The sequence below is a fragment of the Hymenobacter sp. 5317J-9 genome, from assembly GCF_022921075.1.
GTDB lineage: Bacteria > Bacteroidota > Bacteroidia > Cytophagales > Hymenobacteraceae > Hymenobacter.
In genome coordinates, this window is the sequence record NZ_CP095050.1 from 1,715,658 (window position 1) to 1,773,328 (window position 57,671).

General features: G+C 63.7%; 40 protein-coding genes (2 of these 40 cut by a window edge). 5 read left to right on the forward strand and 35 right to left on the reverse strand.

The features are described from left to right. From MUN81_RS07165 to MUN81_RS07175, 3 genes are all read left to right on the forward strand, one after another. On the forward strand, positions 1-49 hold the end of the coding sequence (locus tag MUN81_RS07165; protein ID WP_245116318.1) for a hypothetical protein. Its footprint begins 1,004 nt before the window's first position; only the last 49 of its 1,053 coding nucleotides appear in the window; its start codon lies off the left edge, out of view; it ends in the stop codon at positions 47-49. 59 nt (positions 50-108) lie between these two features. Continuing rightward, on the forward strand, positions 109-2,205 hold the full coding sequence (locus MUN81_RS07170; protein ID WP_245116320.1) for a HAMP domain-containing sensor histidine kinase: 2,097 nt from the start codon (positions 109-111) through the stop codon (positions 2,203-2,205). A gap of 91 nt (positions 2,206-2,296) precedes the next feature. After that, entirely contained in the window at positions 2,297-6,175 is a 3,879-nt protein-coding gene (locus MUN81_RS07175) for a hypothetical protein (protein WP_245116321.1), read from the forward strand. A gap of 116 nt (positions 6,176-6,291) precedes the next feature. On the opposite strand, the gene MUN81_RS07180 is transcribed toward MUN81_RS07175, so the two are convergent. The 11 genes from MUN81_RS07180 to MUN81_RS07230 form a co-directional block, all read right to left on the reverse strand. Then, entirely contained in the window at positions 6,292-6,897 is a 606-nt protein-coding gene (locus tag MUN81_RS07180; RefSeq protein WP_245116323.1) for a 3'-5' exonuclease, read from the reverse strand. Between the two features lie 47 nt (positions 6,898-6,944). Beyond that, positions 6,945-8,429 (reverse strand): hypothetical protein, encoded by a 1,485-nt coding sequence (locus MUN81_RS07185; protein ID WP_245116325.1) that lies wholly within the window; start codon positions 8,427-8,429, stop codon positions 6,945-6,947. A 178-nt stretch (positions 8,430-8,607) separates the two neighbouring features. Then, positions 8,608-10,566, reverse strand: a complete 1,959-nt coding sequence (locus MUN81_RS07190; protein ID WP_245116327.1) for a family 20 glycosylhydrolase — start codon at positions 10,564-10,566, stop codon at positions 8,608-8,610. A gap of 213 nt (positions 10,567-10,779) precedes the next feature. Then, positions 10,780-12,129: a DUF58 domain-containing protein gene (locus MUN81_RS07195; protein ID WP_245116328.1), complete on the reverse strand. Its 1,350-nt coding sequence runs from the start codon at positions 12,127-12,129 to the stop codon at positions 10,780-10,782. A gap of 33 nt (positions 12,130-12,162) precedes the next feature. Continuing rightward, positions 12,163-12,531, reverse strand: a complete 369-nt coding sequence (locus MUN81_RS07200) for a four helix bundle protein (RefSeq protein ID WP_245116330.1) — start codon at positions 12,529-12,531, stop codon at positions 12,163-12,165. A gap of 48 nt (positions 12,532-12,579) precedes the next feature. Then, positions 12,580-13,719 carry a MoxR family ATPase gene (locus tag MUN81_RS07205; protein WP_245116332.1) on the reverse strand — a complete coding sequence of 380 codons (1,140 nt, stop codon included), beginning with the start codon at positions 13,717-13,719 and terminating at the stop codon, positions 12,580-12,582. Beyond that, complete coding sequence (locus MUN81_RS07210) at positions 13,720-13,992, reverse strand: hypothetical protein (protein WP_245116334.1); 273 nt, start codon at positions 13,990-13,992, stop codon at positions 13,720-13,722. Then, the gene (locus MUN81_RS07215) at positions 13,989-15,482 is read right to left on the reverse strand and encodes a DUF4350 domain-containing protein (protein WP_245116336.1); all 1,494 of its coding nucleotides are present in this window, start codon (positions 15,480-15,482) and stop codon (positions 13,989-13,991) included. The genes MUN81_RS07210 and MUN81_RS07215 overlap by 4 nt, the downstream gene beginning before the upstream one ends. Next, on the reverse strand, positions 15,482-16,315 hold the full coding sequence (locus MUN81_RS07220; protein WP_245116338.1) for a DUF4129 domain-containing protein: 834 nt from the start codon (positions 16,313-16,315) through the stop codon (positions 15,482-15,484). Before MUN81_RS07220 ends, MUN81_RS07215 begins: the two co-directional genes overlap by 1 nt. 91 nt (positions 16,316-16,406) lie before the next feature. Continuing rightward, positions 16,407-17,417 carry a hypothetical protein gene (locus tag MUN81_RS07225; protein ID WP_245116340.1) on the reverse strand — a complete coding sequence of 337 codons (1,011 nt, stop codon included), beginning with the start codon at positions 17,415-17,417 and terminating at the stop codon, positions 16,407-16,409. Positions 17,418-17,483: 66 nt separating this feature from the next. Next, complete coding sequence (locus MUN81_RS07230; RefSeq protein WP_245116342.1) at positions 17,484-18,449, reverse strand: stage II sporulation protein M; 966 nt, start codon at positions 18,447-18,449, stop codon at positions 17,484-17,486. Between the two features lie 128 nt (positions 18,450-18,577). Between MUN81_RS07230 and MUN81_RS07235 the strand changes: the two genes are divergently transcribed. After that, positions 18,578-19,291 carry an RDD family protein gene (locus MUN81_RS07235; protein ID WP_245116344.1) on the forward strand — a complete coding sequence of 238 codons (714 nt, stop codon included), beginning with the start codon at positions 18,578-18,580 and terminating at the stop codon, positions 19,289-19,291. Positions 19,292-19,385: 94 nt separating this feature from the next. On the opposite strand, the gene MUN81_RS07240 is transcribed toward MUN81_RS07235, so the two are convergent. The 21 genes from MUN81_RS07240 to MUN81_RS07340 form a co-directional block, all read right to left on the reverse strand. Next, complete coding sequence (locus MUN81_RS07240; protein ID WP_245116346.1) at positions 19,386-20,906, reverse strand: RagB/SusD family nutrient uptake outer membrane protein; 1,521 nt, start codon at positions 20,904-20,906, stop codon at positions 19,386-19,388. 15 nt (positions 20,907-20,921) lie between these two features. Then, positions 20,922-24,098 (reverse strand): TonB-dependent receptor, encoded by a 3,177-nt coding sequence (locus MUN81_RS07245; RefSeq protein WP_245116348.1) that lies wholly within the window; start codon positions 24,096-24,098, stop codon positions 20,922-20,924. Between the two features lie 313 nt (positions 24,099-24,411). Then, a complete protein-coding gene (locus tag MUN81_RS07250) occupies positions 24,412-25,125 on the reverse strand; it encodes an SDR family oxidoreductase (RefSeq protein WP_245116350.1) in 714 nt (237 codons plus the stop codon). A gap of 113 nt (positions 25,126-25,238) precedes the next feature. Then, positions 25,239-25,691: an RDD family protein gene (locus MUN81_RS07255; RefSeq protein WP_245116352.1), complete on the reverse strand. Its 453-nt coding sequence runs from the start codon at positions 25,689-25,691 to the stop codon at positions 25,239-25,241. A gap of 138 nt (positions 25,692-25,829) precedes the next feature. After that, on the reverse strand, positions 25,830-26,993 hold the full coding sequence (locus MUN81_RS07260) for a DUF4394 domain-containing protein (RefSeq protein WP_245116363.1): 1,164 nt from the start codon (positions 26,991-26,993) through the stop codon (positions 25,830-25,832). Positions 26,994-27,161: 168 nt separating this feature from the next. Next, complete coding sequence (locus tag MUN81_RS07265) at positions 27,162-28,904, reverse strand: bifunctional GNAT family N-acetyltransferase/carbon-nitrogen hydrolase family protein (RefSeq protein WP_245116365.1); 1,743 nt, start codon at positions 28,902-28,904, stop codon at positions 27,162-27,164. Positions 28,905-29,195: 291 nt separating this feature from the next. After that, positions 29,196-31,943, reverse strand: a complete 2,748-nt coding sequence (locus MUN81_RS07270; RefSeq protein ID WP_245116367.1) for a hypothetical protein — start codon at positions 31,941-31,943, stop codon at positions 29,196-29,198. 113 nt (positions 31,944-32,056) lie between these two features. Further along, positions 32,057-33,214: a T9SS type A sorting domain-containing protein gene (locus tag MUN81_RS07275; RefSeq protein ID WP_245116369.1), complete on the reverse strand. Its 1,158-nt coding sequence runs from the start codon at positions 33,212-33,214 to the stop codon at positions 32,057-32,059. A gap of 72 nt (positions 33,215-33,286) precedes the next feature. After that, a complete protein-coding gene (locus MUN81_RS07280) occupies positions 33,287-33,943 on the reverse strand; it encodes a CoA transferase subunit B (RefSeq protein WP_245116371.1) in 657 nt (218 codons plus the stop codon). A gap of 129 nt (positions 33,944-34,072) precedes the next feature. Beyond that, the gene (locus MUN81_RS07285) at positions 34,073-35,506 is read right to left on the reverse strand and encodes a serine hydrolase domain-containing protein (protein ID WP_245116373.1); all 1,434 of its coding nucleotides are present in this window, start codon (positions 35,504-35,506) and stop codon (positions 34,073-34,075) included. 20 nt (positions 35,507-35,526) lie between these two features. Next, positions 35,527-35,772, reverse strand: a complete 246-nt coding sequence (locus MUN81_RS07290) for a hypothetical protein (protein ID WP_245116375.1) — start codon at positions 35,770-35,772, stop codon at positions 35,527-35,529. Continuing rightward, a complete protein-coding gene (locus MUN81_RS07295; protein ID WP_245116377.1) occupies positions 35,765-36,139 on the reverse strand; it encodes a hypothetical protein in 375 nt (124 codons plus the stop codon). The genes MUN81_RS07290 and MUN81_RS07295 overlap by 8 nt, the downstream gene beginning before the upstream one ends. A gap of 20 nt (positions 36,140-36,159) precedes the next feature. Continuing rightward, positions 36,160-36,861: a CoA transferase subunit A gene (locus MUN81_RS07300; RefSeq protein ID WP_245116379.1), complete on the reverse strand. Its 702-nt coding sequence runs from the start codon at positions 36,859-36,861 to the stop codon at positions 36,160-36,162. After that, entirely contained in the window at positions 36,858-38,096 is a 1,239-nt protein-coding gene (locus MUN81_RS07305; protein ID WP_245116381.1) for a carboxypeptidase-like regulatory domain-containing protein, read from the reverse strand. The genes MUN81_RS07300 and MUN81_RS07305 overlap by 4 nt, the downstream gene beginning before the upstream one ends. Beyond that, positions 38,096-39,343 carry a carboxypeptidase-like regulatory domain-containing protein gene (locus MUN81_RS07310; RefSeq protein ID WP_245116383.1) on the reverse strand — a complete coding sequence of 416 codons (1,248 nt, stop codon included), beginning with the start codon at positions 39,341-39,343 and terminating at the stop codon, positions 38,096-38,098. Before MUN81_RS07310 ends, MUN81_RS07305 begins: the two co-directional genes overlap by 1 nt. A 32-nt stretch (positions 39,344-39,375) precedes the next feature. Next, positions 39,376-40,323 (reverse strand): bifunctional riboflavin kinase/FAD synthetase, encoded by a 948-nt coding sequence (locus MUN81_RS07315; RefSeq protein WP_245116385.1) that lies wholly within the window; start codon positions 40,321-40,323, stop codon positions 39,376-39,378. 190 nt (positions 40,324-40,513) lie between these two features. Beyond that, positions 40,514-41,356 carry a tRNA pseudouridine(55) synthase TruB gene (gene truB, locus MUN81_RS07320; RefSeq protein WP_245116387.1) on the reverse strand — a complete coding sequence of 281 codons (843 nt, stop codon included), beginning with the start codon at positions 41,354-41,356 and terminating at the stop codon, positions 40,514-40,516. Further along, positions 41,353-42,183, reverse strand: a complete 831-nt coding sequence (locus tag MUN81_RS07325) for an undecaprenyl-diphosphate phosphatase (protein WP_245116389.1) — start codon at positions 42,181-42,183, stop codon at positions 41,353-41,355. Before MUN81_RS07325 ends, truB begins: the two co-directional genes overlap by 4 nt. A 57-nt stretch (positions 42,184-42,240) precedes the next feature. Then, a complete protein-coding gene (locus MUN81_RS07330; RefSeq protein WP_245116391.1) occupies positions 42,241-42,585 on the reverse strand; it encodes a DUF3098 domain-containing protein in 345 nt (114 codons plus the stop codon). Between the two features lie 96 nt (positions 42,586-42,681). Then, the gene (locus MUN81_RS07335; protein WP_245116393.1) at positions 42,682-43,566 is read right to left on the reverse strand and encodes a permease-like cell division protein FtsX; all 885 of its coding nucleotides are present in this window, start codon (positions 43,564-43,566) and stop codon (positions 42,682-42,684) included. A gap of 85 nt (positions 43,567-43,651) precedes the next feature. Further along, complete coding sequence (locus tag MUN81_RS07340) at positions 43,652-48,253, reverse strand: translocation/assembly module TamB domain-containing protein (RefSeq protein ID WP_245116395.1); 4,602 nt, start codon at positions 48,251-48,253, stop codon at positions 43,652-43,654. Positions 48,254-48,592: 339 nt separating this feature from the next. Here MUN81_RS07340 and tsaD point away from each other — a divergent pair, with 339 nt between their 5' ends. After that, positions 48,593-49,606 (forward strand): tRNA (adenosine(37)-N6)-threonylcarbamoyltransferase complex transferase subunit TsaD, encoded by a 1,014-nt coding sequence (gene tsaD, locus MUN81_RS07345; protein ID WP_245116396.1) that lies wholly within the window; start codon positions 48,593-48,595, stop codon positions 49,604-49,606. Here the strand turns inward: tsaD and MUN81_RS07350 are convergent. From MUN81_RS07350 to MUN81_RS07360, 3 genes are all read right to left on the reverse strand, one after another. Beyond that, the gene (locus MUN81_RS07350) at positions 49,603-50,670 is read right to left on the reverse strand and encodes a glycosyltransferase (protein WP_245116398.1); all 1,068 of its coding nucleotides are present in this window, start codon (positions 50,668-50,670) and stop codon (positions 49,603-49,605) included. The two genes, tsaD and MUN81_RS07350, sit on opposite strands and share 4 nt — an antisense overlap. Positions 50,671-50,736: 66 nt before the next feature. After that, on the reverse strand, positions 50,737-52,638 hold the full coding sequence (locus tag MUN81_RS07355) for a hypothetical protein (RefSeq protein WP_245116400.1): 1,902 nt from the start codon (positions 52,636-52,638) through the stop codon (positions 50,737-50,739). Positions 52,639-52,662: 24 nt separating this feature from the next. Continuing rightward, positions 52,663-57,671, reverse strand: the 3' portion of a protein-coding gene (locus MUN81_RS07360; RefSeq protein ID WP_245116402.1) for a LysM peptidoglycan-binding domain-containing protein. It continues 4,156 nt past the right edge of the window; 5,009 of the gene's 9,165 nt are visible here — the last part of the coding sequence; its start codon lies off the right edge, out of view — the gene reads right to left on this strand; it ends in the stop codon at positions 52,663-52,665.

Genomic DNA, 57,671 nt, shown 5'->3' on the forward strand with positions numbered 1-57,671 from the left:
GAGGCCGGCGACCCCCTGGGCACCGCGCCGGGCACGCCCGACCTGGTAACATCGCGCGCTGAGCTGGAACGAAACGCCACGCCCACCGACCAGCGCGGCGTGTACCTGGTGAACTCAACCAATCCGTTTGGCTCGCGGCGCTACGTGGCTTACATCACCGTGCCCGGCACTAGGGTCAACGGCTTTGGCCTGCCGCTGGGAGCCGTGCGCGTGGAGCTGACGCTGAAAAAGCTAACCACGTACAGCGTGCTGCCGGAGCTGCTGGTAGACCAGAATTTTTTTCAGCCCGGCCTGGCCACCGAGCTTAGCTACGCCGGCTACAACCAAGGGCGCCTGGTGTACAGCGAGGGCGACTTCGACTACGGCAACCGTCTGCCCGCGAGCCTGCTGAAGGAGCCGCGCCTGTACGTGCAGGGCGTGAGCCGGCGCGGCTACCATCACTTCGCGGTGAAGGGCTCGCAGGGCCGCACCGTGGTGGTGACCACGGCCACGTATTCGCTGGCCGACTGGCTGGCCAACTTCTCGTTTCAATTCCTGCTTTCCTCGTTTTTCTGGCTGCTGGTGGGCGGCGCGGCCCTGTTGCTGCGCGGGCGGGCCACGCCGCAGCTGCGGCTCAACTTCAGCACGCGCATTCAGCTGCTGCTCAATGTGGGCATTGTGGTGCCGCTGGTGGTGGTGAGCGTGGCCACGGCCAGCCAGCTCATCGACTCGTACAAGCGTGACCTGTCGCGCACCTACGAGCGGCGCGGGCAGCTGGCGCTGGAAAGCCTGCGCCGGCAGCGCCACCTGCTGTCGGACAGCACGGCGCGGCCCACGCTCACGGCACTGGCCAAAAACGTGGCCGCCCTCACCGAAACCGACCTCAACCTCTACGATGCCCACGGCGAGCTGCTGGCCAGCAGCCAGCCCCTCATTTTCGACGCGGGCTTACTCGGGCCCTTGCTCAACCCGCAGGCGGTGGTGGCGCTGCGCGAGCGCAACCGGCCGCGCGCCCTGCTCACCGAGCGTGCGGGCTCGTTGTCGTTCAACGCGTTGTACCTGCCGGTGCGGGCCGGGGAGGGAGAAGCGGTGGCAACCGATTTGGCCGGCCACGCGCTGGCCAGCAGTGCGTTACGGAAGGGCGTTGACTCTTCAGGAAATCCCTTATACGACGACGATGACGGGTCATCGGCCGATGAGTTGGCCATGCCCACCGGGCCCATTGTGGGGTACGTAGGCATTCCGTTTTTCGACTCGGAAAAGGAGTTGAATACCAAGCTAACGGAGTTGTTCAACACCATTCTGAACATCTTCACGCTCATGTTTTTGCTGTTTCTGGGGCTGGCGTTTGTGGCGGCCCGGCAGCTCACGGCGCCGCTCAAGCTCATCACCGAAAAGCTGACCCAAACCACGCTTACCGGCGAAAACGAGTTGCTGGACTACCGCAGCTCCGACGACGAAATCGGCCTGCTGGTGCGCGAGTACAACGCCATGCTCACCAAGTTGGAGGCCAGCAAGCGCGAGCTGGCGGCCCAGGAAAAAGAAGCGGCCTGGCGCGAGATGGCTCGCCAGGTGGCCCACGAAATCAAGAACCCGCTCACGCCCATGAAGCTGAGCCTGCAGTTCCTGCAAAAAGCCATTGCCGAGCGCCGGGCCAATGCCGAGGAGCTCATCGGCCGCATTGCGCAAACGCTCATCACCCAGATTGACGTGCTGAGCGACATTGCCACGAGCTTCAGCACCTTCACCAACCTGCCCACCATGCGGCCCGAGCGGCTGGACGTGGCCGCCATTCTGCGCCGCTGCGCTGCCCTGCACCAACCCGATTCCAGCGACGGCGCCCTCGACCTGCACCTGCCGCCCGATGCCGAAACCGGCTGCTACGTGGTGTACGCCGATGAAAGCCTGCTGGTGCGCACCTTCAACAACCTGCTCATCAACGCCCGCCAGGCCGTGCCCGAAGGCCGCGAGCCGCACATCGACGTGTCGCTGACGCCCGTGAACGGCAGCCAGGTGCGCGTGGCCATCCGCGACAATGGGGCCGGCATTCCGGAAGAAGTGCGCGAGAAAGTGTTTGTGCCCAACTTCACCACCAAGGAGACGGGTTCGGGCATCGGCCTGGCCGTGGCCAAGCGCGGCATCGAAAGCGCCGGGGGCAAAATCTGGTTCGAAACCGAAGTGGGGGAGGGGACCGGTTTCTTCATTGAGCTGCCGCTGGCTGGGTAGCAAGAGCAGCCCCCGCGGCGCTGGGACGCCGCGCCGCCGGGCACGAAACGCCCGCTTCCTCGCGTTACCCGCCAAACCCGACCTTTACTGCATGATTCGCCGCTTACGTCTGTGCTTCCCCCTCGTGGGCCTGCTCGCCGCGGCGCTAGTGCTTTTTCAAGTTGTTGAGGTGCAGGCTCAAGCCACCCGACCGGCCGAGGCCCCGCCGCCCAGCACCCGCCGCTGCCGCTACGTGCGCCTCGCGCCGGGCCGCGACACCACCTTTTTCTCCCTGGCCGATACGCTGACCGTGGTACCCTCCTCGGTGCGGGCCAACGGCCGCGGGCTGGACTACGACGGGCGCACCGACAAATTCCGCTGGGTGCGGCCCGCGCCGCGCGACACGGCCGGCGCGCCGCTGCCCGATTCGGTGGAAGTGTGCTACCGGGTGCTGCCTTTGCGCTTGAGCGCGGCGCGCTATCGGCGGCCCATTGGGCTGATGGACAGCCTGGGCTTTCGGCAGCCGATGCTGGGGATGGAGGACTTCTCGGTGAAAGAGCAGATTCTGAGCACGCCGGGCATCAGCAAAACCGGCAATCTGGCCCGCGGCATCAGTTTCGGCAATACCCAGAACGTGTTTGTGAACTCGGCGCTGAACCTGCAGCTCGAAGGCAAGCTGGCCGAGAATATCAACCTCACGGCCGCCATCTCGGACCAGAACGTGCCCTTCCAGCCCGAGGGCAACACCCAGCAGCTGCAGCAGTTCGACAAAATCTACATCACCCTCACCAACCCCAACTGGAGCCTGACGGCCGGCGACGTGGTGCTGCGCAACAAGCCCGATTACTTCCTGCGCTATTACAAAAACATCCAGGGCGCCGCGGCCGAGGCCAATTTTGGTCCGCCCATCCTGGGCTTGTCGGGCTTTGGGGCCTCGCAGGGCGTGTCGAACGCCACGTTTCTGAACGGGCAGCCGGGCCAGCTGGCCAACGGCAGCCTGCCGGCCGGGCTCGGCAACACCACGGCCCCGGCTACCCTCAACCCACCGGCCATTAGCCAGCCGCAGCTGACGGACCCCAACCGGCAGGTGAGCAACGGCGGTGCCGCACCGCTGCCCCAGGGCGATGCCGCGCCCGTGGCCGGCGCTACCGTGAGCACAAGTGGCGTGCGCAAGGGCCTGCCGTGGCGCTCGTCCACCGCCATCGCGGGCGGGGTGGCCAAGGGCAAGTTTGCCAGCATCGACCTGCCGCCCATCGACAACGTGCAAGGCCCGTACCGCCTGAGCGGGCCCAACGGCGAGCCCTACATCATCGTGCTGGCCAATTCGGAGAAGGTGTACCTCGACGGCCGCCTGCAAACCCGGGGCTTCGATGCCGACTACACCATCGACTACAACCTGGCCGAGGTGACCTTCACGCCGCGCCACCTTATCACGCGCAACTCGCGAATTAAGATTGACTTTGAGTATTCGGACCTGAACTACTCCCGCTCGCTCGTCACGGCCAGCCACTACCAGCAGGTAGGCCGTCTGAACGTGCACGGTAACTTCTACCAGGAGGCCGACAATCCCAACAATGCCCTGAACATCAACCTGCAGGACACCACGCTGGTGCGCCGGCTGCAGCAGGCCGGCAACGTGGGCGTGGCCCAAGTGGCCGGCGGCGACTCGGTGGCCTACAACCGACGCATCGTGCAGTACCACCGCGAAATACGCGTGGTGGGCGGCCGGCGCGTGCCCGTGTTCACCTACGTGGGTGTCGACTCGCCCGTGGACTCCGTGCGGGGTTCCTACAACGTGGCGTTTTCGGACGTGGGCCAGGGCAACGGCGACTACGAGCGCAGCGACGAGCCGCGCTTCCGGAGCGCCAACGGCACCGTGTATACCTACGTGCGCCCCGGCGGGGGCCGCTACCTGCCGGTGCGCCGCGTGGCCACGCCGCTGCGTAAGCAGATGGTGACCGGCGGCGCCAGCTTCCAGCTCGACAGCACCACGACGGTATTTGTGGACGCGGCCCACTCGCGGCTGGAGCGCAACCGCTTCTCCTCGGCCAGCGAGCAGGACGGGGCCTTTCGCGTGGGCTACGTGATGCAGGACCGCCGCCTGCCCGCCGCGCTGGCCGGGGGCGCATTGCGCAACTACCGCCTGCGCTCCACCCTCGACTACGAATACACGGGCAAGAATTTTTCGCCGATTGACCGCTACCGCGACATCGAGTTTGAGCGCAACTGGAGCAACGGCAGCACCCAGCAGAGTACCGGCGTGGCGTCGGTGGCCCGCGAAGACAACATCTTCAATTTCAGCGTGGGCGCGGCAAAGGACGTTAACAACAACGTGAATTACCGCCTTAGCCGGCGTTTCCGGCCGGGCGAGGTGAGCGGGCTGCAGCACTGGCTGGATGCGGCCCAGAAAGTGGGCAACCTGGAAATGCGCGGCTCGCTGTTTTTGCTGAATTCCGACGCCGGGCGCTTCCACTCCGACTGGGCCCGGGGCGAGGCCACGGGCCGCTTCGTGGGCGGCCGGGTGGTGCCGGGCTACGCGTATCGGTTCGACAAAAACCGCGTCAGCTCCGCCACCACCGACACCATTCGCTCGGCCAACTACTTCGACGAGCACAACGTGTTTTTGCAAAGCCGCGACTCGGCCCGCACCCAATTCCGGCTCGACTACAGCTACCGGCGCGACCAAACCCCCAACCGCGAGCAGAACGCCTTGCAGCGCCGAGGCACCGCCCAAACCTGGCAGGGCACAATGGCCGCGCGCCTGAGCAAAAGCCAGGACGTGCGCCTGCTGGCCACCTACCGCGACCTCGACTCGCTGGGCCTGGCCCGCAACCGCACGGTGCTGGGCCAGGTGTTCTACAACGCCAGCCTGCTGCAAAACCAGGTGCGCTCGGAGCTGAACTACAGCGTGGCCACCGGCCGCGAGCTGAAGCGCGACTACTCCTTTCTGGCCGTGCCGGCCGGGCAGGGCACGCACTACTACGCCGGCGACCTCAACGGCAACCTGCGCGAAGACAAGGAGGAGTTTTTTGAGGCGCAAACGCCCGATGCGCAGTACCGCACCTACATCAAGGTCTACATTCCGACGGTCGACTACATCACGGCCTTTACCAACCGCCTCAGCTACCGCCTCACCACGGCGGCCCCGCGGGGCTGGCGCGAAGCCGGCGGCTGGAAGGCTGTGGCCTCCCGCTTCGCCACCCTCACCAGCGTCACCGTCGACCGTCGCACCACCGACCCGCGGCTGCTCTCGCGCCTCAGTCCCTTCAGCTACGACAAGGAGGACGAGCAGCTGCTGGCCTTCAATCAGCTGTTTCGGAATACGCTGTATTTCAACCGGTCCAATCCGGTGTTTGGGGCCGAGCTCACCTTCCAGCAAACCCAGCAAAAAACCCTGCTGGCCCAGGGCCGCGACCTGCGCAACCTGAGCACCCAAAGCCTGCTGCTGCGCCGTACGCTGGCTACCTCGTTCACGGGCCGCCTCATCGGTTCGCGCGATGTGCGCGAAGCCAGCAGCGACTACCTGCTCACCCGCAACTACCGCCTGCTCATCTACTCCGTGCAGCCCGAAATCAGCTACCAGCCCTCGCCCAGCCTGCGCTTCACGGGTACCTACCTGCGCACCCACAAGCAAAACACGCTCACCGCCGACCTGCCCACGGTGCCCAATCCCACGCCGGCCGAAACTCACCCCGGCATCTTCGACGAGCTGGGCATTGAAACCCGCATCAGCCAGGTCAACAAGCGCACCATCACGGCGGCCACCCGCTACACCCGCGTGCAGTTCGACGTGCCGCCGGAACTGCAGAATTCGGTGGTCGCCATCGAAATCCTGAACGCCCTGCGCCCCGGCAGCAATTTCACCTGGAGCCTGAACGTGGAGCAGCGCCTCAGCAACGGCCTGAACATCACGCTGGCCTACGACGGCCGCAAAGCCAGCACGCTGAATACGGTGCACACCGGCCGCATGCAGGTAGCGGTGCTGTTTTAGAAATAACTTCTGTCATCCTGAGCGCAGCGAAGGACCTTCTCACGTTTGCATCATTTGAGCTGGCGTGAGAAGGTCCTTCGCTGCGCTCAGGATGACAGACGATTCAGTTATCCTGCTCAGGAATACGCCATTTTCGCCGCCCGCGCCGCCAGCCCGGCCGTGAGCTCGCGCTGCTTGTAGCACAGCGGCAGCGCCACGCCCGACTGAAACGCTCGCACCGTGATTTCGGCGCAGGCCCGCGCGTCGCTCAGCGCGTCGTGGTGGTTGAGCGGGATGCCGAAATGACCGGCTACGTGGTCGAGCTTGTGACGGTCCAGAAAGGGCCAGCATACCTTGGCCAGTTTCACCGAGCACAGGCAGTGAAAGGCCGGAATGTCCAGGTCGAAATCGCGCAGCGTGTACTCGAGCACGCTCACGTCGAAAGCCGAATTGTGGGCCACTACGGGCTGCTCGTCGAGATAGGGCAGGAGTTCGGGCCACACATCGGCCATGGTGGGGGCATCGTGCAGCTGTTCTTCGGCAATGCCGTGCACCTGGTAGTTGCGCCAGTCGACGCGCAGCACGCGGGGGCGCAGCAGCGTCTGGTAGGTGTCCGTAATCTGGCCGCCGCGCACCCGCACCACGCCCACGGCGCAGGCGCTGGCCCGGTGCTCGTTGGCGGTTTCGAAGTCGATGGCCGTGAAATTGAGGTTGGCCAGGGCGTGGGTAACGGCAGCTTTCATGCTGAAAGATACTCGGGCGAGGAAGAAAAAAGGCCGTGGAAGGCCGTTTATCGAGGAACAATGCTAGGCGCCTGAGGGTCGCAGCACACGTTCGGGACGTGGAAGTAGCGCTCCGTCACGTCGTTGATGTTGCCGTCACAGCCGGTTGTCAAATCGATGTCAAATTCGAGATTGCGGGGCGGAGTGAACTGGCGCAGCGGCATCAGCAGCCGTGCCGTGGGCAGGCGGAGCGGGGGCAGTGTCACCGTGGGCTGACCGGCGCGGGCTGCTTGGCGCAACAGGGTGTATCGGGTTTGCATCTGCGCATCGAAGGGCGCCGCCGCGGTGGCCAGCTCGCGCCAGGCCACAGGCACATTGCCCACCACAAACAGGCCCGCCAGCAGCCCCAGCGCGGGGGCGTAGCGGCGCAGGCGCCGCGCCCGTTGCGCCACCGCCGGATGCTGCGCCACCAGCCACGCCAGCGCCAGCGCCGTCACCAGCAGGAGCAGCAGCATTTCGTTGCGGGCCCGGTGCAGCGGCGGCCCCACCAGCACCAGGCGAAACAGCAGAACCCCCGCGGTGTGCAGCGCTCCAAACGCCAGCAGCAGCGCCCACCAGTGGCGGCGGGGCCAGGCCGCCACGCGCTGGGAAAGGGCAGAAGCGCCAGACCGCAGGCCCAGCCACAACCCCGCCGCCACCGCCGCCAACAAGCTCAGTGCGTTCAGGGGTTGAAGCAGAAACAGCGCCATCGTGTAGGCTGTGCGCGGGCCCAGCACCAGCCAGCGGTAGGCGTGCAGCGGGTCGGTGGGCGGGGCGGTGGCCGCCACGCGCAGCCAGTTGCCGGGTGCCAGTACGGCTGCAGCGGCCGTAGCGCCGGCCACGGCCAGCCACAGCCACCATTTGGGGCGGGCGGCCCGGGGCAGGGCGTAGCCCAATAGCGCCAGCACGGGCACGGCTTGCAGCATGGTGAGTTCATTGCCAGCTACGGCCAGCACCAGCGGCACGCAGGCCCAGCCGGCGCTGCGCCATTGCGCGGGAGCCGGCCCCCAGCCTGCCCGCAAAGCCAGCGCCGCAAAGGTGAGCAAGCTCAGCAGCGTGAGCTGATACACGACTACCCCGCAAAACCAATACAGAAACGAAAACGGCGCAGCCGTGGCGTTGCAAAACACCGCCAGCAGCAGGGCCGTGGTCCAGTGAGCGGTGCCCCAGGTAAAGGATGCGCGCAGGACAGTGTGAAAAACCGTGCGCAGCAAAAAGGCGATGCTGGCCCACTGCAGCCCGAAAATGAGGAATACTGCCGGCCGTACCCCTTCCAGCCACCCATAGGTGACAGGGTTAAGTACGGTCATGAAAAACGTGGACGTGAACCGGCCCGACCACGTCAGGTAAAACCAGCGCTGCATGCCCCAGGCGCCGTGCTCGTGCGTCCAGTAGGCCGTGCGAAAATCATCAAAAAACGGATGATTGAACGCCATGAGCGCCACAAACGGCGCCAGCGCCAACACCAGCCCCAGCCGTAGCAGGAAGCGTGAAATGGGGTAAGTACGATTCAAAATAGCGAAGCTACTGGGCCAGACCAGCGAAAAAAGTCAGGCTCAAAAAACATAGATTGGGCAGCAGAACGGGGTAGAGACGCAATATTTTGCGTCTCATCGTTGAACGATAACGCCTGCAGTAACTCGAACGGCGCGGTCCCGCTCGTTCAACGACGAGACGCAAAATATTGCGTCTCTACAAACCGGCCAGCTTGCGGGCGGCCCGCACGATGGCCAGTTCCGTCTGCCCGGCCGGGGCCTGGGCCGCATCCAGTACCTTTTTGGCCGAAACCTGCCATGCGGGCGATGCCGTTTGGCCGGTTTGCAATTGCGTGAGACGCTCCAGCAACACCTTTGATACAGCGGCGAGGTTAGCGGAAAGCGGGCTGTATTCGCGCAGCGTGGGGTGGAGCAGGAGCTGCGGCTGCAGCAGCACATCGTTGGCCTGCCAGCGCAGGAGCTGGGCACGCAGCGTGGCCAGCTGCCGTAGCGTGGCAGCTGAGCGACCTGACGAAGTAGCGGTGGCGGCCACCACGCTGTCGACCAATACACCGAAGAGCCGGGCCGTCTCCGACTCGGCCGGCGCGGCGTCGACCAGCCGGTTCAAGGGCGTGGAAGTGGTGTAGTTGAAGCCCTGGAAATGGCGCTTGTATTCCTTCACCGGCTCCAGCACTTCGGCCAGCGTGCGCAGCGGGGCCACGTTGCTGCTGCCGGCTAGCTGCTGCAGCAACAGCTCCGGAACGATGCGGTGGCGCAGCCCCAGCGTTTCCAGCTCCTTGGATATGATTGGCAGGCGGCGGTACATCTCGGCCACACTTTGCGTAACGGCTTGCGGCGACCACAGCCGCTCGGCCACCGCCGCGGCCCGCGGCCAGATGCGCGAGTCCAGCACCGTGGAGTCGGCAAATTCGGCCCACATGGCCGCCTCACCGCCTAGCACCAGCTTCTGCTCGGCGGGCGTAAGGGGCGTGTCGGGCGGCAGCGGGTCGGTGGTGTAGGAGCTGGCGGCGCTGAGATTCAAGTCCAGATAATAGCCGCTGGAGAGCAGCACCGGGTGGCCGAGTTTGGCAGCGTCGTTCAAGCCTTTTTTTCCGCGCCAGCTCTGAATAACGGTTTCCTTGGGCAGGTCCGGGCCCAGAATTTCATCCCAGCCTATCATTGTCTTGCCGCGCTTTTGCAGCAGGGCAAGCACCCGGCGGTTGAAGTAGGTTTGCAACTGGTGCTTGTCCACGGTTTTTCCGTCGGATTTCACCATTTTGTTGGCCTGCATATAGGCTACAATGCGCGGCGTGCGGCGCCAGTTGCGGCCGTCGTTCTCGTCGCCGCCGGCATGAAAATACGGGTCCGGAAACAGGGCCGTCATCTCCGTAAACAGCGAATCCAGAAAGGTGTAGGTCGTTTCCCTTGTGGGGTCGATGGCTACGTTGGTGGTGCGCCACAGCGTGTAGGGCGCGTAAGTCGAGTCATTGGATTTCAGGCGCGGGTAGGCCACAATCCAGCTGGTGGTGTGGCTGGGCATGTCGAACTCCGGCACCACCCGAATGCCGCGCGCCGCCGCGTAGGCCAGCACTTCCTTCACTTCGGCCTGGGTGTAGTAGAGGCCATCGGTGCTGCCCACCGTGTGCAGGCGCGGAAACATTTTGCTCTCGATGCGAAAGCCCTGGTCGTCGGTCAGGTGCCAGTGCAGCACGTTCAGCTTCACGGCCGCCATGCCGTCGAGGTTGCGCTTGATGACGGCCACGGGCATAAAGTGGCGGGAAGCGTCAATCAGCAGGCCGCGCCAGGCAAAGCGCGGCTGGTCCTGAATGTCGACCTCGGGCAGGTAGCGCTGCTTTTTTTCGGTAACGGGCAGCTGCTCCAGCGTGGCCAGGGCCCGCAGCACGCCCAGGCTGGTGGGGGCGTCGATGCTTACGCCCATGGGCGTCACGCGCAGGCTGTAACGCTCCTCGTCGAATTTTTCGGGCTGCCCCGCGCGGCCGTAGCGAATCTGCAGGACCGGGCCGGTGGCGGGCTCGGCCGGGCCCTGCAGGCGCGTGAGCAGGCGGCGCACGGCCGGCCGCACCGCCGGGTCGGGCGAGCTATCTAGCTGCAGCCTCAAGGGCTTGCCGAGGCTGAGGCGGCCTTTGCCCCAGCGCATCTCGGCGGGCAGCGGCATAAGCGCCGGCAGCTGCTGCGCTGCCACGGACTGCGCCGCCAACACAAGCACAACCAACCGCCACATTACTGATTTTTTCAATCTACTGGCCTGCCACATCATAGCTGTTAGAGAAAGGTCTGCGCCCCGCAGCCTACAAATACGCATCCACAAAATTCCGCGACTTGCAGGCTAGCGAAGCCAAAACGGCGCCGGGCGGCGCTACGCCCGGCCTTATATCAAGCCGCGGGCTTTGAATTCCAGGTACTTGTTGATGGTGCTCACCGTCAAATCCTGCGGCGCGGTGAGCAGCGAATAAATGCCGTAGCGCTGGAGCTCGAGCACAATTTGCCGCTTTTCCTGCGCAAATTTTTCGGCGATGGTCTGGTTATACACGTCCTCGGTGGTGGCGGCCGGCGCGTTGAGGTATTCGCGCAGTTCGGTGTTCTCGAAGAAAACCACCAGCAGCAGGTGGTCTTTGGCCATGCGCCGCAGGTAGGGCAGCTGCCGCTGCATGCCGTGCAGCGTTTCGAAATTGGTGAACAGAATGAGCAGGCTGCGCTGCTTTACGTGGGTCCGCACCGTGGTGTAAAGCAGCTCAAAATCGGTTTCGAGGTACTTGGTCTTCTGGCGGTATAGGATTTCGAGCAGCTTGAGCAGGTGGCCCGGCCGGCGGTCGGCCGCCAGGGCAGCACCGGGCCGGTTCGAGAACGTGAGCAGGCCGGCTTTGTCGTGCTTGAGCAGGGCAATGTTGCTGACCACCAGCGTGGCATTGATGGCGTAATCGAGCAGGCTGAGGCCGTCAAACGGCATGCGCATCACCCGGCCTTTGTCGATGAGGCAGTACACCTGCTGGGCCCGCTCGTCCTGGAAGTGGTTCACCACCAGCGCGTCGGCGGCGCCCGTGCCGGCGCGGCGGGCCGTGGCCTGCCAGTTGATGCTGCGCGGGTCGTCGCCGGGCACGTAGGGCCGGATTTGCTCAAACTCCATGCTGTGACCCACGCGCCGGATGCGCTTCACGCCCGCTTCCGTGAGGCGGTTGTGAATGGCCAGCAGCTCGTACTGCCGCATCTGCAGAAAGGAGGGGTACACCGGCACCGTGCGGCCCTGCTCGTAGCGAAAGCGCCGCCGCAGCAGCCCCAGCGGCGAGGCCGCGTAAATATTCAGCGCCCCAAACTCGTATTCGCCGCGCTTGGTAGGCCGCAGCTGGTAGTTGATAATCTGGGTTTCGCCCGGCTGCACGGCCACCCGAAACAGCACGTCGCGCCGCTGAAACTGATGCGGAATCTCATCAATCGTTTCCGTCCGGATGGGGAAGCGGTAGCGGTTTTCGAGGTAAATCTGCACATCGTTGTCCGAGCCGTTGGCGAGCTTGTCGCCCATTACGCGCCGCCCAAACACGGGCACAACCTTGTTTTTGGCCGGCGCGAAAAGCAGCAGCGCATCGAGCAGCGCCAGGACCACAAATACGCCCAGCGCAATCTGCATGGGCCCCAGCAGCCAGGGCAGGAAGAAGGCCACCACGAAGCCAATCGCCAGGGAAGCGACCGCCAGGAAAAAGCGCGGCGTTAGGAAAAGGGTCAATTAAAAATGAAGAATTAAAAATTAAAAATGATTTTATGCATCTGTCTCCGGTGCGCGCCGTGCGGTAATAATTATTGCGGCCAGAATACGCTTCAGCTCTTCGGCGTCATCAAGTAATGACTGGGCCAATTTCTGTTCGATGCATTCGGTGTCACGTAGGAGGCGAAGCCAATAGTGAGATTCGCGAGCCTCTTTATAAGCAATGCTGCACTTTGCCGCGAAATCACGCCGTGAAAATCCTCCTATTGCTTCTTCAACATTCGCTCCAACCGACGTTCCACAGCGTAGAAGCTGGTCTGCTAGTGAACGCGGCTGCTTGTTCTTGAGCAGAAACTTATAAAGCAATACCGTGCGCTTTGAAAAAGCGTAGCTCTTCGCTAGCACCACGTTTTCCTCTTTCATAACAGCCGCTCATTTTTAATTTTTAATTCTTCATTTTTAATTGATTCTCTACCGCGGCACTTCAATCTGCTGCATAATCTGCTTCACCACGTCGTCGGGCGTGCCGCCTTCCATCTCGCGTTCCGGCGTGAGCATGATGCGGTGGCGCAGCACACTGGGGGCCAGAAACTGCACGTCTTCGGGCGTCACGAAGTCGCGGCCGCGCAGGGCGGCCAGGGCCTTGGCGCCGTTGAGCAGGGCCAGCGAGGCGCGGGGCGAAGCGCCCAGGTACAAGGATTTGTGCGCCCGCGTTTGGCCCACCAGCTTGGCGATGTACTCCAGAATATTGGGCTCTACGCGCTGTTGGGCCACTTGCTGGCGCAGGGCGGCCAGGTCGGCGGCGCTCAGAATGGGCTGCACGGCCTCCAGGTGGGTGCTGCCCAGGCCGGCGTGGTGGCCGGTGAGTATCTGCACTTCCTCGGCCAGGGTGGGGTAGCCCACGTGCAGCTTGAACAGGAAACGGTCGAGCTGAGCTTCGGGCAGGCGGTAGGTGCCTTCCTGCTCCACGGGGTTCTGGGTGGCCAGCACCAGGAAGGGCTCGGTCATGGGGTAGGTGGTGCCGTCCTGGGTCACGGTGCGCTCCTCCATCACCTCAAACAGCGCCGACTGCGTCTTGGCCGGTGCGCGGTTGATTTCATCAATCAAGACCACGCTGGCGAAAATGGGCCCGGGCCGAAACTCAAAATCCGACTTGTTCTGCCGGAACACCGACGTGCCCAGCACGTCCGACGGCATCAAATCGGGAGTGAACTGAATGCGGCTGAACGGCACTTCCAGCGTGCGCGCCAGCAGCTTGGCCATGAGTGTTTTGGCTACGCCGGGCACCCCTTCCAGCAGCACGTGGCCGTCGGCCAGCACGGCGGTAAGCAGCAATTCAAGCAGCTCGGTTTGGCCCACGATGATTTTGCCGATTTCTGCCCGAATGGCATCGGTTTGGGCCGTGAGGCGGGCAAAGTCGGTGCGCGGGGCGAATGCGGCCGCGGCTGAAGCCTCGGGCGTTGGCTGCGCTTCAGCCGTAGCAGGCGTTTCAGACGCCGCCGCCGCTTCGGCCCCGGCGCTGGCATCGGCCGATAGCGGAGCGGCCGGGGTGCTGCCCATCTGGTTAGGGGCCGGGGTAGGGGAGGTCAGGTCGAAGTTTTCGTTTTCCATTTACAAAGTGCTGGCGTAGCCTAATAAGGTTTGAGCAGTTTCTTTATCGGCGCAGACCTCGTGTAGAGTAGCGAGTATTTTTTTGGCGTATTCTTTCGAAACCAGGTTTCGGTGGTAAAGCTTCAGGTCTTGTAGTACATCGCTTAATTCATTCCAATCCACGTCCATCAGCTCCTTTTCAGCAGCTTGGGCCTGCTTGTAGAAGCGCCGCAAATCCCACTGATATTTAATGAGCACGGCGAGCTTTTCAACGGTGAGCAAGTGCGCGTTCATCGGCCGGCCTCCCGCTTAAAATCACTGAGCGCCTTGCTCAGCTGCAGCAGCTGTTGGTCGTTCATCTGGGGAGCGGTGCGGGCGAAATTCACCAGCCGCAGCAGCTCATCGACACGGCTTTGGCTCAGGCCCGATTTCTGGCTGAGGCGTTGGCGGAAGTCGGCGTCGGCAAAATCGGGGGAGCTTTCCTGGAAGCGGGTGCGCAGGTAGTCCAGAAACAGCGCCACCTTTTTCTCGGCAATCAGGGCGTGGCTGCTGCCTTGGCGGTAGAGGCTGGCCACCGTGCGCGTGAACAGCAGCGTGGTGTTGGGCAAAGGCTTGATAGTGGGAATGATGCGCTGCCGGCGCCGGGCTTCCACCAGCACAAACAGCAACCCGCCGAACAGGCACAGGTAGTAGGCCCATTTCAGCGCCTCGTTCGCAAACACCACGCGCAGCAGCGACTGCTCGCCCTCCGGCCCTTGCTTCTGGTACTCGTCCCACCAGGTGCGGCGGGCGGGCAGGTAGGCCAGCGCGGCAGCGGCAAAGCCGGCGGTGCGGGGCCGCAGCACGTGGTAGTTGGCGAAGGCGGCGGGAGCGGTGCATAAGTAGAAATGGCCGCGCCCGTAATCGAGCCGGATGAACACGGCCCGGCCCTTGGCATCAGTCGCCAGCGTGCGCCCTGCGCGGCCCGAATCCACGTCAAAATGCTGTTCCACGCTGGTGCCCGGCAGCCGGATGCCAGCCCGCGCCAGCGCCGGGTTGGTGAAGCGCAGGTCAACCGAATCAAGCGAGAAAATGCCTTTGTAGTCCTTGCTCGACGTGAGGGCCAATTCCCGGGTGCGGAAGCCCAGGCTGTCGCGCAATAGCCCGCGCCCGCTCCCAAAGTCTTTGGCCGCAATGAAAACGTCGTTGCCCCGCGCCACAAACTGCAGCAAGGCCCTCGCATCGAGCCGGCTCAGGTCAAAATCCTGGTTGACGAAGAGGTAATTGGCCTGCCCGGCTCTGAGCGGAATGGGCTCGTTATTCTCCTCTTCGTCTTCATCCTCCGCGTATTCTGCCTCCTCGTCATCACTGGAGATGGCCGTAGAGTCCGCTTCTTCCGTGTTCGAGGCAACGGCCGTCGTGTCGGCGTCGGCTGTGGCGGTGCTGTCAGAGGCATCGGCGGTAGCTGTCGAGTCAGTGGCTTCGGCTTCTTCCGAGGCGCTATCGGCTTCCGTGACAACTGTCTCCGTTATCTGGCGCGTGCGATAGTCGGGCGCCGTGTCATCGAGCTTGATGCCGGTGAGCTGGCTGTACACGGGCAGGCGCACGGTTTCGACGGAATCGGTGCCCAGCAGGCGCGGCAGCTGGTCGAACAGCACGTAGGTGCCGTAGGGTATTTTGTCCTTATTGGCGTAGGTGGGCGACCAATCCAGCGGCTTGGGCCGGTTGTATTCCAGCGTCACGTAGCCCGCAAACAGCAGCGCCACCCCTAGCAGATACAAGCGAAACGTGGTGAGCTGCGGCATTAGTCGGCAAGGGCGTTAGGGGCGGGCACGGCGATGCGGGGGCGGCCCGCCAACTGGGCGCTCACGGCGCGCTGGCTGGCCCGGGCCTGCTGGTAGAGCGGGGCGTTGAGGCGCAGGTCGCCGTACCACACGTACTCAAACTCGCGGGTAGCCGCCCGAAAAGCGTCGCGCAGCGGCCCGTTGGGCAATTCAAATAGGTAGGCGTGGTTGGTCTTGTCGGGCTGCCACTGAATGAGGCCACCGTCCGTCAGGTGCTTCAGCACTTCGAGGTAGCCCAGGCGAATGGCCAAGCGGAAGTTGCCCGCCGCCTCGGCCTCGGCAATGCGGGTGCGGAAGTCCACTTCGTGAATGTTCTCGGCGCCGCTGTCGTAGGCCAGCGCGCCGCGCCGACCCGAGCGGCCGAAGGCCGCCGTCACGTCCACTTCCAGCAGCTTGAGCACGGCGTACACCAAGGCTACCAGAATGGCCGCATACACGCCGTATTTCCACGTAACGCGGCCGGTGGGCGTGCGCAGCAGGCTGCCCAGCCAGCGCCAGATGCGGGCCCAGAAGGCGTCCCAGGCGCTGGTGGTTTGGTCGGGCTCCACGTAGCGGAAGTCGCGCTGGCTGGCCAGCTCGCGCAGGCGGGCTTCGTCGTAGCGCCGCACGGGCAGGCGGGTGTTGCGGTCGGCCGGCAGGGGCTTGGCCGTGGGTTTGGGCCGCTCGGCCGCGGGCTTTTCAGTCGATGGTGCGGGTTTGGCCCAGCCCGGGCTGGCGGCACTGCCGGACAGGCACAGGGCCAGCAGCACGCGCCGGCCCCAGCGGCCGCCGTGTTGTAGCTGAAGTTTACCCAAGTATCCGAGCACGCGCAAAGTCAACAACCAGTCTGATTTATGCTTGATAATCCTCCCAAAGCTACACCGCGGGCCGAGGCCGGCGCGTGGGCTAATATTCGCCTTCCTCGTCGGGGCGGTAGGCGGCGTTGCTCACGCGCGGCGCCGAGGCCTGGCCCAGCGTGTTCAGCAGCTGGCGCAAGCCCACGCCCTCGCGGCGCTCCACCAGGTTGAAGTACTGAAACAGCATGGCCACCAGCGGCAGCACCGCCGTGAAAATCCAGCCCAAGGCATAAATCGCCATCGCGGCAATGCTCAGCACGTTGGAATCGTCGACGTTCCAGTGCAGCAGGACTTTAGCCGCCATCATCGCGTAGAAAGGAATGATGAACAAGTAGTTCATGACGCCGGTGATGAACGTGATTATCATGTACAGACCCAACGTCGACCACCATTTGCCTTTGATTAGGTAAAAGGAGCGGCGAAACGCGGCCACCACGCCCCCGTCTTCCATCCACAGCGCGGGGAAATACAACGACAGGCACACCACCACCCACAGCAGCGCCGGAAACACCAGCACCACAAAGCCGGGCCCCGCCAGCGCCAGCGCCCCGCTCAAAATGCCAAACCCCAGGCCCAGCACGGTGCCGAGCAGCAACCAGGCGCCCACCACGCTGCCCAGGCGGCTGCGCAACAGGCGCCATACCGCGCTGGGTGCCACCGGCTCGTCGGGCGGGGTGTTCATCCGCACCCGCACAAAGGCATACACCGTGCTCGACAGCAGCAGGAAAGCCGCCAGAAAGCCGGCCGCCGCCAGGCAAATGCCCAGCACGGAAGAGGTCGTCATCATGGCGTTGGCCGTGCCGAAGCTCTCGGTGACGCGGCTCGTGCGCCCGCCCGGAAAGCGCCCGCCCATGCCGGGAATCGAGCTCAGGAAATTGCCCATCAGCAGGCCCATGCCGATGCCGCCGAGCAGGGCCGCCGGCAGCACAAAGTAGGCCAGGCACTTGAGCAAGGGCCGAAACTGGGACGTCACAAACTCGAAGGTGGCGCCGACTTTGGCCCCAAAATCCCGCTCCCGCCGGTAGTCGGCTTCACGGGTAAAACGTTGTGCAACTGGCATGGTGGCAGGGTAGGGCTAGGGCCGGATATGAAGGAGGAAAGGGCGAAACAGGGGAAATAAACAAGGTTATTGGGCCGCGGCGGCCGCGGTTTCGAGCCGGCGGCCCAGCTGGCGCGGATGCCACACAAAGTACCACGCAATGAAAGCCGCCGAGCTGCCGATGATGGCGAGGCTGGCCGCCACCGGCATCTCGGTGTGGCGCGTCACGAAGCTTTCCAGAAAACCGGCCACCACGAAGATGGGCACCAGCCCGATGGCCATTTTGAGGCCGTCGCGCGCGGCGAGGCGAAACGCCTCGCTCCGGCTGAACGTGCCCGGAAACAGCAGGCCCCGCGCCATCACGAAGCCGGCGGCGCCGGCCACCACCACGGCCGAAATTTCCAGCGTGCCGTGTATCCAGATGGTGAGCACCGAGGCGCGCAGCATGTGGTAGTGGTAGAAGAAGTATTGAAACGAGCCCAGCATGATGCCCGTGCGAAACATCTGCACCAGTGTGCCGATGCCCAGCGTGGCCCCCAGCACGTAAATGCTCAGCGCCACGTACACGTTGTTGGCGGTGATGCCGAGGAACATCAATGTTTCGCCCTCCTGCTTGTACACGGCCATGGGGTCGCCGCGGCGGATGTATTCGATGGTCTGGTTCACGTAGGCGTCGCCCAGCACCACGCGCACAAACGAGTCGTCTTGCGCCGCCGAGAGGGCGCCCAGCGCCGTGAACACCAAAAAGAGCAGCGCCGTGAACCCCAGCGTGCGGTGGTGCCGGGCCACCACCAGCGGCAGCTCCACGGCCCAGAACTGGGCGAAGCGGCCGTGGCTCTGGCGCTTGTTGGCGTAGAGGCGCTGGTGCAGCTTGCCGGCCAGGCCGTTGAGGTAGGCCGTGGTGGGCGAGGTAGGGTAAAAGGTCTGGGCGTAGGCCAGGTCGTCGGTGAGGGCCACGAAGCGGGCGGCCAGCTCGTCGGGGCCGGCCGCGGGCTGCTTTTCGTACTGCTGCCAGCGCTCCTGGTTCTGGCGCAAAAAAACGGCTTCTCGCATGGCTCGGAATTGAAGGGCTTAAAGATAGGGAGCCCGGGGCAGCCAACCGCACCCTGGCGGCGGGCGCCAGACCAAGTTTTGCCCGGTGCCGGTTTTGCCGTTTCTTCGTCGGAAATAACCTTTCTGCCATGGCCAGCATCCGCGTCCAGACCGCCCAAAACGTTTCGCTCGAATACGAAGTCGCCAGCCTCGGCGACCGCATCGTGGCCGCCATTCTCGACAACCTCGTCTTGGGCGCCTGGGTGGCTGCTCTGGCGGTGCTATTTTCGGCGGGTGGGCTCAACAGCACCGCGTCGATGGTGACGCTGGGCGTGCTGGGGGGCGTGCCCTACGTGTTTTACCATCTGGTCTGCGAGGTGTTTTTCAACGGCCAAAGCATTGGTAAGAAGGCCCGCGACATTCGCGTGATGCGCCTCGACGGCACGGCCCCGAGCCTGGGCGACTACCTGCTGCGCTGGCTGCTGCGCATCGTCGACACAAGCCTGATGGGACTGGTGGCCATCATCACCATTGCCGCCAACGGGCGCGGGCAGCGCCTCGGCGACCTGGCCGCCGGCACCACCGTGGTGAAGGTGCGCCCGCAGGCCAGCTCGCCGCTGGCTCCCAACTTAGCCAGCCTGGCCGGCTACCAACCGGTGTTTCCGCAGGCGGCCCTACTCGCCGACCACGACGTGGCCCTGATTCGGCAGCTGGCCAACCAGGCCAGCGCCCGCAACAACTACGAGCTGCTGAACGAAATTGCCAACAAGGTGAAGGAAATCACGGGCATCCAAACCGATTTGCAGGACGCGCCCTTTCTGCAAACCGTGTTGCGCGACCATGCCCACCTGGCCCATCAGTAAAACGTCCCATCGCCTCGAACAGCGCATAAAAAAGCGGATGGCCCCACATGGAGCCAGCCGCTTTTTTATCGATTGCAAATTGGCTGTTGCGGGCCTAGTTGCGCGTCATGAGCTTGTTGGTGGACAGCTCCGAGGAGGGGATGGGCCACACGTAGAGCACGTCGGAAGGGTTGACGGCCGACACCGAGCCTTTGCCCGGAATGGGGGCGTTGAGGCGCATGATGTCGATGTTGCGCAGGCCTTCGCCCAGAAACTCGATGCGGCGCTCCAGCAGCAGGGCGTCGAGCATGTCGGCGGCCGTGGCGAACGAGGCGTAGGCCCCGGTGGGGTTCGAGCGGGTCCGGACGGCGTTGAGTAGCTGCAGCGCCTGCGCGTCGACGGCGTTGGTGGAGCGCACCTTGGCTTCGGCCAGGTTCAGCATCACCTCGGCGTAGCGAATGACGGGCGCCTTGTCGACGTAGGGCGTGCTGGTGTTGGTGCCAGTGGGGTACTTTTTCAGGAACGACTCCGAACCCACCACCTGCACGAAGTTGGTGCGGCGGGCATCGGTGGCGGCAAAGGCCGAGCTGGCCAAGATGCCGCCCGCGGCGGTGTTCAGGCCGTATTCGCCGTTGCCGCCGTTGGCGGCGCCGGGGGGCAGGAAGTAGTAGGCCAGCTGGTTTTGGGTGCCCGGGCCGTCGGCCACGGTGAAGGGGAAAGACAAAATGCTTTCCGTGGTTTCCTGAGTGCCCGCAAACACGGCGGCTACCGAGGCGTTGAGGGCGTTGGGCACGCCGCTGGGGGCGGCATAGGGCGCAGCGGCGGGCACCAGCTTGTTGGCTTCCCGAATCACGTCGGCGTAGCGGCCCATGCTCAGGTACACCCGCGTTTTGAGGGCGATGGCCGTGTTGCGGTGGGCCCGCGTCACGTTCAGGGTCGCGGCCGAGGAGCCATAGGTCAGCGGCAGGCTGGTTTCGGCAAAGTCCAGGTCGGCCAGAATCTGCGTGTACACGTCGGCCACCGAGCTGCGGGCCAAGTCGTTGCCGGTGTCGTCGATTTCGGCGCGCAGGCGCAGGGGCAGGCCGGGCTTGCTGCCGCTGCCGTCGGCGTAGGGCCGGGCGTACAACTGCAGCAGCGAGTAGTAGCACAGGGCGCGCAGCAGCCGGGCTTCGCCGCGGTAGTTGTTGGCTTTGGTGGCGTAGTCGGCCGGGAAAATGGGCGCGACGAACTTCGAGGAATTCGCATCGAGGCCGGCCAGAAACACGTTGATTTGGTTGATGGCGGCGTAGCCCGCGCCCCAGGTGTTGATGACGTCGTTCTGGGAAGTTTCGGTGAGCGTGTGGTTCCACACGGCCGTGCCGGTCACCAGGTTCGAGGCGCGGTTGAGGAAGTCGTTGGCCCGGATGTCGCTGAAAATCTGGTAGCGTCCGCCCAGGAAACGGCCGTCTTTCACGAAGCTGTACAAGCCGTTGGCCTGCAGCTCGACGCGGGCAGGGGTGTCGAATACCACTTTGTCCGAGAACAAGGTGACGGGAACGGGGCTAAGCTTATCGGTTTGGCAGGACGAGAAGGCACCCGCCGAGAGCAGGGCCGCGCACAGGGCCGCGGCCGCTTTGGTGTTTATAAATTTCTTCATCGGGATAAGTGCGAATTAGAAGCCAATGTTGAAGCCCACGGTGTAGGTGCGGGCCTGGCCCACGGAGTTGCGGTCGACGCCTGCGCCGGTGTTGGCGCCGGCGGCCACCGTGCTGGTGCCGTTGCTCGAAATCTCGGGGTCGATGCCCGAGTACTTGGTGAACAGCAGCGCGTTCTGCACCTGCACGTAGAGGCGGGCGTTGGCCACGCCGAGGCGGGTGAGCAGGCCTTGGTCGAAGGAGTAGCCCAGCGACACCTGGCGCAGGCGGGCGAAATCGCCTTTCTCCACGTTCGACGACATCACGAGGGCCGAGCCGTTCGACACGTTGTCGCCATACACCACGCGGGGCCACTTGGCGTCGCGGTTGCTTTCGGTCCAGTGGTTGAGGATGTCGACCTCGTTGTTCCAGAAGCGCTGGTCGTGCAGGCCCGACTTCGTGCCGTTGTAGATGTAGTTGCCACCCGAGAACTGCACAAACAGGCCCAGGTCGATGCCCTTGTAGCGGAACGTGTTGTCAAAGCCGCCGTACCAGGTGGGCAGCACCGGACCGAAGTATTCGCCGTCCTGCAATTGGGTGGGGGCAGAGGTGTTGGTGTTGGTGCCCTTGATGGTCCAGCCAGTCGAGCCCACGCCGGAGGTACCCTGGTGGTTGTATTCCACCACAGTGCCGTCGGCCTTCCGAATCATGCGGCGGCCGTTGTCGGGGTTCACGCCCAAAGAGCGCACGGCCAGGATTTCGCCCACCGAGTGGCCCACTTGGGTGTAGTTGGAGGTTTCGAGGCCGCCGGTGGAAGTGCCGATGCGCTGGCCTTCGGTGGCCAGCGAGAGCACGCGGTTTTTGAGCGTGGTCACGTTGCCGCTCACCGTCCAGCTGAAGGCCTTGCCTTGCAGCACGTTGTAGCTCAGGTCTACCTCAATGCCGGTGTTGCGCATCGAGCCCACGTTGGCCTGAATGGAGTTGTTGGGGATGCCCTTGGACGGCGACTGCGGCACGTCCAGAATCAGGCCGTCCACCAGGTTTTCGTAGTAGGCGGCGTTGCCCCGCAGGCGGTCCTGGAAGAAGCCGAACGACAGGCCAATGTCGGTTTTCTTGCTGGTTTCCCAGGTTAGGTTCTGGTTGCCGGCGTTGCCGTAGTACAGCGTCGGGTTGGCCGCGTACAGGCCCGAAGTGTAGGTGGACAGGGCCACGAAGTCGGCAATGCCCTGGTTGTTGCCCACCATGCCGTAGCTGCCGGTCAGTTTCAGGGTGGAGAAGACGTTGGAGAACGAAGCGTTTTTCCAGAAGGCCTCCTCCGACACCACGTAGCCCAGCGAGGCGCCGTAGAAGTTGCCGTATTTCTTGGCAAACGCCGAGTAGCCGTCGCGGCGCACGCTCGCGCTGGCCAGGTACTTGTGGTCGTAATTGTAGTTCACGCGCCCGAAAAACGACACCAGGTAATTGGTGCCCTGAAACTGGCCCGACGACGCGATGTTGGTGTAGTTGCCCTGGAAGGTGGTGAAAAAGTCATCGGCCACGCCCGTACGCGAGGCACCCCAGCGCTGAATATCAGTGTTTTGCTGCTCGTTGCCCACCAGCAGCGAAAGGTTGTGCTTCTCGGCAAAGGAGTGGTCGTACTGCAGCGTGTTCTGCCAGTTCCAGCGCTTGTTGGTGCGGAAGTAGTTGTCGGCCTCGCCCGTGGGGGTGAGCGAGCCGGGCAGCGAGGTGTAGAAGGCTTTGTCCTCGAAGCTCAGGTTGTTGAGGCCGTAGCTGGTGCGCAGGTTCAGGCCGCTGATGATTTCCCAGTCCGCGTACACGCTGCCCTCAATCTGGCTGCCTTCGGAAGTAAAGTAGTTGTTTTTGATGTCGACCACCGGGTTGATGAAGCCAATCACGAAGGGCTGGCCATTGGTGGGGTTTAGGTTGGGGCCGGGCCCGATGCTGGTGCCGCTCACGTTGGGGCTGCCGTCGGGGTTGTAGGCGGCTAGGTTGGGCGGCAGCAGAATGGGCACGCGGCCCAGGCCCGCCGAGCCAAAGGCGTTGTCGCCCACCGAACCCGTATTCGGCGAAGCGTTTTGCGTATTGGAATAGGCCACGCGCATGCCCACCGTAAAGTTTTTGTACAGCTTGTGGTCCACGTTCAGGCGGGCCGACAACCGCTTGAAGTCGTTGTTCACAATCATACCCTTCTGGTTGGTGTAACCCACCGACGAGAAGAAGCTCGTCTTGTCCGTACCGCCCGAGAAGTTCAGGTTGTGCGACTGCGAAAAGCCCGTGCGGTAGATGTAGTCGTACCAGCGGGTGTCGGCGGCGTTGCCGTTAGCGTCGGCCAGCTTGAAGCCTTCCACGTTGGTGGCCGCCGCGCCGATGGCCCGGCGGTTGGCGTTGAGGTTGCGCACGGCTTCGTTTTTCACGTCCACGTACTGCTGGGCATTCAGCACGTCGTAGAGCCGCACTGGCTTCGACCAGCCGGCCCAGGTGTCGTACGATAAGTGGCTCTGGCCTTTGCGGCCTTTCTTGGTGGTGACGAGGATGACCCCACCGGCTGCCCTCGAACCATAGATGGCCGTGGCCGAAGCGTCTTTCAGCACTTCCATGCTCTCGATGTCGGCCGGGTTCAGGTTGCTCAGCGGGTTGTTGGGCACGCTGCCCAGGGCCGAGTTGTTGCCCGTGAAGGCCGGAACGCCGTCAATCACAATCAGCGGCGACGAGCTCAGGTTGATGGAGTTGACGCCGCGAATGCGGATAACGGGCGGGTTGTTCAGCACGCCGTTGGGCGTGGTGATGTTCACCCCCGGGGCCCGGCCCTGCAGGGCCTGGTCGAAACTTTGGACCGGCGCGGTGGCAATTTCTTTGCCCGTGATGGTGGCCACGCTGCCCGTCAGGTCGCGGCGCGACTGCGTGCCGTAGCCCACCACCACCACCTCGCTCAGGTCTTTGGTGTCGGTGGCCAAGCGGATGTTGAACGACGACTGGCCGCCGATGGCCACTTCCTGCGTGGCGTAGCCCACGTAGGAAAACACCAGCGTGCTGGCCGAGGCCGGCGCCGATACCGTGAACTTACCGTCGGCGTCGGTGGAAGTGCCCAGTTTGGTGCCCTTCACCAGCACGGTCACGCCCGGAATGGAGGCGCCGTCGGAGCCTATTACGGTGCCCGTCAGGTTTCGGTCCTGAGCCCGCAGGTCGTGGCCCAGCAAGACCAGCAGCGCGGACATAAAGAGAAGTAAGAGTTTTCTCATAAGGGTTAAAACTGAATGAAAAAATGGTGAGTGGATTGGCGAATATAGAGAATCAATTCTTGACAACAGAGCAATGATTTTGCATTATTTTTTTTAATCATCGGTTCTATTTTAAAGTCTGCGTCCGCTAAAAGGAGTCGATAAATAAAAAATTGGTAAAATGGGCTAGTGAGTGATGAGTCACTAGGCTATATGGCTATGTTCTGCAGGTATAAGCGCTACTGTTGAATATAAAAAAACCTCCTGATTAAGCTCAGGAGGTTTTGAGGAAAAGGCTGTTAGCGGAAACCTACCAGGGCACCGGTTGGCCCTGCCAGGTCACGAAGCTGCCGTTTTCCTCGGCGTGCAGCTGCTCGGCCAGCCGAATGATGCCGCGGGCCGAGTCGGCCGGCTCCTGGGTGGCGTGGTCGCCGCCCATTTCGGTGCGCATCCAGCCCGGGTCCACCAGCACCGAAATCAGGCCCATGTGTCCTATCTCGGCGGCCAGGCTGCGCATGTACATGTTCAGGGCGGCCTTGCTGGCGCTGTAGTGGTAGGGGTCGCCGGTGGCTTTCCAGGTAAGGGAGCCCTGGCCCGAGGAGATGCTCAGGATGCGGCCTTTCTGGCCGGCACGCAGCATCGGCAGCAGCGCCTGCGCCACCAGCAGCGGCCCAATGGCGTTCACCTGCATGGTTTCGATGGCGTCGTCGTGGGTGAGCTGGCCCAGGCGCTGGTGGGCGTCGCCCGAGCCGGCGTGCGGGTACACCCCGGCGTTGTTGATGAGCACGTCGAGGCCGCTGGTGCTGGCCTGCAGGGTTTGCACGGCCGCCGCAATGGAGTCGGCGCTGGCCACGTCGAGCGGCAGCAGCACAAGGCGGTCGGCGTATTGCTGTTGCAGCTGCTTGAGCTCGGCGGCCTGGTCGGGGCGGCGGGCGGCGGCAAAAACCTGGTCGCCGCGCTCCAGGTACTGGCGGGTAAGTTCGAGGCCCAGGCCCCGGTTGGCTCCGGTGATGAAAACGCGCATGGTGAAGGGTGTCGTGAAGAAAATCGGATGAAGTTGGGGCTGCAGTTTACGCACAAAAGCCCGCACCGGGCACAGGGCCGGGCGCGGGCTTTGCGCAAAAAGCGGCTGCCCATTTACCGCGCAATCTGCACCACGCGGGTTTTGGAGAAGGTGTCGTGCCAGCCGGGGTTGCCCGACAGAAAGGAAAACGCATCGAACGGAATCATGCGGCAGAGCGAGCGCAGGAAAATGGCCTTGGTGGTCAGTTCCGAACCGTCTTCCATCACCACGCGGGTGCGGGTGAGAAGCTTGCCGATGGTGCGCCCGGTCGATACTTCCAGCACGAAGTAGTACACAAACATCATCAGGTATATCACCAGAGTGCTGGTCGGACCTTCCAGGTATCGGTCTAGATTGGCGTACCCCATTGCGATCAGCACAACGGCAGTACCGAAAGCAAGAACGGCCAGCAAGAAATAGAAGGTGATGATGTCAATAACGTGGTTACCGAAGCGCTGGCCAGTGCTTGCTTCCACCTGCGCCACGGGTTCGAAGGTGAATTCCGGAAAAGAGTAATCTTGTTGCATGCAGTATTAAATGGAAAAGGTTAGACGCGCAATATGGCAAAAACTTTCTGTTTCACAGAAGCTTGTGTCCCCTTTGCAGGACTGGCCAACAAGCCAGCCAGCGCTGTGCATCTTGCCGGGCTCAGCCGCCGACCAAGCCTACTGCACCAGCAGGCGCGCGGTGGCGGCGGGGGTGCCGTCCACCATCAGGCGGAGGAAATAGAGGCCGGGGGCCAGACACTGAGGCGACCAGCGCAGCGTTTGGGGACCGGCGGCCAGTGTTGTGGCCGGCGGCGCGGCCACGCGGCGGCCCAGCGCATCTGTCACGCGCAACTCCACCGTGCTGGCGCGGTGCAACCGAAAGCTGAGGCTGGCTTCCCCCTGAGTGGGATTGGGAGAAACGCTGACCTCGGCCGCCACTTCGGCTTGGTTGCGGGTGGCGGTGATGAGGGAGTTCGGTACCGCAATGTCAATGATGTTGTAGAACCAGTTGGGAGTGCCCACCGTGCCCACCAGCGTGGCCGCCCCCGTGGCGGCACTCACGCGGTACCAATTGGTGGTGAAGCTAAACTGCCCGGTGGCGGTAGATGTCATCAGGTAGAGGCTGTTGGTCTGCGTTTGCGCATTTGCCGCAATGCCAAAGTCGAAAGCGTCGAGGCTAAGCCCCAGCGGGCCCACCGTGGCCAGCGTGCCGTTGGTGCCAGGAGCTTGCTGAATGAGGCGGTTGCCGGTTCTGTCGATGCCAAACAGCTGGGTGGCGGCGCTGCCGCTGTAGTTGTTGGTGAAGCCGATGGCCTGCACGTTCGGCGTCTGGCCCGCGTTAGGGTCGGTGGCGGCGTAGGTCAGGTTGCTGTCGGTAGCCAACAGGGCGCCCGTGGTGGAGCTGAGGCGGTAGCTGTTGCCGCCGGCCGTCACCACGCGAAGCTGGTCGGTGGTGGGGTCGATGCTAAAGCCGATTCGGCTGCTCAGGTTGCCCAGGTTCAGCGCGATGGCCGGGCCGATGGCCGTGGCGGCGGCAGTGGTCATACTCAGCTCATACAGGCGCAACTGCTGCCCGGCGGTGCTGTTGCGGTAGCCCAGCGCCAGCAATTGTCCGGTGGCGGGCCGCCGCTCGATGCCAACCAGAAATTCACCGCTCACCAGCCCGGTCACGCGTCCGCGGAGGGCGATGGCGCCCGGTGCCGTGGCATCAAACGAAATCAGGGAAAAGCTCAGCACGTCGTCGGGCCCCACCAGGCCATACACCGTTTGAGACCGGGCCGGGGGCACAAACCCCGCTAAGGCGGCAATAATCAGCAGAAGTTTGGGTAAGGGTAGACGCATAAAAGCCACGGAAAGGTGAAGCTGCCCAGCTGCTTACGGCCAATCCGTCGGCGTGCTGATGCTGAGAGCCCAAGGTAAAAGAAAAACCCTCCGCATCCTTTCGGAGCGGAGGGTTTTTGCTCATTCGGCGTAATGTGAAAGGCCAGCCGCGGTTTCAGTCCTCAGGCTTTACCCCGCCGCCACGGCCTTGCGGCGGCTGGTGCGCGGCAGGCGCTCGGTGCCCTGCTCCAGCAGCTCCTCGTCGCGCTCGGTCTTTTTCACGCTCCAGCTCAGCGAGTACAGGTCCTTGCGGCGGTCGCGCAGGTTGCGCACGGCACCGCTGGTGTTCAGGTCCTTGAGCAGGTCCAGGTCGAGGTCGGCGATGAGCGTCATCTCGGTGTTGGGCGTGGCCTCGGCCACGATGGCGTCGTGCGGGAAGGCAAAGTCGGAGGGGCTGAACACGGCCGACTGCGAGTACTGAATGTCCATGTTCTCGACGCGCGGCAGGTTGCCCACCGAGCCGGTGATGGCCACGTAGCACTCGTTCTCGATGGCCCGGGCCTGGGCGCAGATGCGCACGCGCTGGTAGGCGTTCTTGGTGTCGGTCCAGAAGGGCACAAACAGGATTTTCACGCCCTCGTCGCTCAGCATGCGCGCCAGTTCCGGAAATTCCACGTCGTAGCACACCAGAATGCCGATTTTGCCAAAGTCGGTGTCGAAACACTTCAGCTTGTCGCCGCCGCGCATGCCCCAGTAGCTGGCCTCGTCGGGCGTCACGTGCAGCTTGTACTGCTCGTCCACGGTGCCGTCGCGGCGGCAGAGGTAGGCCACGTTGTGCAGCTTGCCGTCCTCGTACACCGGCATCGAGCCGGCCACGATGTTGATGTTGTAGCTCACGGCCAGCTCCATCATTTTCAGCTTGATGGGCTCGGTGAACGCCGCCATGGCCCGGATGGCCACCGACGGCGAGTCCTCGTTGGTGAGGGCCATGAGCGGGGCGTTGAAAAACTCCGGAAACATCACGCAGTCCGACTTATAGCCCGATACGGTGTCGACGAAGAATTCCATCTGCTGCAACAGGTCTTCCAGGCTGCGGGTGGCGCGCATCTGCCACTGCACAATGCCGATGCGGACGTTGCTCTTGGTATTGCCAATGAGCTTTTCCTTCTCCTCGTAATACACGTTAATCCACTCCAGCAGCGTGGCAAAGGCCTTGCTTTCGGAGTCGTAAGGCAGGTAGCCGCGAATGATTTTGCGGACGTAGAACTCGTTGGAGAGCTGGAAGGTGAGGATGGGGTCGACCAGTTCCTTATTGCGCACCATCTCCACGTATTTGGCCGGCGTCATCTCGTTGGCGTAGGCGGCGTAGCCGGGAATGCGGCCGCCGGCCACCATGGCGCGCAGGTTCAGGTTCTCGCACAGCTCTTTGCGGGCGTCGTAGAGGCGGCGGCCCAGGCGCAGCGAGCGGTACTCGGGGTCCACAAACACATCCACGCCGTAGAGCGTGTCGCCGTCGTCGTCGTGGGTGTCAAACTTGCCGTTGCCCGTGATTTTGGCATACGTATGCTTGTCGCCGAACTTGCTGTAATCCACGATGATGGCCAGGGCCGCGGCCACCAGCCGGCCGTTGTCCTCGATGCCAATCTGGCCTTCGGGAAACTTCCGAATCAGGGCCGCAAACTCGTCGGCGGCCCAGGCGCCTTCCATGTTGGAATACACCTTGTCCATGATTTCCTTGATGGTCTTGAAGTCGGAGCGGCGCAGCGTGCGCAGCACCAGCTTATGGGCCGGCACGGCGGTGGGCGTGAGGCGCTCGGCCGTCGTGGCGGCGCTGGGCGTGGCTATTTTTTTGGCGTGGGCACCGCCGGGAGCGGTTTTGCCGTTGGCGGCCGGGGCCGAAGCACCCGATTTGCCATTAGAAGAAGTTGCCATAAGACTGCATTGGGAGCGGACGAAAGCGCCCGCGCCGTAAAATTATCCATGAAAAAACCCGTTGGCGGCGTTCGCCAACGGGTTATTCAACGGAAATAGGACCCAAACGGTGCAATCGGTTAGCAGAAACCGACCCAAGACGTGAATTGCCCTATTCGACCAGCAGTTTGCCGACGCTGTGGCCCGTCTTCACAAAGTAGCACCCGGCGGGCAGGCCATGCAGGGGCAGCGTGATTTCGGTAGCGCCGGGCGCCACGGGGCAGCGCCGCACTTCGCGGCCCAGGGCATCGGTCAGCAGGAGGGTCCAGGCGTTGGGGCCGGGGGCAGGGCCACCGTGGCGGACTCGTGGGCCGGGTTGGGGTATAACTGCAGCTGGGGAGTAGCTGCCGTCGCGGTCGTGGCCGAAAGGGGACCAATGGTAAACACCACGCCGTTGCTGACGCCGCCGGGCGTTGTCACGGTGACGGGGCCGGTTTGCGCGCCGCTGGGCACCACCACGCCAGTCAGCTGCGTGCCTGCCGCATTCACGGTGAAGCCCGTGCTCACCACGTTGTTGCTGCTGCCGGTGAAGCTCACGCGCGAAGCCGCCGTCAGGTTGGTGCCGGTGAGGGCCAGCACGGTGCCCACCGGGCCGCGGTTGGGGCTCAGGCTAGTGAGCGTGGGCGCCGGTGGGGGCGTGTAACGGCCGAATTTAGCCATGGCCTTGCTGCTGTCGCCCACAGCGTTGAAGGTGCCCGCGGCGTAGAGGCTGCCGCCCGACCACGCCAAGGCCTCGACGGAATGGTTGGGCTCAACGCCTGTGCCCAAGGCCGTCCAGGCCGTGCCGGTCCAATGGGCTACGTAGGCCATGGGTTGGGATAGAATTTTGTAGGCGTTGCTGCCCCAGGCCCCAATGTAGATGCCACCTGCCCCGTCAGTCGCTAAGGCATTAACGCCTTGTATACTGGCGTTGCCAATAAACTGGCTGGTGCCGAGGCTGTTCCAAGCCGTGCCATTCCATTTGGCAACGTACTTCGCATTAACCCCACCAATGGTATTGAACCAGCCCCCGGCATACAGGTCGTTATTGGCATCTACGAGCAACGCTTTCACGTGCCCGCCCATGCCCACGCCGAGTCCGGTCCAGGTGGTGCCATTCCAGCGGTACACCGGCGGGCTGTTGAAGGTCAGATACGCGCTGCCCGCGTACAGATTATTGTTGGCATCCACCGCCAGGGAGTAGACCTCGGCGGGCACGCCGGCACCGAGGGCGCTCCAGGTGGTGCCATTCCACTTGGCTACGTGGTTGGCGGCCACACCACCCGCCAGCGTGAAGTCTCCTCCCGCGTACAAGTTATCAGCGGCATCCACGGCCAAGGCGCTGATGTAACGGCCACCGCTGGTGTTGTTGCCAAATCCGAGCTTCTGCCAAACCGTGCCATCCCACCGAGCCACGGAAAAATAGACGCTGGTGTTGGGGTCGTAAATTTGTCCGGCGGCGTAAACCCTGCCCTGATGGTCCACCGTCAGGGCCTGCACGCGGCCTTCAAGCCCGGTTCCCAGCGGCGTCCAACTGCTGCCATTCCATTTGGCCACACCGCGGGCGGCTTTGTGGGCCACGCTGCCAAAGGTGCCGCCCACGTACACATTGCCGTTGCCGTCGGCCGCCATTGCATAGATATAGGCGTTGTTGGCAAATCCCTGGGCCACCGGCGGCGCGCCCACACTGGCCCATTGGCCGGAAGCAAGAGTAAGTTGGGCGATGCCGCTGGCCGGGACGCCGTTTGCCCGAATGAAGCGCCCGCCGACAAACAGCCGGCCGCGGCCGTCAAAGGCCATTGAATTTACGGCGTCGGTGCTTATGTAATTGGGCGTCAAGATGATGCTGTCACCGCTCATGGCCAGGCCCTGGCCCTGCCAGGCGCTGCCGGACCAACGAGCCAGCCGCAGGGCCTGGTTGCCCCCCGCAGTCGTAAAAATTCCGCCCACGTAAAGGCCGCCGGTGCCGTCCAGCTTCAGGGCCGTTACCCGTCCGCCGTTCCAGCTGTCGGTGCCCGCACCCAGCGCCGACCACGCCGTGCCGTTCCAGCGGGCTATGTTTCGGGCCGGTGTGCCGCCGGCCTGGGTAAACTGCCCGCCTGCGTACACATTGCCGTTGCCATCGATGGCTAACGCATTCACCGACGAATACCCGAAGTTCCCGCTCATCCCAGTGCCAAACGCTGTCCAGGTTGCGCCGTCCCACTTGGCCACGTTCGCGGCCGGAATGGCGTTTATGGTGGTAAAATCGCCCCCCGCATACAGGTTGCCGGCTCCATCAAATTGCAGGGTATACACGCCCGATGAATTCCCCGCTCCAATGAGGTTGGTTGTGCCCACATTTGACCAGGAAAAGCCATCCCATTTGCGTAGTAATAAACTGCCGCCGGCATACAGATTGTCGTTGGCGTCAATGGCCAATGAATACACCGCGCTGGGAAAGCCAAGGGCCAGGTTTAGCCATTCACGGCCATTCCACACGGCAACGTTATTGACTGCGCGCGTGCCACTTGAGTACTGGAACTGCCCCCCGGCGTAGAGCTTGCCCCGGCTGTCAAGCGCCAGCGCACTCACCCGTCCGATGCCATTATTGACAGAGCTCAGTGCAGTCCAGGATGTACCGTTCCACTTCGCTACGCCGAAAGCCACCAGGCTGCCCACGGTCGTAAAATCTCCGCCGATATAGATGTTGCCCTGGCCGTCGGCAAGGACGGCGGATACGCTGTTGTTGGTACCGGGCACGGCAAAATCGTTAGACCAGTACGCGTCGCCTGCGCCCAGCGCGCCCCGGGCGGCCTGCTTAAACGCCGGCTTACCATCCGGACTGGTAGAAAGCACGAAGCCACTGGCGTTGAACGACCCCTTGGCGCCCGCCCGAACGGTACCGTCGGGATTTAAAATCGATTCTAAAGTGGCTGGGCTGCCAGGGCCGGTTTGCGCGCAAACCGGCCCCCCGATGAATAAAAACAGCAGGCCGCACAGCAGCCGCCAGGGTGTTAAGAAAAAAGAAGTAGAAGTCATGTCATTGCCGAGGGAAAAAAGTGTCAACCTCGCACAATTTAAATAAAGAAAGAAAAATAATCAAATTTCTGATGGATACTCGGGCATAAGCCGTTCAAACTCCTGACCTGATGCTATTCCCGTACCACGCGACGCGTGGCCGTGCCGCGGGCCGTAGTTACGGTGAGGAGGGCCATGCCGCGGAAGTGGCCAAATGCCTCAGCGTCCAGCGTCAGCGCCTCGCCGGTTGTGGCGAAGCGGCGCCGGAATAGCTCCCGCCCCACCAAATCGGTGGCCGACACGGTGAGCGGCCCGCTACCCGCCGGCAGGCTGAGCGTGAGCGTCGTGCCCACGGCCGACGGGTTGGGGAAGGCGTTGAGGGCCGCGTCGGTGGCTGCGTCGCGGGCTGCCAGGCGAATGATGCGGCGGTAAATGTCGCGGTATTCGACGCTGGTGATGGTTTCCTGGCCGGCCAGCAGGCGGGTGGTGATGGTGAGCAGCGGCACGTGGTGGGTTTTGGCCAGCCACTTGTACTCGCGGGTCACGGGCACGTCGAAGCCCTGGCTCACGCCGCCCACCGACACGCTGTCGTGGTCTTCGAGGCGCGTCACCACCCGCACCGTCTGGAAGGTGCCAAAGGGCGTGGTGAGCGTGCCCCAGGCGTCGGGCTTGTTCACGCGCTTGCGCTTCTGGCTGAGGTAGCCCACCGTGGCCGTGGCCGCCGGCGTGGTGAAGTAGGAGTTGCTGGAATCGGCCGGGCTGGCGAAGCTCAGCGGAAAGCGGTAGATGACGTCCTGCTGCGCCTGGCTGACGTAGGTGACGGGCACCGCCGTGCCGGCCAGCGAGGCCCCGTAGCCCACCGAGCGGAAGTCCTGCTGCGCCGCCGTGGCCACCGTCAGGTTATAAAACTGGTACGTATCGGTGATGGGCAGCAGGCCGCCGGCCGCCAGCGGCAGCTCCTGCGGTGAGGCCACCGTGGCCCGGTTCACGCCCCCAAACAGTGGCCCGAACGTGAGCTGGTAGAACGCCGAAGTGGCCGTGACCGTACTGGCCGGCAAAAACGTCTCGACGCGCTGCGAGGTGGGCGTCAGGCCGGCGTAGTTCCAGGTCTGGTTGGTGCCGCGGCGGGAGAGGGGCGGGGCCGTGGCGGGCAGCACCGGGCTGGCCACGCTCAGCCGCAGCGAATCGACGCCCACGGTCAGCGCGGGCATGTCGGTGCGGTCGATGATGGGCGAAGTCTGGGCCAGGGCCGGGCCGGTCAGCAACAGCAAAAAGGGTAAGAGTCGGCGCATAGAGTCAGGAAAATGAGGGGCTACGAAGATACGCCCTCCACAACCCCAAACTGCTATATACCGCCCCCGTAGTTAGAGCGCCATTTCGGGCACTTCGCCTTCGGGCACCACCAGCTTGCCGGCCGTGGCGGCTTGTATCTGCTCCACGCTAACGCCGGGCGCGCGCTCGCGCAGCACAAAGCCGTCGGGCGTTACGTCGAGCACGGCCAGCTCGGTCACGATTTTCTTCACGCAGCGCAGGCCCGTAATGGGCAGCGTGCAGTCGGTCAGGAGCTTGCTGCTGCCGTCTTTGGCCACGTGCTGCATGGCCACGATGATGTTTTTGGCCGAGGCCACCAGGTCCATGGCGCCGCCCATGCCTTTCACCATTTTGCCGGGAATCTTCCAGTTGGCAATGTCGCCGCGCTCCGAAACTTCCATCGCGCCGAGGATGGTCAGGTCCACGTGCTCGCCGCGAATCATGCCGAAAGAATCGGCCGAGGAGAAAATGCTGGAGCCCGGCAGCGTGGTCACCGTCTGTTTACCGGCGTTGATGAGGTCGGGGTCGACCTGGTCTTCCGTCGGGAAGGGGCCCATGCCGAGCAGGCCGTTTTCCGACTGCAGCTCCACGTTGATGCCGGCCGGTATGTAATTGGCCACCAGCGTGGGAATGCCGATGCCGAGGTTAACATACGAGCCGTCTTTTACTTCTTGCGCAATGCGTTTGGCGATGCCGTGTTTGTCGAGCATGATGGGTGGGGTTTTAGACTAAAGGAAAAAAGGCGTCATGCTGAGCTTGTCGAAGCATCTCTACCGCAGTAGTAATTAGTTGCGTTGCGCGGTAGAGATGCTTCGACAAGCTCAGCATGACCGTTAGATTTAGGGTTTGGCTGGTTGCGATTCCGATTGTTCGGCCGCAAACGACTGATAAACCGCCGTCTTGAACTTATCGGCCAGGTCGCGAGCTGTGCCGCTGGGGTATTTCTGGGTGTAGATGAGGGCCACCAGCTTGGCCTTGGGGTCGACCCAATACGTGGTGCCGAAAATGCCGCCCCACTCATACGAGCCCTCCGACAGCCCACCCGGCTGCTTGGCGGCGCTCTCGGCCGTGACGATGCTGAAGCCCAGGCCAAACTTGTTGCCGCCCTGACTCAAGTTGCCTATCTGGTTCTGCGTTATCAGGGCCACAGTGGTGGGTTTCAGCAGCTGGCGGCCGTTGTAGCGGCCGTTGTCCAGCAGCATTTGCAGGAAACGGGCGTAGTCGTCGATGGTGGACGACAAACCTGCACCACCCGAAAAATAAGTGCCGCCCGACGCCTTCGGATAGTTCGGGAACATGCCGTCGTGCGGCTCCATCCAGGTAGTTTGGTGGGCGGCGTTTTCGGTGTACAGCTCCACCAGCCGGTCCTTTTTGTCGGCGGGCAAGTAAAACCAGGTGTCCTTCATGCCCAGCGGCTCGAACAGGCGCGTGCGCAGGTACTTGTCCAGCGGCTGGCCCGAAAGCACCTCAATCAGCCGGCCCAGCACGTCCACGCTCAGCCCGTAGGTGAACCGCTCGCCCGGCTGGTGCAGGAGCGGCAGCGGGCCCAGCGCATCCATCGCCTTCGCCAACGAGCCCGCCGGCGTACCAATGCCGCTCGGAATGTGCGCTTTGGCGTAAATGGCCCGCGCTTCCTTGCTGCCGATAATGGGGTAGCCAATGCCCGACGTGTGGGTGAACAGCTGCCGGATGGTGATTTCGCTTTTGGCCGGCACGGTGGTGTAGGTGGTATCCTTCTCGTTGAAGGTGGCCAGCACTTTGGGGTTTTTGAACGCCGGCAGGTACTTCGAAATCGGGTCGTCGAGCTGGAACTTGCCCTCGTCGTAGAGCAGCATCAGCCCAATGCTGGTGATGGCCTTCGTCTGCGACGCAATCCGGAAAATGGCATTGGTTCGCAGCGGCGTTTGCTGCACGAAATCGTCGTAGCCGAAGGTCTTCCGATACAATACCTTGCCGTCGCGCATCACCAGGGCAATGGCGCCGGGCACGCGCTTGTCGTAGCGGCGGACGGGGCCTTCGGTCGTTACCTTCGACAGGGGGCCGTACGCGCCGCGCGAGCCCACGTCGGCCGTGTACTGGGTCAGCAACTCATCGATGCGCTGGGCCTCGGCCGGGTCCACGATGGGCGGGGCTACCGCCGGGGCGGGGGAGGCTTGCGGCCGCGCCGCCGCCCGCCGGGCCGGGGTTTTACTGGCCGGCGCCGCTACCTGGGCTCCGGCCCCGTAGCTGCTCAGCAGCAACAGCAGCGCGAGGGATTTTTTGCGTAAGGTCATGTCAGTAAGTAGATTATTCGTTACGAGGGCTTGGATGGGAAGCGGGATGCCAGCTGACCGTACCTGAGCCGCCGTAGCTGAAACCACTGCACCACCCGCACGCCCACAAGCAGCGTCAGCAGCCCGGGAATGAGCAGCAATAGTACCCTGGTGTTGGCTTCGGGATAGGAGGTATGCGTGCGGTTGGCCAGATTCACCATGAAATCGGTGCAATACCAAAAGGCGAAATGCACCAAACGGCTGCCATTCTCAAACAAGTTATGCATGGCGTCGGGCTTTAAGCTGCCGAATCAGTACCGCGTTGCGCAACACGCCGTAGCTGAGCCATAGCAGCAACAAGGGAAGCAGCACCAGGTAAAAACCGATGTTAACGGCGGCGTACCACTGCCGGCCGCCGCCCATCAGCCCCCGCACGGTGGCGTCGTATAGCGGCCGCAGCCGGAAATAGGCCGGGCTGTTGGCCCGCGTGGCGTGCGGGCAGGCGTGGGCTTCGCAATAGCGCGTGCAGCGGCCGGCCAGTCGGGCCGTGGTAGGCGCCGGGCTGGTTTCGTTGACGTACACCCCGAAAGCCACCGGCAGCAACGCCAACAGCAGCAGCACCAGTAGCAGACGGATACCCAGCGCAACACGCATGGCTCAGGCTCTGGCTTGTGCTACACCGCCGCCCGCACCGTGCGCTGCTCGATGCGCTTCTCGTACCGCTCGCCCTGGTAGATGCGCTGCACAAAAATGCCCGGCGTATGAATCTGGTTGGGGTCGAGTTCGCCGGCGGGCACCAGCTCCTCCACCTCGGCCACCGTGATTTTGCCGGCCGTGGCCATCATGGGGTTGAAGTTGCGGGCCGTGCCTTTGTAGATGAGGTTGCCGACCGTGTCGCCCTTCCAGGCTTTCACGAAGGCAAAATCGGCGTGCAGCGCGGTTTCCAGGAGGTACATTTTGCCGTTGAACTCGCGGCTTTCCTTGCCTTCGCCCACCTCGGTGCCGTAGCCGGCCGGCGTGTAGAAGGCCGGGATGCCCGCCCCGCCGGCCCGGCAGCGCTCGGCCAGCGTGCCCTGCGGAATCAATTCCACTTCCAGCTCGCCGCTCAGCAGCTGGCGCTCAAACTCGGCGTTTTCGCCCACGTAGCTCGAAATCATCTTGCGCACCTGCTTGGTTTGCAGCAGCAGGCCGATGCCAAAATCGTCGACGCCGGCGTTGTTGGAAATGCAGGTTAGCTCCTTCACGCCAAGGCGCAGGATTTCCTGAATCGAGTTTTCGGGAATGCCGCAGAGGCCGAAGCCGCCAAGCATCAAGGTCATGCCATCGGTGAGGCCCTGCAGGGCTTCACGGGCGCTGGAAACGGTTTTGTTTATCATCGGGTGGGTGAGGAAGGCGAGGCTGCCGAAGCCGGCGGCAGGTAATTGACGGGTAAAAATTCACCCATTTTTTCGAACCCCCAGTATTCGTCGGTGTATACGGCCAGCGGATTGGCCAATTGGCCGTTGGGCTGAATCTCAATTTCAGGCACCATCAGCACCAACTGCGACACCTGGCGGTCGCTCGGCGGGAGCGGGGCGTTGGTGGGCAGCGTGGTGCGCAACTGATAGAGCGGGTCGGGCCCTTCGCGCACGTAGCTCACCTGCAAATTGTCGATGAAGCGCAGGAAAACGTGCTGGCCGTCAGGTGTCACGCGGCGCAGGCTGTCGAGCGGCCGAGGCTTGGCGTAGAGCATCGAAAACGCCTGCGGCACCTTGGCCCAGTACGAAATAGAATCTTGCTCGGCGCGCGACAAGGCCATGTTTCGGCGCTCCCGCAGAAGCTGGCGGCGCAGGCTGTCGGCCCTTAGGAAACGCTTGTTGGGAATGATGCGGAGCCGCTGCGCCACAAAGCCCGCGGCAGCAATGTCGCCGTCGTGCACGCTTCGCAGAAAATGCGCGAGCGAGCCGTTGTAGGCCTTCATGCGGTTCGCGGCCCAGCGGCGCTGCTGCCCGGCGCTGCCGGTCATTTCCTCAAACACCGGCTGCCCGTAGAAGCTGACAACGTGCTGCCGAAAGTTGCACACAAAGTGCAGCCCGTAGTACTTAATGCGGTAGCCCAGCGCCTGATTATCAACCTGTACAAATTTGTAAGACGAAGCCGTCAACTCGCTGGTTTCTGCGTCGAAATCGACCACTACTTCATCGGGATTGCGAATGCGGCACCGCTGCGAAAAAGTGCTACGCCCCAGAAACAACTCCACAAACTTCTGATAGTCGCTGGCCCGGTTGGGGTTGGGCCGCACCACCACTTCTCCCAGCCGGCTGGTTGCTGTTCCCAAACGCAGCGTGAGCTGCTGAGGCGAGGTGCCTACGGTAACGGTCTGTTTGGCCAGGCGGTAGCCCACGTAGGAGCCCACCACGTCGTAGGTGCCGGCCGGCACTTTAGGGAACACAAACGTGCCCTGCTCCGTGGTAGTCACCCCCAGTGTAGTATTGGCCAAAAACACGCTGGCAAAGGCCAGCGGCGCGTGCGTCACCGAGTCCTGCACCACGCCGCTCAGGCTGCTTTGCGCCCGCGCAACACCCGGCCACCAAGCCAGGCCAAACACCGCCAGCAACAGTACTCTGCGCATTACTGACGAACCGTAGCGGGTGGCGGCAGGCTGCCGGGCACGTAGTCGACCGGCAGAAATTCCCCGATTTTCTCGAAACCCCAGTACTCGCCGTTGAACACGTCCAATGGGTTTAGCAGCGTGCCGTTGGCCTGGAACTGAGCCTCGCGGCCCTGCAGCTTGAGGCGCGACACTTCGCGCGGGCCGGCGGGGAAAGCCGGTTTTGGGTAGCCCAGCGGCGACATCGGCCGCTTGTACTGCGGGTCGGGCGCCTCGCCAAAATAAGCCACCTGCAGCTCGCCGTTGAAGCGCAGAAACGTGCGCTTACCGCCCGGCGACACCCGCCGAATGCTGTCGATGGGCAGCGGCTGCTGGTTGAGCGTGGCCAGCACCGGCGCCAGCGTGTCCCACTGGTCCAGCGAATCCTGTTCAGCGGCAGTGTATGGGCCATTGGGTTTCGCAGCCATTAGGGCCGTGCGCTGCTCCTCAGCCCGCACGTAGCGCGGGTTATCAAACACCCGGATTTGCTGGGTGTAAAACCCTTCGGCCTTCAGCCGGTCGTTGTACACGCTGCGCAGAAAGTGCATAAACGAGCCCTTGTAGGCCGTAAGGCGGTTGGCCGCCCAAAGCTTGCGCTGGCGCTCGTCTTTGGGCTTCAACTCCTCAAACACCGGCTGGCCGTAATAGAACACCGACCGGTCGTTGTCGTTGGAAGAAAACTGCAGGCCGTAGTATTTCAGGCGGTAGCCCAGGGCCTCGTTATCAATTTGCACAAACTCCTTGGCGTGCGCCGTCAACTCCTTGGTCGAGTCGTCGTAGAGCACCAGCACGTCGTCGGGATTGCTGATGCGGCACTGGGCCGAAAACGTGCTGCCGCCCAAAAACAACCTGGAGAATTTTGCGTATTCCTCGGGCTTGTTGGCCGCCGGCTTCACCACTACTTCGCCCAGCTGGTTGCCGGTGGCGGCCAGCTTCAGCGTCACTTCCTGGGCCTCTTTGCCCACGGTGATGTTCTGTTTGGCCAGGCGGTAGCCCACGTAGGAGCCCACCACGTCGTAGGTGCCGGCCGGCACTTTGGGAAACACGAACGTGCCCTGTTCGGTCGTCGTCACGCCCAGCGTGGTATTAGCCAGAAACACACTGGCAAACGAGAGGGGCTCATTGGTAGCGGAGTCGCGCACCACGCCGGTGAGTTTGCCCTGCGCCTGCGCGGCAAGAGAAAAGAGCAGGAAAAAGCAGCCTATTGCAAATAAGCGGAAGTATTTCATAATGAATAAGGTGGAATACAATAAGCAGAAAGCTACGCCAGCGCCGCCCGCGTGGCCTGCGCATCCAACGCCAATTGCGCCGTTAGCGCGTCCAGGCCGTCGTATTTTTCTTCGCCGCGCAGCCAGGCCACAAACTCCAGCGTCAGCAGCTGGTCGTATAAGTTGCCGCTGAAGTCGAGCAGGTTTACTTCAATGGTCTGTTCCAAATCCTTGCCAATTGTGGGCCGCACCCCAATGGCCAGCATGGCTTGGTGCCGCGTGCCCGCCGCCGTGACGGCCCACACGGCGTAAATGCCGCGGGCCGGCACCAGCTTCAGCGGCTCCGTAATGGCCAGGTTAGCAGTGGGGTATCCTATCGTGCGGCCCAATTTCTGCCCGTGCACCACCACGCCCGTGAGCGGGTACTGGTAGCCGAGGTAGCGGTTGGCGGTGGCCACGTCGCCCTGCCGCAGCGCCTGCCGGATGCGGGTGCTGCTCACGCCCACGGCGTCCACATCTTCGCGCGGAATTTCCTCCACGGTCAGGCCGTAGCGGTCGGCGTTCTGGCTGAGGTAGTCGAAGCCCCCTTCCCGGTTTTTGCCGAAGCGGTGGTCGTAGCCGATGACCAATTGCTTGGTGCCCACCGTGTTTAGCAGCAGGTTTTGGATGTACTCTTCCGAGGTCCACTGCGCAAACTCCCGGGTGAAGGGCACGATGAGGAGGTAGTCGACGCCGAATTCGGCCAGCTTGGTAATGCGTTCTTCCAGGGTGTTGAGCAGCTGCAACTCCAGCAGCTCGGGGTGGGAGGGTGGTGGGCCCAGCACCAGCCGCGGGTGCGGCCAGTAGGTAATCACCACCGAAGGCCCGCCGCTGGCCTGCGCCACCTCGCGCAACCGCCCCAAAATGCGCTGGTGCCCCACGTGGACGCCATCGAAGGTGCCGCTGGTGACGACGGCATTGCCAAGAAACGGAAACTGGGCCGGGTCGCGGATGACGTGCATTGAAGGCGCCGGAAGTGCGAATAAGTGAAGTGAAACAGCGCCACGAAGGTAACGGACGTTGAAGCGAACGCCGTAGAGACGCAATATTTTGCGTCTTGTCGTTGAACGGCTAGCGTGGGAACAATGCCCGAACGAAACCCCAACGGCGCGTTTCCGCTCGTTCGACAAGGAGACGCAACATATTGCGTCTCTACTCGGTCGGCTCGTCGGGGGCTGCCGCGGCGGCCGTGGGTTGGTGCTCCTTGGCCGCCAGCGCATCGGCCTGCAGGGCGGCAAAATATTGTAAGCCAGCGCGGTTGGGCGCCGTGCCGGGCCGTTCGCGGCGCGGGCGGCCTTCCTCCTCGGGCCGCGGCGGGCGTAGTGCCTGGATGGCTTCCAGCGTGAAGGCGTCCTCGACCCGGTACCCGCCGATGCGGGTGCGCACCAAGCGCGTAAGGTGAGCGCCGCAGCCCAGCGCCAGGCCAAAGTCGCGCGCCAGGCTGCGCACGTAGGTGCCTTTGGAGCACACGATGCGGAAATCAACCTCGGGCAAGGCTATGCGCGTCAGCTCGAAGGCTTTGATTTCGACAGTTTTCGACTTGATTTCGGCTTCCAAGCCCTGGCGGGCAATTTCGTAGGCCCGCTTGCCGTCAATTTTGACGGCCGAAAACAGCGGCGGAGTTTGCTGGATAGAGCCGAGAAAAGGCGTCACGGCTTCCCGAATCTGCTCCTCGGTGAGGTGCGCGTAGGGGCGGGCCATGTCAACGGCCGTTTCCAGGTCGAAGCTGGGCGTGGTCTCGCCCAGGCGGAAGGTGCCGGTGTATTCCTTTTCCTGGGCCTGAATAAGGTCGATTTCCTTGGTTTTCTTGCCCGTGCAGAGGATGAGCAGGCCAGTGGCTAAAGGGTCGAGGGTGCCGGCGTGGCCGATTTTCTTGATGCGCAGGGTGTTTTTCACCTTGCGCACCACGTCGAACGAGGTCCACGTCAGGGGCTTGTCGAGAAGCAGGACTTCGCCCGTTTCAAAGTCGAAATCGGCCAGGCTTTTGGTACTCATAGCACGTTCAGGGGAAGGTTCAGGGCCAGCATAATCAACAAGATGCCGCCCGCAATGATGCGGTAGATGCCAAAGGCCCGGAAGCCGTAGCGGGCCACAAAGCCCACAAACAGCCGAATGGCCAGCAGCGCCACCACAAACGCCACCACATTGCCCAGGGCCAGCATCTTCAGCTCGGTGCCCGAAAACAGGTGCGCCACGTCGATGCCCTGCGCCTTGGCCTCCTTGTAGTAGTCGTACACGTCCTTCACGGCCGCCGCGGCCATGGTGGGCATGGCCAGGAAAAACGCAAACTCGGCCGCCGCCCGGCGCGTGAGCTTCTGGGTGAGGCCGCCGATGATGGTGGCCGCCGAGCGGCTGGTGCCCGGCACCACCGCCAGGCATTGGAACAAGCCAATCATCAGGGCTTCCTTGAAGCTGGGGTTCGTGACGGGGTGGCCGCCCTCCTTGGGGTCTTCCTGCGGAAACCAGCGGTCGATGAACAGCAGCACCACGCCGCCAATGACAAGCATCACGGCCACCGTCGTTACCGATTCCAGCAACGCGTCGATGTGTTTTTTGAACAGCAGGCCCACCAGCACAATGGGCAGAAACGCCACCAACAGCTTCAGATAGAAATCGATGCTTTGGAAAAAGCGCTTCCAATACACCACAAACACCGACAGAATAGCCCCCAGCTGAATGACCACCAGATACAGCTTGAAAAACGGCGTGGCCGGAATGCCGAGCAGCGCCGAAGCAATAATCATGTGCCCGGTGCTGGACACGGGCAAAAACTCAGTCAGGCCCTCCACAATGGCGAGGAGTAGCGCGTGCCAATAGGTCATGTGTTGGTACTTAGTGGTTCATGAGTAGTGGTTAATGGCCGCATAAAACACTCGCCATTAGCCACTAATCATTGCATTACAGGCGCTTGTAAGCCGGTGACGCAGGGGCAGCAGGCGTGGTGCCGGTTTCGGGGCAAAGGCGGGCACCGAGGTGGGAGCGGGCGGCGTGGAGGCCACCACCAGCGTTTTGTCGCGCACCAGAATGGCGGCAAACTCGATACCGAAGCCAGCCACGAGCAGCAGCGGCCCCAGCGTGATGCCGACAAAGTCCTCGCCGTAGTTTTCCTTGTCGCCAAACATCATGGTGATGAAGCCGGCGGCCAGCACGGCCAGGCCAATCCACATCAGGCGGTAGTTGCGGGGCCCGAAGGCGAAGTGCGGAGCGGGTTTGGTGGGTTGCATCGTTTCAGTGAGCAGTTAACAGTGGACAGTTAACAGTAAGTAGCAGAAAAAGAAGAGGGCATTAGCTCACTATTAACTGCTAACTGTTAACTGATTTTAATACAGGTCGTCGAGCGACATGCTGAGGTATTTGTGCACGGCGCGGGCCGAGCTGAAAAAGCCGATGACCACGCCCAGGCCAATGACGCCCAGCAGCAACAGGCCCAGGTTCACGTCGTCGCGCAGCAAGCGCAGCTCAGTCACCGACAGGTAGGCGTATTGCAGCAACGCAATGAGAATGAGCGCAGCCAGCACGCCGCTGGCCAGGCCCTGCCAGGTAGCGCGCCGCAAGAACGGCTGCTGGATAAAGAGGCGTGTGGCGCCCACCAGTTGCATGGACCGGATGAGAAACCGTTGCGAAAACAGCGCCAGCTTGATGGTATTGTTAATCAGAATAACCACCACCAGCACCAGCACCGCCGCAAAGCCCAGCAGCACCAGGCTGATGCGGGTCAGGTTGTTGTTGATGCTGGCAAACAAGTCCTGCGGGTACTGCACCTCAAACACGCCGCGCTGGGTGGCCACGCTGCGCTCCAGCTGGCGCAGGTGCATGGTGTCGGTGTACTCGGGCTTGATTTTGAGAGCGTAGGCGTCGCGCAGCGGGTTGTCGCCGAGGAACTGGCGGAAATCCTCGCCGGTGCTTTGCAGCAGCTGGCGGGCGCCTTCTTCCTTGCTCACGAAGCGAATTTGGGGCTTGCCGTCGCGCTCGGCCACCTGGGGCAGCTGGCCCAGGTCCTGCTGCAGGCGCAGCAGCTCGGTTTCAGGCAGGTCGCGGTCGAGGTACACCTGCACTTCCAGGTTTTCGCGCACCACTTCCGAGAGCTTGTGCGCGTGCACCAGCAGCAGGCCGAACAGGCCAATCACCACCAGCGCCAGCGTGATGCTGAACACCACGAGCAGGGTGGGGTAGGAGCCTAATTTTTTCTTGTGAACTTGAGGCATGGAAAAACAAAGGTAGAAAGCCACCAGCCGCCATACGCAAGCCCGGGCGGGATGAAGAAGAAAATTGCGCTTTTACCGGCGTCGGCTACAGGTTGGTGCGCGGGTCTTCGTCCACGTTCAGCACTTCTTTGCCTTCGCGGGCACGCTGGGTGCGTCGCTCGGTCTTTTTCGGGTTTTTTCGGGTAAACAGTTCGCTGAACGTGTTGAACTGCTCGGTGTGCAGCAGCGACAGGCCCGCCCGCGGTTGGTTGATGGTTTCGAGGTCGCGCGGGGTGGTTTCGTAGCGCAGCTTGGTGCGGAACTTGCCGTCGGGGCGCAGGTAGTATTCCAGGCTGAGGTCGCCGAGCAGCGAGGCCTGGCCGGCGGTGTTGCTGCCGGTGTTGGGCAGGCCCACGATGTTGGCGTTGCTGGTGAAGCCGCCCTCCCGGGTCACGCGCAGGCGGCCGTTAAGGAAAGAGTAGCTCAGGCGCACCTGCAGGGCCTGCAGCTGCTCGGCCGTGATGCCGTTGATGTTGAAATCGATTTCCAAGTTCTGGTCAATCTGCGAAGTGAGCAGGCCCAGCTGCGTGCTCAGCACCTGCCCCAGGCTGTTGAACACGGTGTTGTCCTGCCCGCGAAACGAGATGGTGCTGCCCAGCGACGACCCCAGCGGCGACAGCTGCTTGAACACCAGCAAGCTGAATACCTGGCGGTTGAGCTCCTGCTCGTCGTTGCGCAGCAAAGTCACGAAGTTGGTGAGCAGGGCCTGCAGCGCGCCCGGCGCGTCGTTGAATTCCATGTTGAGCTTGATGGCCGGCAGCAGCAGCGGGCCGTTCAGGTTCATCACGGCCGTCACGGGCACCACGGCTGAGCCGCCCTGCTGGGCGTTGCCAATCACGGGGGCCAGTGAGGTGCGCTGCGTGTAGGTGGCGGTGATGTTCATTTCGCCGGCCAGCGGGTCGCCGTTCCAGGAGATGATGCCGCCGGGCCGCACCACGAACTCCTTGTTTACCAAGCCTTGCAGCGTGAAATTGTACGCCCCGCGCACGATTTCAACCTGTCCGAACATGTTGAACTCGCCGCGCGTGTCGATGGCCATGCGCAACTGCCCCGCCGCCGAGCCCCGAATGACGTCGCCGGTGCTTTCGTCGAGCAGAATCTCGAGGTAGGCGTCGGGCGTCACGGTCAGGTTCATGTTCAGCGTGATGCCCGACAGGTCGACCTTGGCTTGCTGGGCCGCCACCAGGTTGGCCTTGCGCAGCTGCGCGGTGTCGCCGGCGGGGTTGTTGTTCACAAATTTGATGTAGCTGGCCTTTTCGGCGCTGGCGGCTTTGTCGAAGGGCAGCGAAAGGCGGGTGCCGGCCTCGCTGGTGGCGCGTACCACCACGTTCAGGTCGTTGGTGGGGCCGGTTACGCGGGCCGTGCCGGTGGCGTAGGCCGTGCCGAAGTACAGGTCGTTGTCCTTGCGCGTGGTGTTGAGTACCTGCATCTTGCGGAAGTTGGCCGCAATGTCGAGGCTCATGTCCTTGAAGCCGTGGTGGCTCACCACGCCGTCCACGGTGCCGGTATTGCCCAGCGCGTCGCGCAGCTTGATGTTGCGGAAGCTGATGCTGGTGGTGGTGAAGGAAATGCGGTCGGCGAAGGTGTAGGTGGTGCCCAGGTAGCCGAAGGTGAAGCGGCCGTTGCTCACGTCCACGGCCCCCAGCAGGTTGGGCGAGTCAAACAGGCCGGTGAGGCGCAGCTCGCCGCGGCCCGTGCCGCCCAGGTTTTTCATGATGGAGCCGAGGAAGGGCTGCGCCAGCACGATGGGCGCGTCATTGAGCGTGCCGGTGAGGTTGAACTGGTTTTTGTCGTCGCGCGGGGCGATGTCGCCCAGCACGGTGAGCACCGACTGCCCGGCGCGGGCCACGTCCAGGTTCACGCGCAGCTTGCTGGCCGTGTTGTCCCAGTCGCTGCGGCCGGCCACCTGCCCAATGAGCGTGCCGTCGTAGGTCAGCGAGTCCACGCCCAGCGTGCTGCTGATGGTGAGCGGGCCGTACACGCCGCTCACGGTGCCCTGGGCGTTCACGCGGCCGCCCAGCCGCTGCCCGGTGAGGGTGTTCAGGGTGGCCAGCTCAAAGTCCTTCACCTGCAGTTGCAGGGGCGGCTTGTCGGCTTGGGGCGAAATGAAACCCTGTGCGCCCACAAACTGCTCGCCATTGCTGAAGGTCAGGTTCTTCACGTCGTACTCGCGGCCGTAGTCCGATATCGTAACCGAGTTGCTTTCCGCAATTGTCCAGTCCTTATCGAGCAGGTGAATGGCTGACTGGCGGAAAATCACCTCCACCGCCCGCGGCAAAAAGCCCATCGAGCCGTTGATGGTGGCCTTGTTGGTTGTGCCCGTCTGGGCCAGCGAGGTCGAAAAGTTAATGCGCTGCTGGTCCCACACGCCTTCCACGATGAACTTCTCGGTCTTGCCCAGGCCCGGCAGCACCTGCCGGTCACTGGTCACGCTGGCCTGGGCCAGAATGTCGGCCTTGTAGGGCAGCTTCGAGGTCAGGAAGTCGAAGTCGTCGTTCACGGTTTGTACCGGACCGTAACTCAGGCTGTCCAGGTGCCCGCCCAGCTGGAAAATCGACGTTTCGCCGTTGCGGAACGAGCCGTCGATGCGGCTGCCGTTGGCCACCCGCAGCTCGGGCACAAACAGCGCCAGCACGGGCGTAGGCTTTTTCAGGTTCAACTTCAAATCAATCTGATACACCGGCTGCTGGCGCTGGCGCTTGCGGCGGTAGTAGTCGGCCGTGGCCGCGGCGTTGCTCTCGAAGTTGAGGCGGTATTCGGTCAGCAGCGTTTGCACGTCGCGCACCACGTCGGACGTGTTGAAGGCGCCGGCCACGCTGGCGTCCACGGCTTCGGAGCGCAGCGTCACGCGGCGCTGGTTCAGGCGGTTGCGGGTGCTCACCACGTCCAGCGTGTCGAGGCGCAGCTGCCGCTTGCCCATGGCGAAGCGCGACTTGCGCAGGTAGGCGTAGCCGATTAGCGAGTCGAGCTGCACGCCCTTAAATTTCACGTCGGCCGTGGTCGACACCACCAGCGGTTGGTTCAGCAGTCCCAGGGCGCGCAGGTCGGCGTGGTCGATTTTGGTTTTGATGGACACGTTTTCGTGCCGACGCTCCAGGTCGATGAGGCCGTCGGCCACGAGGCGCACGGCCGGGTCGTTCACGCTCACGTGCCCGTTGAAGTGCTGGGGGCGGAAGTCGCCGTCAAAGGCCACGTTGCGGTAGCGGTGCCCGCTCAGCCAAATGGCGGGCACCGTCAGCGTGGCCCGGCCCTGAGCCGAGGCGGGCAGGAAACCAACGCCGGCCACGCGCCCGTTCAGCGTCACGTCCCGAATGACTGACTCGTCACCCAGAAACTTGCCCAGCTGAAAGGCCTCGCTTCGCACCGTGCCTGAATATGCAGCATGCGTGAGGTCGGTTTTGGTTTTCAGGTTGACGTCGGTGGCTACCAAACCGAGGGCCGTGTCAAACGTCGCATTGGCCACGAAGTCGTCGTAGAAGCCCAGCACTTGGCCCTGCAGCTTCACCCGCCCCAGGGGCTGCACATACTTATTGGCGGCGGCAGGCAGCCAGTGCTTCAGGTCGCTGGCCAGCACCACCGAGGGCCGCAGGCGCAAGTCGATGAAGCTTTCCTTGTAGTTGGGCAGGCCATCGGCGTGGGCCCGTTTGGCCACAATGTGCGTGCCCTGCCCGTAGCGCACGTCGAGGTTATTCACCTTGAAATCGCGCACGTAGCCCGAGGCGTCGCCCGACAGCGCCACCGACTCGTGCAGCTCCGAAAGCTGCGGGGCAAACTTGGCGATGTCGTCCGAGTACACCACCGAATTGCGCAGCCGCGCAATGGTCTTCATCGAGTCGTTGTAATCGGTGAAGTTGGTGAACACCCGGAACTCAAACCGCACATAATCTTTGATTTGGCTGCGGCCCACGCGCAAGCTCAGGTTCTTGAACTCCCAGAAATGCGGCCCGTAGGTCATATCGGCCGTGATTTCGCGCAGCTGCGACTGCGAGGGCGTTTCCACGGCGTGCAGGTGGCTGATGCGCAGCCCCAGCGTGTCGCCCAGCCGGATGTTGGAAACGTCGGCGTAGATGCTGTCCACCAGCAGGTGGTCGTAGTCGATGCTCTTGCCGTAGGTTTTAGCCCGCGGCACGTCGCCTTTTTCAATGGCAAAATGACCGTTGCGCAGCGCCACGCTGCCCACTTTAAAATCGAAGGGTTTCGATTTGGTCGTGTCCGTCGAGGGGCCAATCAGCCGCTTCACCGACGTAATGAATTGGTCCAGAGTGGTCGAATCGGGCTGGCCGGGCAGGTTGCGCAGCTCAAAGCGCGGCTCGTTCAGGGTAAGCGTGGCAATGTGCAAGTGCCGCGGGTCGAACACTGAAAACAGCGAAATGTCGGCGTCGGCCCGCCCGATGCTGAACAGCTCGCCGCCGCGCCGGTCCTGCACCCGCACGCCATCGAGCAACACGCGGGAGAAGGGCCGCACGTCCACTTTGCCGATGGACACCTTTTGGCCCAGCTTCTGGGTAAGCACGTCGGCGGCCTCGTGGGCCAGCCGGGTTTGCACGCTGGGCACCCGCAGCGCCAGCAGCACCCCCACCACGGCCAACACCACCAGCAGCCCCAGGCCCAGCAGTATTTTTAGCAGAATGGCGAAGAAACGACGCACCGGAGCAGAACAGTTGAATGCGGAAAACGCGGGTGAATCCGCAAAGTTGCGGTTTTTTAGCCAGTTGAGTCAACCGGATAGGCCCTCAGCCAATTATCAGGCCAGTGGAACGGCCCCGGCCGGGTCGCGGTTCGCCTCTTTCGGGCCAATTCCAGTCCGTAACGCGAACTTTGCCCTTTCAATCCCGCTGCCCGGCTATAATCGGCCCAAAAATCGACCTGGGCGGCGAATCCATCGACGGCGGCCGGCTGTTATATCACCCGGGCGTGGCCGCCGGGCTTACGCCCAAAGCCCCGGCCGTAGTCCGCGGGAGCCATTCATTACTAAACACCCCTTGCCTTGCCTGAGCATCCCATTATCCTCGCCATTGAGTCTTCCTGCGACGACACCGGCGCGGCCGTGCTGGCCGGCGGCCAGCTGCTGAGCAACGTCGTGGCCACCCAGAAAGTCCACGAGCAGTACGGCGGCGTGGTGCCCGAGCTGGCCTCGCGCGCCCACCAGCAGCACCTGCTGCCCGTCGTCACGGCGGCCCTCAAGCAAGCCGGCCTCACCAAAGCCGACCTCGACGCCGTGGCCGTGACGCAGGGCCCGGGTCTGCTGGGTTCCTTATTGGTGGGCGGCATGTTTGCCAAGACGCTGGCGCTGGCGCTCGACAAGCCGCTGCTGGCCGTGAATCACATGCGGGCCCACATTCTGGCCCACTTCATCCGCGACCCCAAGCCCGCGTTTCCCTTCCTCTGCCTCACCGTGAGCGGCGGGCACACGCAGCTGGTGGTGGTGAAGTCGGCCATGGAAATGGACGTCATCGGCCAGACCATCGACGACGCCGCCGGCGAAGCCTTCGACAAAACTGCCAAGCTGCTCGGCCTGCCGTACCCCGGCGGCCCGCACCTCGACAAGCTGGCCCGCCAGGGCAACCCCGAGCGGTTTGCCTTTCCGGTGGGCGCCATGCCGGGCTACGATTTCTCCTTCAGCGGCCTGAAAACGTCGGTACTGTATTTCCTGAAAAAGGAAACCGCCGCCAACCCCGATTTCGTGCAGGAAAACCTGGCCGACCTCTGCGCCAGCATTCAGCACACCATCGTGGCCACGCTGCTCCGCCAGCTCCGCCGCGCCGCCGCCGATACCGGCCTCACGCAGGTGGCCCTGGCCGGCGGCGTGGCCGCCAACTCGGGCCTGCGCACCGCCCTGGAGGCCGAAGCGGCCGCGCAAGGCTGGCAGGTGTTCATCCCCGAGTTTCAGTTCTGCACCGACAACGCCGCCATGGTGGCCATGACGGCGCATTTCCAGTACGAAGCCGGCGACTTCGCCACCCAGCTCACCAGCCCCGACCCGCGCCTGAAACTTCGCTAAACGGCATGCAACAGGCGCGGGGCCAGGCTGGCCTGGCTGAATTCGTTGTTGGCCAGTACTTGCTGCCGGATGTGCTCGGGCAAGTCGGGCCGGGCCAGAATCTGGTGGTTGGTGCGCACGGCTTCCTCAAAATGGCCGAGGTAATGGGCACAGATGGCGTGCTCCATGGGCAGCAGGTAGTCATACACCGGCTTTTCGATGAACAGCACGTCGTCGGGGTAGGGCAGCGCCATGGCGGCCTGCGTGAACAGGTAAGCCGCGCTGTATTCGCAGGCGGTGCGGTAGTGCCGGGCCAGCAGGTAGAGCGGCTCCTGGCGCGACGGCCGGAACTGGTAGGCCTGCAGGCTGGCGGCCAGCACCAGCGGCCAGTCGGCGCTTAGGCGTTCCTGCAGGCTGGCCACCTGGTAGCGGGCGTACCACACTTCTTCGTCCCAACCGCCGGCGGCGGCCCGCCGCTGGTAGTAGTGCAGGGCCTGGGGCAGGTTGCCCATGTCGCGGTGGCTCTGGGCCAGGTAAAACAGGTAGCGGGCGTTGTCGGGCTCCTGCGCCAGCCCCTGTTCCAGCAGCGCAATGTCGCGGGTGAACTTGTCGGCCCGGGCGCCGCCGTCGGCGAAATGGCGCAGTTGCAGCTCGGGCAGCGGCACCCGGGGGCCGGCGTCGGGCGCCCACACGTATTCGTGCGTGACGCCCACGTAGCGCCAGGCCAGGCCGCTGCGCAGCAGCTTCTGCTCCTGGTATTCCAGCGGGCCCTGCTGGCGCAGCAGGTAAGAGTCGGCCGTGAGGCGGTGCTTGAAATCACCGAACTGCACCAGCACCATGTCGGCGTCGAGCAGCAGCACGTAGTCGCAGTGGCCCAGGGCCAGCTGCAGGGCTTCGGTGCGGTTGTGGCCAAAATTCACCCACTCGTGCTGGTGCAGCTCGCCCGGCACGCCGGCCAGCTCCTGCCGGATGAGGTCCGGCGTGCCGTCGGTCGAGCCCGTGTCGCAGATGACCCAATAATCAACCAGGTGCTTCACGGAAGCCAGGCACCGGGCGATGACCTGGCTTTCGTTTTTCACTATCATGTTGAGGCAAATCGACTTATATGTGCCGTTCGTCTCCCCAATGCTTGGTACGCTGCTGACCATGGGCTAGATTTTCTGGAACAAGTTGAAGTAGCCGTCCATCAGCGCCTGGTTCTCCACGGGCGGGAAGACGGTGGCGCCCAGTTCCTGGTTTTGCTCGGCTTCGGCGGCATCGGGCAGCACAATGCCGGGCATGGCTTCGGCAAACCACAGGGCGGCCATGGCGGGAGAAAAGAGCGAATACGCGCCGCCGAGTACATACACCACGTTGTTCACGGTGGCCGCGGTGTGGCCCATGCGCGGATAGTTGAGGCGCGGGCTAAACGAGCGCCAGGCCGTTTGCTCGGGCTCGAAGGAGAGGGCCCGGCCGGAGGGCGGCGGGTTGTAGGACCGGTCGTTGAGGTCCATGCCCCCGATGGCACAAATGCGGCCTTTGCACAGGGTGTGCGCGCCGAAAATGAGGTTGTGGCTGCCGCTCGGAATCGGCCGCACGGTTTTGGTGACGGTGCTGAACACGAAAGCCGAAGCCATGGCCAGCGGGTCGCGGAAACCGCCCAGAATGTAGATGTCGGTGCCAATCACCACGGCCGAAGCCAGATTGAACGTCATGGGCATGGTGGCAAACGTCTGCCATTTGGTGCCATCAAAACCGATGATGGACCGGCTCAAGTTTTTGTCGAGCACGCCCCCAATGACGTAGAACACACCACTCACAAACGCGGCCGCCGCGCCGGCCAACGTAAACGGCATGGTGCCTATCGGGCTGATGGACTTGGTGGCTGGGTTGAGTATCATCATCGTCTTTACTTCGGCAGTGCCCATCGAGCCCCCGCACACAATGATTTGCCCGTCGCTCCGCACGGCCACGCTGGGCGAAAGCAGCGTGCCCAGCGTGGTGTTGGGCCACACGTCCCAGGTTTTGGTGTCCACGTTGTAGGCCTGCACCCCGCGCTTATCGCCTGCCGTGTCCAGCCCGCCAATTACATAAATGGTGTTGCCCACCACCACCGACTCGCACCAGACCCGGGGCAGCGGCATTTGCGGCACTTGCTTTTCCCAGAAGCCCGTGCTCGTGTTGGCCTGTATGGCATAGCCCAGGCCGGTGAACCCGGCCGGCGGCGTGGCATCGCGCTTCAGCACCACCACGCCCGCCTGGAAGCCGGGCCCGGTTGGTCCGGTGGCACCCGTGGGGCCCGTGGCGCCCGGCAGGCCCACGCCGGTGGCACCCGTGGGGCCGGTCGGGCCCGTGGCCCCGGTAGTGCCGATGCCCGTAGCGCCCGTGGGACCGGTGGCGCCCGTTGGGCCCGTAGGCCCGGTCGGCCCCGTCTGCCCGGGCAAGCCCACGCCGGTGGGTCCGGTGGGGCCCGTAGCGCCCGTGGTGCCGACTCCGGTGGGTCCGGTCGCCCCTGTCGCCCCCGTGGCTCCGGTGGGGCCAGTGGCGCCGGTGGGGCCGGTTGCACCCGTGAGTCCCACGCCGGTAGCACCCGTCGGGCCGGTGGGGCCGGTCGGGCCCGTGGCCCCGGTTGGCCCGGTGGTGCCAATGCCCGTGGGGCCGGTTGCTCCGGTAGCGCCCGTGGCCCCGGTAGGCCCCGTGGCGCCGGTGGCGCCCGTGGGTCCGGTTGGCCCGGTAGCGCCGGTGCTGCCTGTCGGTCCCGTGGCCCCGGTTGGTCCGGTCGGGCCCGTGATGCCGTTCAGCACCATGTAGCTGTAAAGCGGGCCCGGCACGCCGGTTGGGCCCGTTTCGCCCGTGGGCCCGGTAGGACCCGTCGGGCCCGTGCTGCCCGTGCCGCCGGTGGGGCCTGTCGGGCCGGTGGCGCCGGTAGCGCCCGTTGGGCCGGTGGGTCCGGTTGGGCCCGTGGGCCCGGTCGGGCCGGGCTCGTCCGCCGCCGTACGTGGTTTTTTGGGCGCGGCAGAATCCTTGGGCGTATCGGCGGCAGCTGCTTTATCAGTAGAAGGTTTTTGGGCCATGACGAGGATGGGAAAAGCGATGAATCAGGAGGGGAAGGTGATGGCGGCCAGGGGCAGCGTGAGCTGCCGTAGGCGCAGGATGGGCAGCTTGGCTTCGCTCTGACTGGAAAACAGCTCGAAGCTGAACACCAGCTTGCCTAGCTTTTGCCGCGGGGCGGGCACCTGCTGGCTTACCCAGGCATTGATGGCTGCCGCCAGCTGCGCCGTGAGTGAGTTGGGTTTGGCCGGGTCGCAGTCGGGCGCGCCTTTGAAGAGGTAGGGCGGGAACAGCAGCACCGGCACGGTCACCGTGAGCGGGTCGTCGGTAGGCAGGCCGTCCTCGGTGAGGGGGTAGGTATAGGAGGCATCCATTTTGATGCTCCGCTCGGCCGGCAGCTGCCCGAAAAAAGCGGCCAGGTAGGTGCTCAGGGGGTATTGCCCGGCCGGCGTCACCAGCGACGTGAGCGCGATTTCGCCGGCCGGGTCGAGCAGCGGCACCTGCACGTTCACGAAGCGCACAATGGGGGTGCGGTAGATGAAATCGGGATTGGTATTGCCCAGGCAGTTGCCGCCGGGGTCTTTCTGCAGGCACTCGTTACGCGTCACGTAAATGCCCGACCAGGCCGTTTCTTCGGCCAGAATATGCAGGCCGGGCAGCGTCACGCGGCGCTGGGGCACCGAGTTGCGCTGGTTCCAGAGCAGCGGCGCGTGCGGCGGTTCGGTGGCGGTGTAGGTGAAGAATTTAGCTCCGTCTTTTTCTACCGGGGCCGCGGTGTAGCCGGCGATGCCGATGGCGGGCAGGGCATACGTTTTGGGCGCCGGGCTGTTGGGCCTGTCGGCCGGCGTGGTGATGTCCTCCAGCTTCACTTCCAAAGCCTTCTGCTGGTTTTCGTATTGCGAGATGCGGTAGTTTAACTCCGACTTTGGCAGGGCCTGCAGGCGGCTGCGCAGGCGCTGCTCGTTTTCGTGCCACAGGCCCCAGGCGTTGGCCGCCCGGCCGGCCAGCCAAGCGAAGGCTTGCAGGGCCGGCAGGGCGTTGGTTGGGTCAATTTCCGGTCCGGCCAGGTACTGGTTCAAATCGGCCGCAATGGCCGGGTACACGGCGTTGAACTGCAACAGGGCTTCGAGCAAATCGGGCACGTCGTCCTGCGCGGTGCGGAACAGCGCGCCGGGGTCGCGGTAGTTCAGCTGCAGGTTGGCGTACACAATGTCCTGGCTGGCCGCATTGAAGTTGTAGTCGAAGAGGTAGCTCCACTGCTCGGCGTCTTCCAGCGTGAGCGGCTTTGGGTCGGGCTGCTGCCCAAACTGCGGCACGGCGGCGGCAAAGTCCTGCCCCGTGAGCGAGGGCGCCGGCGGATACGCGCGCAGCGGCACCGGAATGTCCAGGTCGAACAGCGGTGCCGAAGCCGTGTTGCCCGCCACCACGAAGGGGTTGATGAACGAAATCCAGGACGAGCCGCGGTAGTTGTCGATGCCCGCCACCGAGGTGAAATCGTGCTCCAAGGCCGTGATTTCGTAGTCCAGCGCAATGCGCAGGCTGCTGAACTCGCCCAGGCGCGTGGTGTCGAACATCCAGGTGAGGTAGGAGCTGCCGGTGTTGGGCAGGGCCACTTTGGAGGCCGAGAAAGCGTAGTCGGGCTGGCTGGCGTTGGCAGCCCCGCCGCCGGCGTCCACGGCTTTACCAAAGAGTTGCGGGGCCTGGTCGGGGGCATAGGGCGACTGCACCGCCACCGGGCTCTGGATGATGGTCTGAATGGTATAGGCGCTCGACAGCTGGATGAGCAGCTGCTGCTCAAACTGCTCGGCGGCCTGCACCTGCTCCGGCGAGCCGGGCAGCAGCACCGGCGTCAGCACGCTGGTCACGGTGTTGGCAATGGCTTTGGCAATGCGGCGCTTGGCGTCGAGCAGCTGCTGGAAGGGATGCCCGGCCGCGCTGCCGCCTTCCTGGTCCACAATCCAGGCCGGCACGCTGAAGCTGGAGGTCAGCACCAAATCCAGCGCCGCCAGAAACTGCTGGGCCATGTTCTCGATGTCGACCCCGCTGAAGTGCTGAGTGGTGTACAGGCCCTTATTGATGCCCGTGCCCGTGGCGTAAGGATAAATCCTTACCGGGTTCGGGTGGCGCTGGTCGGGCCGCGACAGCAGCGTGACGGACAGCGGCTTGGGGGCAAAGTAGTTGGGCGCACCCGCCGCCAGCTGGAAGTAGAGGCCCGGCGCGCTGGCCGTGGCCGCCACGCGCACCAGCCAAATGTCGGCGGGGCGGGCTTTGGGCTCCTCGCCTTCGGGCAGCGGCAGGTGCGCGGGTTTCACCTGCTCCGGCTGGGCGGGCAGGCCGGTGCCGGCTTTCAAGCCGGGGAAGGCTTTTTCCAGCTCGGTGGCAAAGCGGCGGATGGGCGGCAGCTCGCCCTCGGTGCTGGCGTGGTCGATGTCGGGCGGCACGGCGCTCGCGGCCCGCGCCACGGCCGCCACTTGGGCAAATTGCGGGTCGATGTTAGCGGTGCGGGCCACGGCCAGCTCCACCGTCAGCGGGAAAACATCCAGCGGGTTGTTGGCAGCCACGTCGGCGCTCAGGCTGGCCGTCAGGTTGTCGGGTGCGAGGAGGCTATCTGGTTCCTTCACCAGCTCATGCAACAGCAGCCAGATGTTGCCCAGGAACGCCGTGAGCACCGGCCCGGCCGGCGCATCGGGCACCAGCGCACCTTGCTGCAGCGAACAGCTTAGCGCAAAAACCACATCGGGCTGCGACCATTGGAAAAACGCCGTTTTGTACACTTCCAGGTCGCTGAGGGCCTTCTGATTTTTGCCGTTCAGGTTGGCGTCGGCGTAGCGGCTGGCGTAGAAGGTCAGGGCCAGGCGCAGCTTGGCGGGGGCCCCGTCCAAGCCGGGCTCGATGCGGTAGGCCGCGGCCAGGTTGGGCAGCCCGGCCAGCGAAATCAGGTTGTCGGTGTAGCGCAGCGGGCGTTCCAGCACGGGCCAGCCGGCGGATTCCGGCAGGGTGGGGGCCTGGTGGTCGAGCCGGTTGCCAAACATGTCGAGCATGTTAAAATCCAGCCGCACGGTTTTGCCGGTGCCGCCGTAGGGGTCCTTGGCCGTGAGGCCGGCGGGCGGGCTCACGCTGGCTTTCGCAAACGGATAGGCGGGCACCACGGCGTGGTAGCGCCAATCGGCGGGCACGTCCTGCGGCACCAGCAAGCTGGCGTCGGGGTTGGGGTCGGGCTGCTCGTCGCGGGTGGGGCCCAGCGGCAGGGCCGGCCGCGTGGCCGCGAAGTCGGCCGCCGGCCCGGCAATGTTGTATTCGAGCAGATTGAACAGCTCCTGCAGCTGCTTGAGCACCGGCTGCGTGCCGCTCAACTGGTGATAGAGCAGGGCATTGGGGTTAGGCCGCAGCAACTGTAGCGCCAGCGTGCCCGGCAGCACCGTGGCCACTTTCTCCTGGAAAATGGGGTCAAAAGCGCTAGGCGTGACTGCTTCTGGGCTCAGGGTTTCCAGGTATAGCACCGTGTCGGACACGTCCACCGGCTGCTCCAGCACCAAGCAGTTTAGGAAGTCGGGCGCCGGGAAAGCGGTATCGGCCAGCGGCTGCGGCACCACGGCGGGCTTGTAGGTGATGAGCAGCGAGAGCTGCGCCGTGGTGGTTTTGTTGAACAGGTAATCGGGCAGGCCGGTGCCGGCCTGGGTGTTACGGTAGTAGAAATAATAGCCGCCCGAGCGCACGATGCTGCATTCCCAGAGCAATTCGAGGAAGCGGTAGGCGTCCATGCCCAGCAGGTTGGTGGCGGCGCTCTGCGCCAGGCCGGCCCGCGTCGAGGGGTGCGAAATGGTGGACAGGTTGGTTTGGAGCAGAAACAGCTCCGTGTTGGCCACGCCGTCCGACATCATGCCCGGCGGCACCACCGTGCTGCTGTTGGCCTTGGGCGTGGCGTAGAGCACCTGAATGGTATCGATGACCAACTCCTGCGCGGTGCCCGCCTTGAGGTAGTTGAGCAGGTACTGCAGCTGGCGGGTGCCGGCTTCGTCCACGCCTTGCAGGGCGTAGGTGTAGGCGCTCGTGGCGCCCTGCGCCGGAATCAAGCCCACGGTCAGGTTCAGCAGCGTGCCCAGGGCCGCCGGGCTCAACGGCTGCGGGTCCGACTGCACGTTCAGGTTTTCCTGGTGCTGCTCGTAGAGGCGCAGGCCCGGCGCCAGGGCCGCGTAGCGGTACAGAAACTGCTGCAGGTTGTCGGGGAAGCTCCAGAGGTAGCTGGGGGTGCTGGCGGCGGGGGCGGCCCGGTGGCCCAGGCGGTGCGGCGGTGCATCGGGGTGGCTCCAAGCCACGCTGGTCGAGAGCGCAAAGCGCTTCTGCTGAATGCGGTACTCGGCCGGGTTTTCGAAGGTGGCCGCCGGGTCGAAGGCGCTGCTGCCCAGGTCCAGGATGAGCTGCAGCAGGTCGTTGCTCACGGGCACGCCGGTGCTGGGCGGCGCTTCTTCGGTGCCGGGGTTTTCAAACGTTATCCAGTCGATGGCTTGGCCGCTGGCGGGCTGCACCTGCACCACCTCGTTCAGTTTCAGCTTCGTAGCGTCGAATTGCTGGCCGCTGAGCTCAAACAGGCTGGCGCGCGCCCCTTTGAAGGGGCTGTCGACCGGCGACTCGGGCCGCAGGCCGCTCAGCATCACCCGCGAAGCAAGGCCCGAGAGGTGCTCGTAGCGCTGGCCGGTTTCGAGGCGGTCGAGGATTTCGGTCACCGTCATTTGCTCGGCCATCGGGAACACCAGGCGCCGGCCGGCAATGAACAAGTCCGCCACGTCGGCGTTGTCGCGGGCCAGCTGCTCCACTGGCAGCTCGTAGGCGCGGGCTACGTGCAGCAGCGTGGCGGGCCCGCCCGCGGCCACCCGGTGCTGGAACGGGGGCAGCGTGATGGTGCTGCCAGCCGGCAGCGGCTCGGCCTGGCCCAGAGCGGCACTGGCGTGCAGGCCCTCAAACCGGCCGTAGATGTCGGCCAGCTGCTCGCCGTGCTGCACCAGGTGGCGCGCCCCGCGAATGGTCAGGTGGCGGCCGGTTTGCAGCGGGCGCAGGC

Bases quoted from the DNA above. Each gene is read 5' to 3' on its own strand.
- MUN81_RS07175 (WP_245116321.1), top strand. From the start codon at position 2,297: ATGATTCGCCGCTTACGTCTGTGCTTCCCCCTCGTGGGCCTGCTCGCC.
- MUN81_RS07180 (WP_245116323.1), bottom strand. From the start codon at position 6,897: ATGAAAGCTGCCGTTACCCACGCCCTGGCCAACCTCAATTTCACGGCC.
- MUN81_RS07190 (WP_245116327.1), bottom strand. From the start codon at position 10,566: ATGCCGCTGCCCGCCGAGATGCGCTGGGGCAAAGGCCGCCTCAGCCTC.
- MUN81_RS07200 (WP_245116330.1), bottom strand. From the start codon at position 12,531: ATGAAAGAGGAAAACGTGGTGCTAGCGAAGAGCTACGCTTTTTCAAAG.
- MUN81_RS07205 (WP_245116332.1), bottom strand. From the start codon at position 13,719: ATGGAAAACGAAAACTTCGACCTGACCTCCCCTACCCCGGCCCCTAAC.
- MUN81_RS07210 (WP_245116334.1), bottom strand. From the start codon at position 13,992: ATGAACGCGCACTTGCTCACCGTTGAAAAGCTCGCCGTGCTCATTAAA.
- MUN81_RS07215 (WP_245116336.1), bottom strand. From the start codon at position 15,482: ATGCCGCAGCTCACCACGTTTCGCTTGTATCTGCTAGGGGTGGCGCTG.
- MUN81_RS07225 (WP_245116340.1), bottom strand. From the start codon at position 17,417: ATGCCAGTTGCACAACGTTTTACCCGTGAAGCCGACTACCGGCGGGAG.
- MUN81_RS07230 (WP_245116342.1), bottom strand. From the start codon at position 18,449: ATGCGAGAAGCCGTTTTTTTGCGCCAGAACCAGGAGCGCTGGCAGCAG.
- MUN81_RS07235 (WP_245116344.1), top strand. From the start codon at position 18,578: ATGGCCAGCATCCGCGTCCAGACCGCCCAAAACGTTTCGCTCGAATAC.
- MUN81_RS07240 (WP_245116346.1), bottom strand. From the start codon at position 20,906: ATGAAGAAATTTATAAACACCAAAGCGGCCGCGGCCCTGTGCGCGGCC.
- MUN81_RS07245 (WP_245116348.1), bottom strand. From the start codon at position 24,098: ATGTCCGCGCTGCTGGTCTTGCTGGGCCACGACCTGCGGGCTCAGGAC.
- MUN81_RS07250 (WP_245116350.1), bottom strand. From the start codon at position 25,125: ATGCGCGTTTTCATCACCGGAGCCAACCGGGGCCTGGGCCTCGAACTT.
- MUN81_RS07255 (WP_245116352.1), bottom strand. From the start codon at position 25,691: ATGCAACAAGATTACTCTTTTCCGGAATTCACCTTCGAACCCGTGGCG.
- MUN81_RS07260 (WP_245116363.1), bottom strand. From the start codon at position 26,993: ATGCGTCTACCCTTACCCAAACTTCTGCTGATTATTGCCGCCTTAGCG.
- MUN81_RS07265 (WP_245116365.1), bottom strand. From the start codon at position 28,904: ATGGCAACTTCTTCTAATGGCAAATCGGGTGCTTCGGCCCCGGCCGCC.
- MUN81_RS07270 (WP_245116367.1), bottom strand. From the start codon at position 31,943: ATGACTTCTACTTCTTTTTTCTTAACACCCTGGCGGCTGCTGTGCGGC.
- MUN81_RS07275 (WP_245116369.1), bottom strand. From the start codon at position 33,214: ATGCGCCGACTCTTACCCTTTTTGCTGTTGCTGACCGGCCCGGCCCTG.
- MUN81_RS07280 (WP_245116371.1), bottom strand. From the start codon at position 33,943: ATGCTCGACAAACACGGCATCGCCAAACGCATTGCGCAAGAAGTAAAA.
- MUN81_RS07285 (WP_245116373.1), bottom strand. From the start codon at position 35,506: ATGACCTTACGCAAAAAATCCCTCGCGCTGCTGTTGCTGCTGAGCAGC.
- MUN81_RS07290 (WP_245116375.1), bottom strand. From the start codon at position 35,772: ATGCATAACTTGTTTGAGAATGGCAGCCGTTTGGTGCATTTCGCCTTT.
- MUN81_RS07295 (WP_245116377.1), bottom strand. From the start codon at position 36,139: ATGCGTGTTGCGCTGGGTATCCGTCTGCTACTGGTGCTGCTGCTGTTG.
- MUN81_RS07300 (WP_245116379.1), bottom strand. From the start codon at position 36,861: ATGATAAACAAAACCGTTTCCAGCGCCCGTGAAGCCCTGCAGGGCCTC.
- MUN81_RS07305 (WP_245116381.1), bottom strand. From the start codon at position 38,096: ATGCGCAGAGTACTGTTGCTGGCGGTGTTTGGCCTGGCTTGGTGGCCG.
- MUN81_RS07310 (WP_245116383.1), bottom strand. From the start codon at position 39,343: ATGAAATACTTCCGCTTATTTGCAATAGGCTGCTTTTTCCTGCTCTTT.
- MUN81_RS07315 (WP_245116385.1), bottom strand. From the start codon at position 40,323: ATGCACGTCATCCGCGACCCGGCCCAGTTTCCGTTTCTTGGCAATGCC.
- truB (WP_245116387.1), bottom strand. From the start codon at position 41,356: ATGAGTACCAAAAGCCTGGCCGATTTCGACTTTGAAACGGGCGAAGTC.
- MUN81_RS07325 (WP_245116389.1), bottom strand. From the start codon at position 42,183: ATGACCTATTGGCACGCGCTACTCCTCGCCATTGTGGAGGGCCTGACT.
- MUN81_RS07330 (WP_245116391.1), bottom strand. From the start codon at position 42,585: ATGCAACCCACCAAACCCGCTCCGCACTTCGCCTTCGGGCCCCGCAAC.
- MUN81_RS07335 (WP_245116393.1), bottom strand. From the start codon at position 43,566: ATGCCTCAAGTTCACAAGAAAAAATTAGGCTCCTACCCCACCCTGCTC.
- MUN81_RS07350 (WP_245116398.1), bottom strand. From the start codon at position 50,670: ATGATAGTGAAAAACGAAAGCCAGGTCATCGCCCGGTGCCTGGCTTCC.
- MUN81_RS07355 (WP_245116400.1), bottom strand. From the start codon at position 52,638: ATGGCCCAAAAACCTTCTACTGATAAAGCAGCTGCCGCCGATACGCCC.